Annotated in this window: 50 protein-coding genes and 1 pseudogene (2 of these 51 cut by a window edge); 29 read left to right on the top strand and 22 right to left on the bottom strand. The window is 41.6% G+C overall.

Annotated features, from left to right (window positions below):
* The 3 genes and pseudogenes from AB0756_RS35715 to AB0756_RS35705 all read right to left on the bottom strand — a co-directional run.
* Nucleotides 1-7 carry the beginning of a hypothetical protein gene (locus AB0756_RS35715; protein ID WP_202048607.1) on the bottom strand. It extends 653 nt beyond the left edge of the window, so 7 of the gene's 660 nt are visible here — the first part of the coding sequence; it begins with the start codon at nt 5-7; the stop codon falls past the left edge of the window.
* Nucleotides 8-286: 279 nt separating this feature from the next.
* Nucleotides 287-697: pseudogene (locus AB0756_RS35710) on the bottom strand (hypothetical protein); the annotation flags it as partial.
* Nucleotides 698-896: 199 nt separating this feature from the next.
* Nucleotides 897-2474 (bottom strand): phytoene desaturase family protein, encoded by a 1578-nt coding sequence (locus AB0756_RS35705; protein WP_038091362.1) that lies wholly within the window; start codon nt 2472-2474, stop codon nt 897-899.
* Between the two features lie 76 nt (nt 2475-2550).
* Here AB0756_RS35705 and AB0756_RS35700 point away from each other — a divergent pair, with 76 nt between their 5' ends.
* Together AB0756_RS35700 and AB0756_RS35695 are read left to right on the top strand one after the other, a co-directional pair.
* Entirely contained in the window at nt 2551-2886 is a 336-nt protein-coding gene (locus tag AB0756_RS35700; RefSeq protein WP_038091352.1) for a hypothetical protein, read from the top strand.
* A 41-nt stretch (nt 2887-2927) separates the two neighbouring features.
* A complete protein-coding gene (locus tag AB0756_RS35695) occupies nt 2928-3854 on the top strand; it encodes a phosphodiester glycosidase family protein (RefSeq protein WP_038091557.1) in 927 nt (308 codons plus the stop codon).
* Nucleotides 3855-3861: 7 nt separating this feature from the next.
* Here AB0756_RS35695 and AB0756_RS35690 read toward each other — a convergent pair whose 3' ends face one another.
* Nucleotides 3862-4359 carry a pentapeptide repeat-containing protein gene (locus AB0756_RS35690; RefSeq protein ID WP_038091349.1) on the bottom strand — a complete coding sequence of 166 codons (498 nt, stop codon included), beginning with the start codon at nt 4357-4359 and terminating at the stop codon, nt 3862-3864.
* A gap of 579 nt (nt 4360-4938) precedes the next feature.
* Here AB0756_RS35690 and AB0756_RS35685 point away from each other — a divergent pair.
* Nucleotides 4939-6273, top strand: coding sequence for a hypothetical protein (locus AB0756_RS35685; protein ID WP_167844665.1), 1335 nt, complete (start codon nt 4939-4941; stop codon nt 6271-6273).
* Between the two features lie 77 nt (nt 6274-6350).
* On the opposite strand, the gene AB0756_RS35680 is transcribed toward AB0756_RS35685, so the two are convergent.
* From AB0756_RS35680 to AB0756_RS35660, 5 genes are all read right to left on the bottom strand, one after another.
* On the bottom strand, nt 6351-8717 hold the full coding sequence (locus AB0756_RS35680) for a DUF3604 domain-containing protein (protein ID WP_050045702.1): 2367 nt from the start codon (nt 8715-8717) through the stop codon (nt 6351-6353).
* Between the two features lie 10 nt (nt 8718-8727).
* Complete coding sequence (locus AB0756_RS35675) at nt 8728-9897, bottom strand: PstS family phosphate ABC transporter substrate-binding protein (RefSeq protein ID WP_038084337.1); 1170 nt, start codon at nt 9895-9897, stop codon at nt 8728-8730.
* A 1081-nt stretch (nt 9898-10978) separates the two neighbouring features.
* On the bottom strand, nt 10979-11848 hold the full coding sequence (gene cysW / locus AB0756_RS35670) for a sulfate ABC transporter permease subunit CysW (protein ID WP_038084339.1): 870 nt from the start codon (nt 11846-11848) through the stop codon (nt 10979-10981).
* Nucleotides 11838-12707, bottom strand: a complete 870-nt coding sequence (cysT, locus tag AB0756_RS35665) for a sulfate ABC transporter permease subunit CysT (protein ID WP_137986267.1) — start codon at nt 12705-12707, stop codon at nt 11838-11840. The genes cysW and cysT overlap by 11 nt, the downstream gene beginning before the upstream one ends.
* A 5-nt stretch (nt 12708-12712) precedes the next feature.
* Nucleotides 12713-13780, bottom strand: a complete 1068-nt coding sequence (locus tag AB0756_RS35660; RefSeq protein WP_038084393.1) for a sulfate ABC transporter substrate-binding protein — start codon at nt 13778-13780, stop codon at nt 12713-12715.
* Between the two features lie 329 nt (nt 13781-14109).
* Between AB0756_RS35660 and gcvT the strand changes: the two genes are divergently transcribed.
* The 3 genes from gcvT (at nt 14110) to gcvP (ending at nt 18935) form a co-directional block, all read left to right on the top strand.
* Entirely contained in the window at nt 14110-15237 is a 1128-nt protein-coding gene (gene gcvT, locus AB0756_RS35655) for a glycine cleavage system aminomethyltransferase GcvT (RefSeq protein ID WP_038084395.1), read from the top strand.
* A 123-nt stretch (nt 15238-15360) separates the two neighbouring features.
* Nucleotides 15361-15747 (top strand): glycine cleavage system protein GcvH, encoded by a 387-nt coding sequence (gene gcvH / locus AB0756_RS35650; RefSeq protein ID WP_038084340.1) that lies wholly within the window; start codon nt 15361-15363, stop codon nt 15745-15747.
* A 281-nt stretch (nt 15748-16028) separates the two neighbouring features.
* On the top strand, nt 16029-18935 hold the full coding sequence (gene gcvP / locus AB0756_RS35645; protein WP_237266072.1) for an aminomethyl-transferring glycine dehydrogenase: 2907 nt from the start codon (nt 16029-16031) through the stop codon (nt 18933-18935).
* 362 nt (nt 18936-19297) lie between these two features.
* Here the strand turns inward: gcvP and AB0756_RS35640 are convergent, their stop codons facing one another.
* Nucleotides 19298-19876 carry a hypothetical protein gene (locus tag AB0756_RS35640; RefSeq protein WP_038084343.1) on the bottom strand — a complete coding sequence of 193 codons (579 nt, stop codon included), beginning with the start codon at nt 19874-19876 and terminating at the stop codon, nt 19298-19300.
* Between the two features lie 361 nt (nt 19877-20237).
* On the opposite strand from AB0756_RS35640, the gene AB0756_RS35635 reads away from it, so the two are divergent.
* Entirely contained in the window at nt 20238-20558 is a 321-nt protein-coding gene (locus tag AB0756_RS35635) for an MGMT family protein (RefSeq protein WP_038084346.1), read from the top strand.
* A gap of 353 nt (nt 20559-20911) precedes the next feature.
* On the opposite strand, the gene AB0756_RS35630 is transcribed toward AB0756_RS35635, so the two are convergent.
* The 3 genes from AB0756_RS35630 to AB0756_RS35620 form a co-directional block, all read right to left on the bottom strand.
* On the bottom strand, nt 20912-21436 hold the full coding sequence (locus AB0756_RS35630) for a DUF4168 domain-containing protein (RefSeq protein WP_038084348.1): 525 nt from the start codon (nt 21434-21436) through the stop codon (nt 20912-20914).
* A 301-nt stretch (nt 21437-21737) separates the two neighbouring features.
* On the bottom strand, nt 21738-22676 hold the full coding sequence (locus tag AB0756_RS35625) for an EndoU domain-containing protein (RefSeq protein ID WP_038084350.1): 939 nt from the start codon (nt 22674-22676) through the stop codon (nt 21738-21740).
* Nucleotides 22677-22758: 82 nt separating this feature from the next.
* The gene (locus AB0756_RS35620; protein WP_038084352.1) at nt 22759-23268 is read right to left on the bottom strand and encodes a hypothetical protein; all 510 of its coding nucleotides are present in this window, start codon (nt 23266-23268) and stop codon (nt 22759-22761) included.
* A 681-nt stretch (nt 23269-23949) separates the two neighbouring features.
* Between AB0756_RS35620 and AB0756_RS35615 the strand changes: the two genes are divergently transcribed.
* Nucleotides 23950-24219: a GlsB/YeaQ/YmgE family stress response membrane protein gene (locus tag AB0756_RS35615; RefSeq protein ID WP_038084355.1), complete on the top strand. Its 270-nt coding sequence runs from the start codon at nt 23950-23952 to the stop codon at nt 24217-24219.
* 61 nt (nt 24220-24280) lie between these two features.
* Here the strand turns inward: AB0756_RS35615 and ccmS are convergent, their stop codons facing one another.
* Nucleotides 24281-24709 carry a beta-carboxysome assembly chaperone CcmS gene (ccmS, locus tag AB0756_RS35610; protein ID WP_038084358.1) on the bottom strand — a complete coding sequence of 143 codons (429 nt, stop codon included), beginning with the start codon at nt 24707-24709 and terminating at the stop codon, nt 24281-24283.
* A gap of 180 nt (nt 24710-24889) precedes the next feature.
* Nucleotides 24890-26698, bottom strand: coding sequence for an ABC transporter ATP-binding protein (locus tag AB0756_RS35605; protein ID WP_038084361.1), 1809 nt, complete (start codon nt 26696-26698; stop codon nt 24890-24892).
* 262 nt (nt 26699-26960) lie between these two features.
* Here AB0756_RS35605 and AB0756_RS35600 point away from each other — a divergent pair, with 262 nt between their 5' ends.
* Together AB0756_RS35600 and AB0756_RS35595 are read left to right on the top strand one after the other, a co-directional pair.
* Nucleotides 26961-27815 (top strand): prohibitin family protein, encoded by an 855-nt coding sequence (locus AB0756_RS35600; protein WP_038084397.1) that lies wholly within the window; start codon nt 26961-26963, stop codon nt 27813-27815.
* A gap of 53 nt (nt 27816-27868) precedes the next feature.
* Nucleotides 27869-28285, top strand: coding sequence for a DUF1824 family protein (locus AB0756_RS35595; protein WP_038084364.1), 417 nt, complete (start codon nt 27869-27871; stop codon nt 28283-28285).
* 330 nt (nt 28286-28615) lie between these two features.
* On the opposite strand, the gene AB0756_RS35590 is transcribed toward AB0756_RS35595, so the two are convergent.
* The gene (locus tag AB0756_RS35590) at nt 28616-28798 is read right to left on the bottom strand and encodes a hypothetical protein (protein WP_050045705.1); all 183 of its coding nucleotides are present in this window, start codon (nt 28796-28798) and stop codon (nt 28616-28618) included.
* Nucleotides 28795-28974: a hypothetical protein gene (locus tag AB0756_RS35585; protein WP_038084367.1), complete on the bottom strand. Its 180-nt coding sequence runs from the start codon at nt 28972-28974 to the stop codon at nt 28795-28797. The genes AB0756_RS35590 and AB0756_RS35585 overlap by 4 nt, the downstream gene beginning before the upstream one ends.
* 462 nt (nt 28975-29436) lie before the next feature.
* On the opposite strand from AB0756_RS35585, the gene AB0756_RS35580 reads away from it, so the two are divergent.
* A complete protein-coding gene (locus AB0756_RS35580; protein WP_050045706.1) occupies nt 29437-31371 on the top strand; it encodes an ABC-F family ATP-binding cassette domain-containing protein in 1935 nt (644 codons plus the stop codon).
* A 97-nt stretch (nt 31372-31468) separates the two neighbouring features.
* On the opposite strand, the gene AB0756_RS35575 is transcribed toward AB0756_RS35580, so the two are convergent.
* The gene (locus tag AB0756_RS35575) at nt 31469-32800 is read right to left on the bottom strand and encodes a YncE family protein (RefSeq protein WP_038084369.1); all 1332 of its coding nucleotides are present in this window, start codon (nt 32798-32800) and stop codon (nt 31469-31471) included.
* A gap of 617 nt (nt 32801-33417) precedes the next feature.
* Here AB0756_RS35575 and AB0756_RS35570 point away from each other — a divergent pair.
* On the top strand, nt 33418-33561 hold the full coding sequence (locus AB0756_RS35570) for a hypothetical protein (protein WP_167844666.1): 144 nt from the start codon (nt 33418-33420) through the stop codon (nt 33559-33561).
* A gap of 122 nt (nt 33562-33683) precedes the next feature.
* Here AB0756_RS35570 and AB0756_RS35565 read toward each other — a convergent pair whose 3' ends face one another.
* Entirely contained in the window at nt 33684-33911 is a 228-nt protein-coding gene (locus tag AB0756_RS35565) for a helix-turn-helix domain-containing protein (protein WP_038084371.1), read from the bottom strand.
* 224 nt (nt 33912-34135) lie between these two features.
* On the opposite strand from AB0756_RS35565, the gene AB0756_RS35560 reads away from it, so the two are divergent.
* Together AB0756_RS35560 and typA are read left to right on the top strand one after the other, a co-directional pair.
* Nucleotides 34136-34630 carry a hypothetical protein gene (locus tag AB0756_RS35560; protein ID WP_050045707.1) on the top strand — a complete coding sequence of 165 codons (495 nt, stop codon included), beginning with the start codon at nt 34136-34138 and terminating at the stop codon, nt 34628-34630.
* A 260-nt stretch (nt 34631-34890) separates the two neighbouring features.
* Nucleotides 34891-36681 carry a translational GTPase TypA gene (typA, locus tag AB0756_RS35555; RefSeq protein ID WP_038084373.1) on the top strand — a complete coding sequence of 597 codons (1791 nt, stop codon included), beginning with the start codon at nt 34891-34893 and terminating at the stop codon, nt 36679-36681.
* A 44-nt stretch (nt 36682-36725) separates the two neighbouring features.
* Here the strand turns inward: typA and AB0756_RS35550 are convergent, their stop codons facing one another.
* Nucleotides 36726-37958 carry a type IV pilus twitching motility protein PilT gene (locus AB0756_RS35550; RefSeq protein ID WP_038084374.1) on the bottom strand — a complete coding sequence of 411 codons (1233 nt, stop codon included), beginning with the start codon at nt 37956-37958 and terminating at the stop codon, nt 36726-36728.
* 476 nt (nt 37959-38434) lie between these two features.
* Between AB0756_RS35550 and AB0756_RS35545 the strand changes: the two genes are divergently transcribed.
* The 13 genes from AB0756_RS35545 (at nt 38435) to AB0756_RS35485 (ending at nt 54127) form a co-directional block, all read left to right on the top strand.
* Nucleotides 38435-39589 (top strand): DUF58 domain-containing protein, encoded by a 1155-nt coding sequence (locus AB0756_RS35545; RefSeq protein ID WP_038084376.1) that lies wholly within the window; start codon nt 38435-38437, stop codon nt 39587-39589.
* A gap of 170 nt (nt 39590-39759) precedes the next feature.
* Nucleotides 39760-40125 carry a ferredoxin thioredoxin reductase catalytic beta subunit gene (locus tag AB0756_RS35540; protein WP_038084378.1) on the top strand — a complete coding sequence of 122 codons (366 nt, stop codon included), beginning with the start codon at nt 39760-39762 and terminating at the stop codon, nt 40123-40125.
* Nucleotides 40122-40514, top strand: coding sequence for a DUF309 domain-containing protein (locus AB0756_RS35535; protein ID WP_038084380.1), 393 nt, complete (start codon nt 40122-40124; stop codon nt 40512-40514). The genes AB0756_RS35540 and AB0756_RS35535 overlap by 4 nt, the downstream gene beginning before the upstream one ends.
* A 254-nt stretch (nt 40515-40768) precedes the next feature.
* A complete protein-coding gene (locus AB0756_RS35530; protein ID WP_038084382.1) occupies nt 40769-41272 on the top strand; it encodes an LptA/OstA family protein in 504 nt (167 codons plus the stop codon).
* A gap of 89 nt (nt 41273-41361) precedes the next feature.
* Entirely contained in the window at nt 41362-42090 is a 729-nt protein-coding gene (gene lptB / locus AB0756_RS35525) for an LPS export ABC transporter ATP-binding protein (RefSeq protein ID WP_038084384.1), read from the top strand.
* Between the two features lie 153 nt (nt 42091-42243).
* Entirely contained in the window at nt 42244-43416 is a 1173-nt protein-coding gene (locus AB0756_RS35520) for an LptF/LptG family permease (protein ID WP_237265869.1), read from the top strand.
* A gap of 141 nt (nt 43417-43557) precedes the next feature.
* Nucleotides 43558-44997, top strand: coding sequence for a hypothetical protein (locus AB0756_RS35515; RefSeq protein WP_050045709.1), 1440 nt, complete (start codon nt 43558-43560; stop codon nt 44995-44997).
* Between the two features lie 666 nt (nt 44998-45663).
* Nucleotides 45664-47064, top strand: a complete 1401-nt coding sequence (locus AB0756_RS35510) for an LCP family protein (RefSeq protein ID WP_038084386.1) — start codon at nt 45664-45666, stop codon at nt 47062-47064.
* 558 nt (nt 47065-47622) lie between these two features.
* Nucleotides 47623-48843, top strand: coding sequence for a threonine--tRNA ligase (gene thrS / locus AB0756_RS35505; protein WP_050045710.1), 1221 nt, complete (start codon nt 47623-47625; stop codon nt 48841-48843).
* 72 nt (nt 48844-48915) lie between these two features.
* Nucleotides 48916-49353 carry a DUF6918 family protein gene (locus AB0756_RS35500; protein WP_038084388.1) on the top strand — a complete coding sequence of 146 codons (438 nt, stop codon included), beginning with the start codon at nt 48916-48918 and terminating at the stop codon, nt 49351-49353.
* Nucleotides 49354-50206: 853 nt separating this feature from the next.
* Nucleotides 50207-52069: a group II intron reverse transcriptase/maturase gene (gene ltrA / locus AB0756_RS35495; RefSeq protein ID WP_082051694.1), complete on the top strand. Its 1863-nt coding sequence runs from the start codon at nt 50207-50209 to the stop codon at nt 52067-52069.
* A 242-nt stretch (nt 52070-52311) separates the two neighbouring features.
* Nucleotides 52312-53688, top strand: a complete 1377-nt coding sequence (gene iscB / locus AB0756_RS35490; RefSeq protein ID WP_137986337.1) for an RNA-guided endonuclease IscB — start codon at nt 52312-52314, stop codon at nt 53686-53688.
* Nucleotide 53689: 1 nt separating this feature from the next.
* Nucleotides 53690-54127, top strand: coding sequence for a response regulator (locus tag AB0756_RS35485; protein ID WP_038075409.1), 438 nt, complete (start codon nt 53690-53692; stop codon nt 54125-54127).
* 98 nt (nt 54128-54225) lie between these two features.
* Here AB0756_RS35485 and AB0756_RS35480 read toward each other — a convergent pair whose 3' ends face one another.
* Nucleotides 54226-55428 carry an FtsW/RodA/SpoVE family cell cycle protein gene (locus tag AB0756_RS35480; protein WP_038075406.1) on the bottom strand — a complete coding sequence of 401 codons (1203 nt, stop codon included), beginning with the start codon at nt 55426-55428 and terminating at the stop codon, nt 54226-54228.
* A gap of 382 nt (nt 55429-55810) precedes the next feature.
* Here AB0756_RS35480 and AB0756_RS35475 point away from each other — a divergent pair, with 382 nt between their 5' ends.
* Nucleotides 55811-56293, top strand: a complete 483-nt coding sequence (locus tag AB0756_RS35475) for an RrF2 family transcriptional regulator (RefSeq protein ID WP_038075404.1) — start codon at nt 55811-55813, stop codon at nt 56291-56293.
* 27 nt (nt 56294-56320) lie between these two features.
* Here AB0756_RS35475 and AB0756_RS35470 read toward each other — a convergent pair whose 3' ends face one another.
* The gene (locus tag AB0756_RS35470; protein WP_038075401.1) at nt 56321-56743 is read right to left on the bottom strand and encodes a YidH family protein; all 423 of its coding nucleotides are present in this window, start codon (nt 56741-56743) and stop codon (nt 56321-56323) included.
* Nucleotides 56744-57552: 809 nt separating this feature from the next.
* Here AB0756_RS35470 and AB0756_RS35465 point away from each other — a divergent pair.
* A protein-coding gene (locus tag AB0756_RS35465) for a LysR family transcriptional regulator (protein WP_038075607.1) crosses the window boundary here: on the top strand, nt 57553-57671 show its 5' portion. It continues 808 nt past the right edge of the window; only the first 119 of its 927 coding nucleotides appear in the window; its start codon is at nt 57553-57555; the stop codon falls past the right edge of the window.

Raw genomic sequence — 57671 nt, 5'->3', positions numbered from 1 at the left:
GGCTCAAACCAAAACATATCCCTTTAACCCCCCATTTTTGCCATTGTTTGGGGGGCGATATACTATGCTTGTTGCATCCGTTGTTTATCAACCTGTGTACCTAAGGTGCTGGTGAGGTAGTGGGTGATGGAGATGAGCTACTTGTGGGTGTAGCATTTGGTGATGTTGTTGGCGATGGGGATTCATTTGTTATAGGTTTGGAGCTAGTGGAAGTCGATCCCGTTGTTGGTTTTTTGGGAGATGATGAAGATGTATTGGTTGCTGGTTTGGAATTACTAGAACTTGATTTGGAGCGTTGCTGCTGATAGTAACCTGTAACTTTTTTAACGTAGTCAGCCGTAAATCCACTATTGCATCCCGTATAGTTACCTGTCATCCACCAACAAGCAACACCACGCACGGCTGCAGTTTCATTACCAGTTGCGGAATACTGCTTGTTCAATTCGCGGGTTGTAATACAGGAAACAACCTGACGCGCCAAATTGGAATCATTCTCAAATTGTGTTGGTGTGACTTCTTTTTTCAGGCAATTTTTTGACCATCCTTTGAGGGTTTCTGGTTTAACTTGCCAATCACTGTAATATCCATCATTTTGACTGCCAGTTTTAGGAGCAGCAAGTCTCAGGGCTTCCACCATCGCCGCAATTTGGGCATTAGAGACTTGTTGCTTTGCTTGAGCAAAAGAAGATTCTGGCATGACCAATGAAAATAATCCCAAGCTGAGAGTTATTCCAAATAGCCGCGATAAGCCAGGTACGGCTTGCACTAAGAGCGATAAGCTGACAGCTTGCGCCAAGGGCGATCGCATTCTCTTGTTCCTCACAAACACAAACTTCTTAAGGATAAAGGATAAAGGATGAACTATAAAGTAGAAATGACTCTAGAGATTGAAGAGTTTATCCTCTGTAGTCATTCAACATTGCTAAGTGCTTGTGTACGGGTGCAAGAGTATTGGCTGCGATCGCTCCACTAGCAGCCACTGCGGGTAATCCGATACCGGGAAAGGTAGAGTCTCCACAACACAACAACCCTGGAAGAGGTGTACCCGAGCCAGGAAAGAATCCTTTTCCTGCGGGAATTGCCGGACCATAAGAACCTCTGTGACGGCGCAAATAGCGTTCGTGAGTTATGGGTGTGCCCACAAGTGTCACTTCGAGGCGGGAACGCACATCTGGAATCACTCGTTCCAATGCTTGCCACATGACTTCTGCACGCGTTTGTTTTTGCTTGGCATATTCCTCGCTCTTTCTATCCATTCCCTGCCAAACAGAGTAGGGTTCGCTACCGGGAGTATAAGCGTGGATCGCATGCTTTCCCGGTGGTGCAAGTGAGGGGTCTAACACTGATGGAATGGATATCAACACAACGTTTTGAGGCGCAGTGACACCCAGATTCCAATCCTTAACAAATAAGTAGTGACAGGCAAGGTCGGAACGCAATCCTCGTGCATCAATACCCAGATGTAGGTGCATAAAGCTCTCACATTCCGGCGTACTTGCTCTTTGTTCCTGAAACTGTTTTGGCACTGCTCCAGTAGGAAGCAACTTGAGTGTATCCCAAACGGATGCATTTGAAACCACCGCCCGACGTGCCATTATCTTTTTTCCATCACGCGATCTTACACCGACAGCACGTTGCGAGGGCATACCTAAAGACATAGCGCGACTTGTCTCTACAAGAATTTCCTCAACATGAGTGTTTAACATCAGCTGACCTCCATGCCGTTCGAGTCCCCTGACAAGTGCATTTACCAAAGCACCGCTACCACCTATTGGGTAATCAAGCATAACGCCCGGTCGATACCAATCAGCAAACATAAACGCCACCTCAGCTGCACTCGTACCGCTAGCTGGCAATCCTGAGAGAAGAAAACAAAGCAAGTCCAGCCAATTACGCGTAAAGGGATCTTGAATAACACTGTCCATAATTGGACTAAAAGCTCCGATCAGCTTGGGGAAACTGGCAATATGCTCAAACAAAGACGGAGCAAAGGAACCAACTGTCAGTACTGCACCGATATCTAAGCGGAGGGCGGCTGGTGACATTGCAGTCGCAGCACGTCCGAGTGGTGCCATCACTCGCTGTAATTCCCGCCATTCAGCTACAGCTTGCTCGCCACGCAATCTTAATAAAACTTCACAAAATTGTTCGCCTCCTACTGAAGTGTCAAAATCTCCTTCTGGCAGACAACATCCCCAAGTATCATATGTTACAAAATTTAAATTTTCACCAATGGCATTTAAAACTTGTTTGAGAGGATTGGATGAAGGGTTGTAAGACAATCCAGAATACAGAGAAGGTCCTGAGTCAAACTTGTAACCATTCCGTTCAAAACTATGTGCGGCTCCTCCGGGAATTGAGTGGCTCTCACAAACCACAACATCAAAGCCATACTTTGCCAGGAGAGATGCACAGCTTAAGCCTCCGATTCCGCTACCAATAACGATTACATCCGTCTCGCGATCGCTTGTCATTAATATTACCTAAAAAAAGTTTGCAAAATTACATGAAGTACAGTTAAATTATTGCTAGTTGTTTTGAGGACAGATCGTGCGTAAACTGTCAGTAACTCTTCTCCTCATTTTAGGGTTTAGCGTATTTTTTGCTACTGCAACACGTGCTTCTGAAAAGCTCCCCCTGACTACTTTAGTTCTGCGCGACCATAAAATTACCATTAATACGACTCCTAATGGGTTTGCATACACCGTCATAAGAGCTTCAGACGGTACCGTACTTGATGCTCAACTGAATGATACTCAACTACAAGCAAAATATCCCGAGATTTATGATGCTGTCCGCCCTTCAATGGCAGATGGGAAGGAAACAAATGACGCAACAGTTTGGGGTGGAACTCAACACGTTCCAGCCAATGCTCTACCAAAATGATTCAAGGGGCGGGCATTTTGCCCACCCTCTATAACAATTTCATGAGTTATAGATACTTACTTTATTTACGACGATTTCTACTAGCAGCAATTAGTTTCTTTCTACTACCACCGATCGTTTATGGATGGTTGTGTCTTCAACGTCCACCCCAAACAAATTTAGAGCAAGCCCTTTTTCAGGGAATAGTTTACAAACGCATTGCTCGTTCCACACCGCGTCCAGTCATGACGCATATCGTCGCTATTGACTTAACCTCACCAGGGATAAAAGCGCTTGTCACTCCCGGAGTAAAAACTTCACATGATGGTGAAATTAGGGCACAAACGACTTCAGAATTTCTCACTCAGTTTAAGCTGCAATTAGCAATTAATGCAAGTTACTTCCTGAATTTCTACGAACACGCTCCTTGGAATTACTATCCACACAGCGGCGATGTTGTTAATCCCATTGGTGAGGCTATTTCTAATGGATACCGTTATTCTCAACCTGAAAAATACTGGTCTGTGCTGTGTATTTCATCCACCAACCGCGCTCAGATTTTAGAAAGTGAAAAGTGCCCTGAAGGAACAAAACAAGGCGTTGCAGGAAATCAGCTTTTAGTCGATCGCGCTCAGTCAGCTATTTCCGACTTAGGTGATGACAAACCTTATCCGCGAGTTGCAGTTGCGGTGAATCGAGAAGGGACAAAACTTTGGTTAATTGCTGTTGATGGCAAACAACCGCTTTACAGCGAGGGCGTTGCGATCGCGGAGCTAACAAAGATTATTTTAGATTTAGGTGCTTACACGGCATTGAATATAGATGGAGGTGGTTCAACAACATTGGTCATAGCAAGGAATCAGAAACCAAAAGTTTTAAATGCTCCAATTCATACAAGAGTACCAATGCGCGAACGTCCAGTCGCAAATCACTTGGGATTTTATGCCCTCCCGATTAAACAACCCCTCTCCCCAGTAGAGAGGAGTTAGGACAGGTTCAGGAATCGCAACCTAAAGATTCACGGGTGGAAACACCTGTTTTAGGATTTACACCGGTAGCACTCTCACAAAGCTTCTTAACTTCCAAACGATCTAAAACTGCGTTACTAAAATCAGCACCTGTGACATCAACATTATTAAAAGTCGAACGCAACATCATTGCGTTTGTAAAAACTCCATCACTAAAATCAGCACCTTTAAAGTCTGATAGATAAGCTATGCCATCAGTAAAATCAACACCATGGAGATTCGCTCCCCGCAACAATGATGCATTAAAAACTCCACCACGGAGATCGGCATTGCTAAAATTAGCGTTTTCCAGCTTGAGACTAGTATACTCTTGCCCGATCAAGCTTTGGTTTGAAAAATCTCTACCGCTTAGCTGATTGCTTGCGGCACGACTGATACTGGAAGAACTTGCTGCATGTGCTGACAGGGGAGACAAAAAAAGAACAGTAGCCAAGACTAACCCAGCTAGTGCTTGCCAATACCTCATAATGCTAACTTCATAAATCGCAACATCTCTATTAAACAATATTAAGAACCCTAATTCAATCGCTTCTCAGTAGGTGCAGGTAAAAAACTAAAAATGACTGTATGGTTGTATAACTTTGTATTAAGTATAGACTGGAAAATATAGAAACCTTACCATTGCGCTCTCGCTCCCATGCAAATTTTTTTGGTCTGTCTTGGTGTTTTTGCAATAGTAAATTAACAAATATTTATTCCTAAAGATAGAAGGGATTGAGAACTGAATGATATGCTTGAAAAGCCTTGCGGATATTGACATTTATAGTTTTATGATAGTTCGCAGGAATGAGTGACAAAACGAGTGGATATGCTTTGTCAATGTATAATTCATATCACTGCTTGCAGTGTACGAGGTATTTTTGGTTAATTAGTAAGCGATCGCACGCTAACGCTATGACTTTCGTGCCTTAGTCCTAGAGGTTTAGCAAAATTATTAAGTCTCTTACGATACCAATACAGCCTCTTCAAACACTTTTACAAGCAAAACAAAACTTGGGATTGCTTCCCAAGTTTATCATTAAAAAAAACGTGCTTACTTATAGTTATGACATCAAAAGAAGCTAGCAGCGACAAAAAAGTTGAAAATTCTCCTGCTGAACCAGAAACCACCGTTGCCCAAACGCAAGACCCAGCACCGGAAGAACCTACAGCCCAAGAGGAAGAGCAGAAGCCAACTGTAGACGAAAAGCAGAAGCCAACCGTAGACGAAAAGCAGAAGCCAACCGTAGACGAAAAGCAGAAGCCAACTGTAGACGAAAAGCAGAAGCCAACCGTAGACGAAAAGCAGAAGCCAACCGTAGACGAAAAGCAGAAGCCAACTGTAGACGAAAAGCAGAAACCAACTGTAGACGAAAAGCAGAAGCCAACTGTAGACGAAAAGCAGAAACCAACTGTAGACGAAAAGCAGAAGCCAACCGTAGACGAAAAGCAGAAGCCAACAGGAGAGGAAGAGCCAAAGCCCGCTCCAGAGGAGCCTGGTGCTATCTTTCAAGCAGTTGGCGTTATTACAGGTAAGGTTAAGTTTGGAGAAGCAAATGACAATACCATTACGATTGGTAATAAAGAGTACCCACTTTTCTATGCTCCACGCAAGCAGAAAGCTTTTGATGCACTCAAGAAAGAGATAGAAGCAACAGGCGAATCGATCCAACGGGTGGTTGTTTATCCAAGATTTACTCATTTTCCCGGTAGGGACATACCGCCTAACGTTGGCTTCCAACTTGTTGGCTTTGACAAAGGACGCCATGAAGAGGTGATTTCAGAAGAACTTGCTGACATGGAGTTTAAACTTTGCGGATTGTGGCAGTTTATTCCTGTTTGTCGCACACCATGTATCTCTGTTTTCAAGAATTTTACTAAAGAACGACTGGAGCACATTAAACAATCGGAACCAGCTAAAAAAGTAAAATACATGAAAGCCAGTCACTTACCTTTGTTCTGGCGAGACGCGTTGGTACCACCATTTAGGTTTAATCCCAAAGCATCAAAAGAAGAGCAAGGTAAACCAGTTTTTGTACAAATTAAGGCAAAATTTGTGCCACATCGGGACGCTTTTGAATTTGATTCATTACTGGGATTGCCACTGGAGAAACCACCAAAGTTCCTCAAAGCTAGTAAAGATGATAAAGCAACAGCGATCGCAGAAAAAAGAGCAGCGCTGAAAGCAGCGGGTAAGGATACCGCCCCGCCAAAAGGAAAACCACCTTTTAAAGGCAAGCCCAAAGGGAAGTTTCCGAGCAAACCTTACAACAACTCTGAGGGTAGCTCTCAGGTTAAACCTCAGGGTAGTCCTGAAGGTAGTCCTCAGGGCAGTTCTGAAGGAAGACCAAAGGATTTACCCAAGCCCAAGCCCAAGCCCAAGCCACAACAACCCTCCTAGGCGAGCTTAAGGTATCGTAAACCCAGCCTAGAATTTGACCGAACAGGATGTTAAGACGCGCTATGGCGCGTCTCTACTTAATTCTCAAACCCAATAAACAAAGGACTAGTCCAAACTTTAGAATCATCTACTTGGCGACCAGAAATGTAGACTGGCAAAAAACCGTGGGGTGTAGACTGGGGTTCGAGTGTAAAACTACCACTCATGTCTGTTGGCATGGAAGTTGCGCTCAAGCGTTCCACTGCAACAAACAGTTCTGCGCCACCCAGTTCTTGCCGTAAAATCTCTTTATCTAAAATCTCTTGACCTGTAAATTCCCAACTAAATTCCGGACAATGAATGTAAGGATTGCGCTGTAATGGGCTACCTAACTTGATATAACTATCAATTTGTACTTTTAACTGAAAACGAGCATGGAGTAAATCTGACAGATCTAATTCCACAGCATCTGAATCCCCATAAGTATCCGAACGAAACTCCAGTTTTAAAGCGCCAGCACGTCTGACATATTCTTCCGGATGTTCCAAACCATAAATTTGATAGCACTGAACTAGAGTATTGGAGTATTCCAAGGTACCGCGCCACTCTGCCCAGCGGTAGCGGTCTTTAATTCTAGAACCACCCCAACGCAAGCGAATTTTATTTGGGGCATAACCCGCTTCTGAGTGCAGGTTTCTCCGCCAGAGCAAACCTTTATGAGTGTAAGCAGCAATTTCATCCCAACCAGTGCTACCTAACAATCGATAGTTAATGGTGACTGCACCAGATGTACTGAATTCGTCTCCCTGAATATGTGAGCCAGACCACAATAAAGCAACAAGACGATCGCCTGTTGTTGCCCAAGTATGACGGGAACGCAGGGCGTGATTGATGTCTGACTTTGTTAGCGATCGAGCAATTATCCCCGTGACACCACCATTCACCCCAAAAACTGCTGTACCGGGAACTCCTCCGCCACAACGCCCCCGATGTTCGTCACCGTTGGCTGATACCCCCAGCTTATATCCTCGAGCGATCGCATCTTGGTAGAACCACGGGAAATGACCCCAAGCCGAACCAATTTCAATTAAGCGTTCGAGTTTTGGGTGATGCCAGTCTAAAATGGCACGTCGTCCACCAACATGAGGAATCAGTAAATGTTGTTCTGGATTGTGAATGTATGCTGCATAAAGCTGATCGACAGGCCATGCTCCAGGCAGCAGTTGCTTGCCTTTCATGTCTTCATTCCATTCAAAAGAGCGAACCTGCTTGCCTTGACGGTCAAAGGGAAACAAGACTTCGTCACCCAAGAAAATCACATTGCGATCGCCTCCTGCAGCCGAATTCCCGCACCACTCCGTACCGGGATAGCAGAGAAATTCCCCTTCCTCAGTAATTTCCTGACACAACTTGACATCTTGCTTCCAGCGTTCCTCAGTAATATTAAAATCATTAGCCGTGTAACCTAAAACATCCAGTCCGGCTACATCCCGACCGTAAGCAAAATTATACTCAGTACTGTTGGTTCCTACCGTATTATTAGAGTGAACGTGAAGGTCTGCAAAAAACGACCTAGGATAACTGAGATGTTTGTCTGCTGTAACGGGAGTTGGAGCGCTTTGTAACTCAGTCCCCTCTAACACAGCCCGAAGGGTCAGTTCTTCATCCGCATCTAAAGTTAAATCTGTCTTGACAACTGCCCAACCTTGTGCAGGTATATCGAGTTGTTGGTTGATTTCTGTAGATGAACTTTGAGCTTTTAACAGCAGTTTTCCTCCCACTCCCCAACAAGCATTCCCCCAAACATCCTCAACCCTGACTCTTATAGGAAAAGACACGCCTGTTTTCACCAGTCGCGGAGTGATAATTGCAAGTTTAGCGGGTTGTCCTGGCAAAATATCAATAACAACATCACCCGGAATTTCTGCAAAGCGAGACGTTCCCACCGGATCGATATAAGCTCTAAATCGGAAACTTTGCTCTACGAAAGTTTGCACCCTTGTTCCCGGTCCGCCAGCACGGCGATCTCCCAAACGAATCAAAATGCGATCGCCGGGTTTAATGTAGCCATCCACAATGTCTACAATAATTGCCTTTTGGTAGGGACGTTCGTGACCTTTTTGGTCAAACCGCACCTTAAGTGACTGCACAGTTGCGGGGCTTTCCCCAGGAAGAGATGGGCGGGCTTGGTATTCAGCAGAGAGATAATTAGCACCTTTCGGGTCTTCTGTCTGAAAAATTCCCCAATCTGAATAAAATTTAAAAGTGACTTTCATCCAAGCCCCATCTGCAATACCAGAAGCACCAACTTCATAATCCAGTAAAATTTCCTGCCAACTTCCAGCTTCGATTTGTTGAGTTGAACAACGCAATCGACCTAGAAAAGGCAAGGTACTGACATACTCTAGATACCCTTGTGGATGAGTATATTCTCCAAGTATTGAATTCAGTGCTTCTTCTGACATATCTTTTTAATTACCTAATTGAGACTAATCCTGCCTTTTCAACAAATTGTTGACCTTCTTTAGACAGTAGTAGATTGGCATAGGCAACTCCAGCTTTTTCTTCAGATCTACCATCACGACGAATAATGATGTATAAATACCTAGTAATGGGGTAGCTACTGTCTCTAAACGCTGCCATATTGAGTTTGTTATTATCAATGACAACTGGTACATACTGTTTGGTGTTACCAGGTGCAAGCGGTAAAGGACGGACTTTGGTCTGAGTTGCGACTAACATAGCAGCACCGATTCCAATTGCTCCTGGGGTGGAAGCAACATCGCGAACAAGCACGGTGTAATCTCGGCTAGATTTGACTTTGGAACTGACGTTTTTTACTTTAGACCCAAGAAGCGTTTTCAGTAAAGCAGTGGTTTTAACGTTTATACTGAAAGGTACGATTGGTAAATTTGGACCTCCTACTTCTTGCCAGTTAGTAATTTTACCAGTGTAGATGTCCTGGAGTTGAGATACGGAAAGTCCGGGAATGGAAATATCTGGATGAGTGTAGGAGGCAAGACCATCAATCGCGACGGCCATTTGATCTAATTTAAAACCGCGACCAATTGCTTTTTGATACTCTGTATCTTCTAGGGGACGACCAGACAAAGCAAAGCTTAGTTGACCGTCAAGCAGCATCTCAATTCCTTTACCCGTACCGGGTTGGCTGTCAGGTGGGTCTACATAACGCAGATTAAATTGCGGGTGTGCTTGACTGATAGCTTGGTGCGTGCCTTGAGCCACCAGAGATGCAAAAATGAGGGAACCACCAAAGTTAAAAGTACCCGTAGGGACATTTGGCACTTCCTTCATAGTCTTGTAAGACTGAATTTCTGGGGTGCTAGAGGCGTCGGAAGTGCTGTTACTGGCAGAAGGACTGCGATCGCTAATTTCTGGTTTTGGAAGAATTTGCTGCCAGAAAAAGTAGCTTCCCACACCAAACAATAAAAATAATAGAGTCAGAATCAACCAAAAATAAGGAAATTCAAAATTAGCTTTAGCAGTCTTATCCTTTTTTTCAGAAGCAAAAGTATTCAAAGGTTTGCCACATTTTTGACAGTTTTTAGCCCCAATAGGATTTGCATCATAGCTGCAATGGTTACAGGTTTTTCTTCCTTTAGGATTTGATTGACTGGTACGCATCTAAATTCCTCGGGAGTATCATTTGCTTAAGTGCGATATAACAATAACCATTATTTAAGAATGGTTATTGTGGTAGAGACCCGAAGATTTGTTAGATTTACAATCTAGTATTATTCCATACTTTTCATGTTGAAAGCTTGCCACATTTTTATTTGGTGTTTCTGATGATTCAGTCCTTTTAGGAGGATATACGTATTTAATTACCAATTGGGATTAATCCTGCCTTCTCAACAAATTGTTGACCGTATGCATCTAATTCCTCGGTAATATACTTTACTTAGTTACGGGATAACAACCATTCTGTTGCATTTTTCCATACTATTATTACTATTACTGTTTGGATAAATCGTCAAAGTTTTAATTTGTTTAAGTAAGCTTCAAAGCTTTTACTTATGCATTAATTTTAGTTAGCTATAGCTTTTATAACTAACAATATTTTCGCTGTACTGAAAAATATTTTTTGTATAAACTTTGGTTTGCCTTTTAAACTGTCACAGCGCTTAATGTTTGTTTCTAATTCCAAAGTCTAAAATGCTTGATACCAGGATTTTTAGATTATTTATTCTAAACTCTAGTTCTGAAGAACGAAACTAAATATTTCATTAAATTATTGGATATCGCTTCGTTCTACCCAAACCAAAAAATACATTGGGCGATTTAAGCTTGACTTGACAAATGAACTCTAAAGAGCACAAGTGAGGTATAAATATCAATTAATTTGTCCAGTCTTCAACTTGTAAATTAGAAATATTTTTAAAATCAGTTAAGTTTCGAGTTAGTAATGTAGCATTTATAGAAAGAGCAATTGCAGCAATTTTTAAATCCATTGTACCAAGACGAGGATAATCGGTCCTAAATCTAAAAGTTGTACATATTACGGCAATAGGAGTCAAGAACCTAGATGACTTGATACATAATAATTTCGATACCGCGATTGCAGAGGAACTGAAATGGACTCAAGATAAAGGTGCTGAAGTGAAGGTTATGTTTGCTAAAAAACAAGTAAAATTTGCTAAGATTCGAGCTTAATATTTAGCTTAGAATTTCAAAAAAACCTTAATTATAAGTTTGTTGCAAATAACTAATTTTTCTGTTTTAAAACCTGTGTTCCTGCTAAAGAACGGGGTTTATCTGCTGTTCTAAGTACTTCTTGTCCGATGAGGGTTAACAATGCTAAAAAAGCGAGAAGTGAAGCACAAGCAAATGCAGCAACCGTTTGGTATTCGCTGTAAACTCTTTCTATATGTAATGTTAGCGTGTTTGTTTCTCCTATGAGTTTGCCAGATACAACAGAAACGGCTCCAAACTCACCAACGGCTCTGGATGTACAAATGATAACTCCGTAAAGTAATGCCCAGCGAATTGAAGGAAAAGTGACTCGCCAAAAAGTTTGCCAGGGATTTGCTCCCAGTGTTTGGGCTGCTTCTTCCTCCGCCAGTTCCATGTTTTGCAAGGTAGGGAGTACTTCTCGCACGACAAACGGAATCGTGACAAACAATGTTGTAAAAATCATCCCAGGGAGGGCAAAAATAACATTGATATTAGCTGCTTCTAGCCACGAACCAAACACCCCTACTGTATGGCTGTAGAGAAGAATAAACATTAAACCAACGACTGTTGGTGAAATAGCCAAGGGTAGGTCAATAATTCCCACCAGCAGAACTTTCCCAGGAAAAGAATACCGTGCTAAAATCCAAGCCATCAGAATCCCAAACACTGTATTTATGGGAACTGTAACAATTGCGATCGCGACCGTAAGAAATAAAGCGTGCTGTGCTTCGGGTGTTGTAATTCCCTCCCAGTAAGCTGCAACGCCACTGACAAATGCCTGATAAAAGATATTTACGATAGGAAAAACAACAACGATTGCCAAGAAAGACAAACCCAAAGCAATCAATAGATAACGCCCCCAAGGGAAATGCCGTAATTTTGCTGTCAAGCTATTTCTCATAGCGACGACTCCAGAACTGCAACAGGTTAATACATATCAAAATCGCGAGAGAAAACACGAGCAAAACGATCGCGACAGCCGTTGCACCACTGTAATCATATTCTTCCAACCGACGATAAATATAGACAGAACTTATCATCGTCTCAAAAGGAATATTACCTGAAATCATGACTACCACGCCATACTCGCCGACAGCACGGGCAAAAGCAAGGGAAAACCCCGTCAAAATTGCAGGCAATAATTGAGGAAACAGGACTTGCCAAAAACTTTGCCAAGCATTTGCTCCTAAAATACGAGCTGCTTCTTCAACTTCTGGTTCAATCTCCATTAATACAGGTTGTACGGTTCTCACTACAAAAGGTAGGGTGACAAAAACTTTGGCAAACACAACCCCGAAAACAGATGAAGTCATATTGACTTGTTCAATACCAAGCTGCTGCAAGTTATTCCCCAAAAATGTTCCGGGGTCAAAGTACTGCCCGATAACTCCTCCAGAACCGTAGAGAGAAACTAAAGCAATTCCAGCAACTACAGAGGGCATGGCAAAGGGTAAATCAACCAAACCATCTGCCAAACGCTTACCAGGGAATTCATAACGGACTAATATCCAAGCCAGAATTGAACCAAAAACGCTGTTAATCAAAGCAGCCAAAAAAGCAGCACCAAAGGAAAGCTTATACGCTTCCACAGCTGCAGGTGCTGCAATCACTTGCCATAATTCTTGCCAGGAACGTTTGGATGCTTCTAAAAAGATAACGCCCAAAGGCAACAAAACAATAAAACTAATGTAGGTTACAGCTAAACCCTGCAAAAGTGCTTTATAAGAGCGTTGAGTCGAGATTGAAGAAATAGCTGACATTGCCACTATCGTGTCCGGGCTGCTTGAGCAGTATCAAATAGCGCTCCATTGGCAAAAAGCTTTTTGTTCACAGGTGTCCAACCCCCAAAATCAGAAATTTTATAGAGAGTGGTAACTGGTTTGTACTGACTGGCGTGTTTTTCGTATGCTTCCTTGTTAATAGGGCGATATCCTGCTTGAGCGTAAATTTCTTGACCTTTAGGGGAAAACAAGAACTTGGTAAATGCCTCTGCCACTTCGCGGGTTCCCCGTTTATCAGCAATTTTGTCTATAACAGTTACGGGAAAATCAGCCTGAATATTGGTTGCAGGGACTATATAAGGATAATCTTCAGGAATCGCATCGTTAGTAAAAATAATCTCGTTTTCAAAGGTAACAAGTGCGTCTCCTATTTTATTTTTTACAAACGCATCCGTCGCCTCGCGCCCATTGCTCACCAAGCTTTTCGTGTTTTTGACAAAGCCTTTGAGATAGTTTTCTGCTGCTTGCTCTCCTTGTGATTTGAGAGTAGAACCATATCCTGCCATAATTCCCCAACGAGCATTACCCCCAGTCAGAGGATTGATGGCTACTATTGAGATGCGATCGCCAGTTAAATCGCTCCAGCCCTGAATTTTTTTGGGATTTCCAGGTCTGGTAACAATAACCATAACCGAACTAGCGGGAGAAGCCTGATTGGGCAATCGTTGGCTCCAATCTTTACTGACAAAACCTTTTTCCACCAGAGGGTCTATATTACTCTGAAGATTTTGAGCTAATACATCAGCCTGCAAACCCCCCAAAATAGCCCTAGTTTGAGCCCCAGAACCACCATAAGATTCTTTAAACTTGACATCTTGACCAGTTTTTGATTTCCATTCTTCTTGAAAAGCCGGTATCATTTTAGAGAAAAGAGGTTTTGCAACTCCATACGCAACCAAAGTTAATTCAATTGTTCCTGAATTCCGCGCTGCAGTTAATTGAGTTTGCTCGGTTGATGTTTGTTCTTGAGTCGAGTTTTGTGTTTGAGTGCAAGCGGGAAGCATAAATCCCGCAATAAATAGGAGGGCGTGTAAGACAGAACGCCTTCTCATAGTAGCTGCTCCTGGTATCCTGTTAAGAGAAGTCACAGAAAAATTTGCCTTGAAAATCATTAAACCACGGTGAAATGCTTGAAAACACGCTCAAACAGTTCAGCAAGCCGTAGTTTAGCAATAATACCAATTTCCTTGGCAATCTTTGCGTCTTTGCAGTTAAAAATTCTCTTTGAACCATAAAAGCAGACAAATCGTAAAGAACTTCTTCAAGATCTCGCTCTACAGAACAAAAGTCAGAATATTTTAGTAAATTTTTACACCAGCAGACAAACGAATTGCCATGGCAATTACGATATATTATGTTGACCCACTCTACTGAAACAACTGTGGCTAATCAAGAAGAAATCGCCCTATCTTTGGCAAGAACACCTTTATTTATTATTGCTCAAGAACTCAAAGCACGACTGACTAGCTTTGGTGGTTGGGAAATGCCCGTACAGTTTACTGGTATTAGTAAAGAACATGAAGCAGTCAGAAATGCAGCAGGAATGTTTGATATTTCCCATATGGGTAAATTTATCCTGCAAGGTAAAAACCTCATTACGCAACTCCAGCATTTAGTTCCTTCAGACTTAAGCCGTTTGCAACCCGGTCAAGCACAATATACTGTTTTGTTAAACCCTCAAGGCGGTATAATCGACGACATTATCGTTTACTATCAAGGAGAAGATCCAACTGGCGGGCAACGAGGAGTTATCATTGTCAACGCTGCCACTACCAGCAAAGATAAAACATGGCTCCTACAACACCTAAATTCAGATGAGCTTGTTTTCCAAGACATTTCCACCGAAAAAGTCTTAATTGCCTTACAAGGACCGCAAGCTGTAAATTTGCTGCAATCATTTGTTGACAAAGATATTACCCAGGTTAAGGCATTTGGACACTTAGAGGCAACAGTTTTCGGTAAGACCGCATTCCTTGCCCGTACTGGTTATACGGGGGAAGATGGATTTGAAGTCATGATAGATCCAGAGGCTGGAGTAGAATTGTGGCGCAGCCTGTTGAATGCTGGTGTTATTCCGTGCGGATTGGGTGCGAGAGACACCCTTCGCCTTGAAGCTGCGATGGCACTTTACGGACAAGATATTGATGACACCACCACCCCTTTAGAAGCTGGTTTGGGGTGGCTGGTACATCTTGATAAAAAGGAAGACTTTATTGGGCGGTCAGTTTTAGAACAGCAAAAAGCTAGCGGAGTGCAACGCCGATTAGTTGGTTTGCGAATGCAAGGACGCAACATAGCCCGTCACGGATATCAAGTACTTTCTCAAGGGGCAGTTGTTGGCGAAGTCACAAGTGGTACACTATCACCTACGCTTGGCTATCCTATTGCTCTTGCCTATGTTCCCACCGAACTCGCAGCTGTCGGTCAGCAACTAGAAGTAGAAATTCGGGGTAAAGCTTACCCTGGAGTAGTTGTTAAGAAACCTTTTTACCGTTCAAAAAATCGCTAATTGCTAATTGCTAATTGCTAATTGTGTCTTTACCATTAGCTATTAGCCATTAGCCATTAGTTATTAGCTGTGAGCTATTAGCCATTATCTGTGTTAATTTTTTGATGTGGATGAGGAAGTGATATGTCTTTGGAATATCCTGACAATTTAAGATACCTAGATACCCATGAATACGTGCGTCTCGATGGAGACATTGCCACCATTGGTATTAGTGCCTTTGCTGTGGAGCAATTAGGCGACGTTGTGTTTCTGGAACTTCCAGAAATTGGTGATGTTGTGACCAAAGGAGAAAGCTTTGGCTCAATCGAGTCAGTGAAAGCTGTTGAATCCCTGAATTCACCAGTGACTGGCACAGTGGTGGAACGCAATGACGCTTTAATAGAATCTCCCGAACAAGTAGCAGATGACCCTTATGGAGACGGTTGGTTGTTAAAAGTCCGTGCTGACGATCCTGAAGATATTGAGGATGCATTGACTGCAGAGGAGTATAGCGCCCAAGTGGAAGGGTAGATAAGGAAGAGGGGTAGACAAGGGAGACAAAGGAGACAAGGGAGAGGGGGTAGACAAGGAAGAGAGAAAATTCCTCCTTGTCTACCATGTCCCCCGTGTCCCCCATGTCCTCCGTGTCCCCCTCCAATCCCCTAGCCAAAAAAATTTCGTTACAATTAGATAAACTAATCACACATACCTGACGTGTCAAATATACTTGTTGCAAAATATTAAGTATCGCGTCTAGAGAGAAATTTGTGATAAACTCCGAGTCTCGTGTTGAGTTAACTCTTCAACAACCGTTGGAGAACAAAAGTGAGAGATTGAGCTTTCAAGCAAGGCACATTGGACCGTCATCCAATGATATTCAGCAAATGCTTAAAGTTTTGGGTTATAGCAGCCTTGATGAGCTAATTGATAAAACCGTTCCACAAGGAATCCGTTTATCTCGTCCGTTAAAGTTGCCAGACGTAAAAACTGAGTACGCAGCCCTTGATACGTTAAAAGAAATAGCTTCAAAAAATCAAGTTTTCCGTTCGTTCATTGGTACGGGATACTATGACTGTATTACACCTCCGGTCATTCAGCGAAATATCCTAGAAAATCCTGGCTGGTATACTGCCTATACTCCCTATCAACCGGAAATCGCTCAAGGACGGCTAGAAGCACTGCTGAATTTCCAAACAATGATTATTGATTTAACAGGTTTGGAAATTGCCAATGCTTCGTTACTGGATGAAGCCACAGCCGCAGCAGAAGCTATGAGTATGAGCTATGGTGTTTGCAAAAGTAAAGCAAACAGTTATTTTGTTTCTCAGGACTGCCATCCCCAAACTATAGATGTGTTGCAAACACGGGCAAATCCTTTGGGAATCAAGATTATTGTGGGAGACCATCAATCCTTTGATTTTTCAGAACCTATTTTTGGAGCAATCCTTCAATACCCTGCAACTGATGGTACTATCTATGATTACCGCGCTTTTGTAGAAAAAGCCCATGCTGAGGGAGCATTGGTGACGGTAGCTGCAGATCCCTTGAGTTTGACTTTACTGACACCCCCAGGTGAATTTGGTGCTGATATTGCTATAGGTAGCACCCAGCGCTTCGGTATTCCTCTGGGCTATGGCGGACCTCATGCTGCATACTTTGCTACTAAAGAAGAGTTCAAGCGGCAAGTACCGGGAAGAATTGTTGGTGTATCAAAAGATGTTCGGGGTAAACCCGCATTGCGTCTTGCTTTACAAACTAGAGAACAGCATATCCGTCGTGAAAAAGCTACCAGCAATATCTGTACGGCACAAGTTTTGCTTGCGGTGATGGCAGGTATGTATGCCGTGTATCACGGTGCAAGTGGGTTAAGAAAAATTGCTGAAAACGTTCACCAAATGACTGTAATGCTGGCGGAAGGTTTGAAGCAGTTGGGTTACAGCATTTCAAACGAGTCTTTCTTTGATACTCTGCATATCAATTTAGGAGAACGCAGTTTAGAGGATATTAAAGCCGCTTGTGAAGCACAACGTATTAACATACGTATTTTTAATGCCAATAGCGTTGGTATATCTTTAGACGAAACTACCACAGAAAAAGATTTAATTGACCTTTGGAAAATATTTTCAGGTAAGAATGTCCTACCTTTCACACCTGAAGAATTCGCTTCTCCCCATCTTCCCCTCTCCCCATCCCCCTCTCCCTTTCTTCCCCTCTCCCGCACCACTAGCTACCTGACTCATCCCATCTTTAACAGCTATCACTCAGAAACTGAGTTGCTGCGCTATCTACACAGGCTGGAAACTAAAGACTTGTCACTAACAACGTCGATGATTCCTTTGGGTTCATGTACGATGAAGCTCAATGCAACATCTGAGATGATGCCTGTCTCATGGGCTGAGTTTAATAAGATACACCCTTTTGCGCCTCCGTCTCAAACCCGAGGTTATCAAATCCTGTTTCAGCAGCTTGAGGAATGGTTGGCTGAAATTACTGGTTTTGCGGGAATTTCTTTGCAACCAAATGCTGGTTCTCAAGGTGAGTATGCGGGATTGTTAGTGATTCGTCGCTATCATGAAAGCCGTGGGGAAGGGCATCGGAATGTTTGTTTAATTCCCCAATCTGCACACGGTACCAATCCCGCAAGTGCGGTCATGTGCGGGATGAAAGTGATTGCTGTTGCTTGTGACTCTGAGGGGAATGTCGATCTAGATGATTTGAAAGCCAAAGCAGAAAAGCACAGCAAGGAACTTTCTGCTTTGATGGTGACATATCCTTCAACCCATGGCGTATTTGAGGAACAAATCCAAGAAATTTGTGCCGTGATTCACGCTAATGGCGGACAAGTCTACATGGATGGAGCAAATATGAATGCCCAGGTAGGGCTTTGCCGTCCTGGAGATATCGGCGCGGATGTTTGTCACCTTAACCTGCATAAAACTTTCTGTATTCCTCACGGTGGTGGCGGTCCCGGTATGGGACCTATTGGTGTTGCTTCTCATTTAGTGCCTTTTCTTCCCGGACATATCGTGTTAAGCACTGGAGATGTGGGGATTGGGAATCAGGAGGAAATTCCCCAATCTTTCACGAGTGCTGTTTCTGCTGCACCTTGGGGTAGTGCTAGCATCCTGGTTATTTCTTGGATGTACATTGCTATGATGGGTACGGCAGGTTTGACCGCAGCAACAAAGGTGGCGATTCTTAATGCTAACTATATTGCTCGTCGCCTGGAAGCTTACTATCCTGTTCTTTATAAAGGGAAGAACAATCTAGTTGCTCATGAGTGCATTTTGGATTTGCGATCGCTGAAAAAATCGGCTTCCATAGAAATTGATGATATTGCCAAGCGTCTGATGGACTATGGGTTTCACGCACCTACTGTTTCGTGGCCTGTAGCGGGTACAATCATGGTAGAACCAACAGAAAGTGAATCTAAAGAAGAGTTAGATCGTTTCTGTGACGCGCTGATTGCCATTCGTCAAGAAATTGCTGAAATTGAATCTGGCAAGATGGATATTCAAGATAATGTCTTGAAAAATGCACCTCATACGGCAGAGAGTCTTATTGCTGGAGAATGGCACCATCCTTATTCGCGAGAACAAGCTGCATACCCCGCACCTTGGACTCGGGAACACAAATTCTGGCCGAGTGTCAGTCGCATTGACGCTGCTTTTGGCGATCGGAATTTTGTTTGTTCTTGTCTGCCAATGGATGCTTATTAGAGTTAGCGATCTTTTTACATACGGAGAAGCATTATATGCCTTTGTTTTAAATGCGAGTGAGTTCGACAGACCTCACTCTCCGTCCCTCTTCTTCCAGGGAAGCAATGTTCGGAGAGCACTTTTAAAACCCCTCCCCTCATAGGATACAGCTGGTCGGTGGGGGTGCCCTCATTTAACACGCTCTCATTTTTCTTTCCCAGGCTCAGCCTGGGATTGAGATCTGCAAGGCTTTAGCTCGCGTAACGGATCGTACAGGAGGCGGTTCTTCTACTTAAAAGCAACTTGCCAAAACGCGATGCTTCCAATAAGTTAGGTTCGCAATTTATAGATAGAGAAGACGCGGATTTAGTATGACTGCTGAGTTATACGCTAGCTACTACTTTGTCTTGAATCTTGAGACTTTTATCAACTGGTACAGCAGGCTTTTTCTGAACTTGTATTAATAAATCTTGAAAGCTAATTTCTGATTCTTGTAAATTTCCTGAGACAGAATCAAAACCAGAGCATAAAAAACTGTGTTCTTGTACTACCCAAAAAGGAATTTTGAAATCTTTGACAACATCTCTCTCTTGTTTTAAATCGTAGTAAGCAGAAATACCAGTAAAACCACTAGAAATAAATAAGCCGTAACGATAATTGGATTTAAATCTAAATACAGATAGTCGAATATCAACTGGTAGAATAATTCCGCGATCGCTAGTTATACTTGTAGTCTCTATAATACTGTGAAACTGACTTTTGTTGTAAAGTTCATCTAAAGTTACAGGCAACTCCAATTTTCCATAAAATTGATTGCCTAAAATGGCAAGTCCAGAACCTGTTAATTGACCTGAAAACTTTATTGTAACAGCTTTCAAGGAAGATGTTTGCTGTATTCCCGTATCTAATGCTCCCTGAAAACTGGTTATTAACGAGCTAAGTTTTTTCACCAATTTCATCATTGTCCTCCTGAATAAATTTAAGATTTTTCAATAGCAAATAGAGACTTGTAACCAAGAACTATTAAGTAGGCAATACCCAATCCATAAATTTTTGGTTAGCATTTCCCACCCCACAGTATTTAAAATTTTTTAGAAATCATTAAGAATTCATACATATTAAATTTAACAGCTAAAGATTGTGTCTTCTGTTTGATATATACTGACGTAAGTTTGTCATATATTTTGTAAAAGTCTGATAAAGTATCAGTAGTAAAGTTAAAAGCCTATATCAAGTTATATTAAAAAATTTAAACAAGAAATTATGTAAATACACGGAGAGTGTTAGTCGTATTTTGGCTTTAGCTACGAAGAGGAAAAATCAATGTCTACTTACGAAAAGATCTACGCGATTGTACGTCAGATTCCGAGAGGTCGGGTAGCTACTTACGGTCAGGTGGCAGACTTAGCTCATCTATATGGTAAAGCCCGTTTGGTTGGATATGCTCTTTACCGAGTTAATACCAACTTATCGAATGTGCCCTGGCATCGTGTGGTGAATGCCAAAGGTGAAATATCTCATTCCCCTTTACGAAATGGAACTGATTACACGCAGCAATGGCTGCTAGAAGAAGAAGGAATCAAATTTACTCCTGATGGAAAAATTAATCTCCGAGAGTACCTTTGGAAAAGTCGTCAAATTTAATACATTTGAAGCGGTACAATTTATTTAAGAATTCAGTTTTAAGTAGTCATGCAAAATTAATTACACATTTTTAAAACCTAGAATGTCCGTTAGATAAGTATTTCAGGCGATGGGGAGTATGAAATTAATTTTGCTCAGGTACTTATAACCCATTGGCAGAGGTCAGACGGAACCGAAAGTATTACTTATTACCTTTAATACTTATTCCTCCCTTCTGCCCTCTGCCCCCTGCCTTTCCCAGATAAAAAGGGGCAATTGCCTTAGTTCTATAGTTTCTAAAACCAAAAGCAATTGCCCTACTGTATAAGGTGTATGAGAAAGTCAGAATGCACCCATAACTGAGTTTTGAAAGACTATCCCTTAATCATTTCGCGTACTTTTTTCTGAAGCGCTGGGTCTTGTCTGACGACTGCTTCAATTTGATTAAAGCGTTCTGGCTGTAGCCCTTCAGTCTGCAATACCTGTTTCATTTTAGTCTCAGCTTGTTGTTGAATCTGCCTCAAATTTGTGAATGCTTTCTCAAACTGCTGCTTTTCTTGAGAACTAACTGCTGGTGTTGGTGGGGTAGAAGGCGTTTTCTGTGATTTATAAATGGCAAAAAATCGTTCTTGACTTAAACCAGACTTAGTAATGACTTGAGACATTTCCTGATTTGCATTTTGCTCAATGCCTATCAACTGTTTTATTGTACGTGCAAATTTTTGAAGTTCTTCTGAGCTAACCTGGGTGTTGGTTGGAGTAGTGGTGGTTGCTGGAGGCTGAGTTTGAGGCGTTGGCGATGAGGATGGGGATACTGGTTTTTGTTGTGCTTGAACCGACAGGTTGCCGACAAGCAAGAATAGAAAAATACAGCTTCCTGTCAGAAGTTGCTTGAACACGTTGAGTTCCTCCTTAGAGATTACCTACCCCACATTAGAGAAGGTATTGGACTTCTTGGACTAGCTCGTTAAGTTCCATCGATGTAGCAGGCATATTCTAAGGTACACTTAAAAAGCAACACAGCTATTGACTGTTGTTGCTAGCGCACGACTCCAGATACACCATATCGTGGTACGGCTTCATACATATTAACGAAATAGAGTTAATATTGACTGTGCAAAGTGGCACTTCACACATTGACTGTACTCGTAACAATCGCCCAAAAGCCTTTAATCGTCTTTTCAACTTGTAAAGCGACTGCTACAGGCACTTGGGGTTGTTGTTATCGGGGCTAGCATCGGGAAAGAATGTCCGGATAGCACCATTTTTGGTCACAAACACGGTCGTAAATGTTTTGCCATCGTCTGTAACACTTAATTGGCACGCTTTATTTGTTGAAGAGGTATTGGGATTTTTCTTGTAAGCTAAAGAAGCGATCGATAGAATTTCTTCAGCATTGAGAGTGTAACCGTATCCTTTTACAGGAGAGCGAGCAGTTTTATCACCTACTTTTATAATGACACCCATAGTATAAACGGCATTGGGAAGCACCTCTTCTCTAGAGGTATTATTAGCTAAGCGTCCTGCCAAACCTTTTTGCTGAAGCTCTAAATAACGACCAACAAAGTGCAATCCACCAATTGATTTTCCCCAAGTCGGTTCGCCGCAAAAGATGTGGTCAAAAGCCTTTGCTTTAAACCAGACATCGGTTAGATCGTTGAGAAAATCTGCGTTTGAAGTGCGACCTGAAACAAGAGACCCGCCTACAAATTTCTTAATATTGGCTAAAACAGCAGAATTTTTCTTCATCATAGCTTGAAAGCGAGAGGGATCGACGACTGTACCGGGTGCTCCACACGTATTATTAACTGCTTTGTCAAAACTATTTAAAGTTGGAGGTGGTGGAGTCACATCGGCTGGGCTTCCTACTGCTAATCCAGAGACGGGGTTGTTAATGTTGTCAAAGAATGGCAAAGAATCAGAAGGGACAGCAGTCAAAAGAGGATGAGAATGACTAATTACAGTATTGTTTGAACTCAAAATACCTCTACCAAGCTTTACCTCAGCAGGTACGTAACTTCCTTGTTCTCCAGACTCAAATTCTTCTAAAATTGTAGCGCTACTGGCTTTAAACACAAACAAGGACAGCAGTAATATTGCTCCCCCCATAACCTTTAAAGGTGGAACGAGTTGCGACATAATAAATATAGTTTAATTTGTGAATGAATTATTATTTAGCATAGGATTTAATGGTTTATGTTTGAGGTTTACTTTCTTTTACTTAATCTTCATCTTGCACCCACAGCATACCAATGCGATCGCCACTTACAATAATCACTCCTGTATCAAAGGTTGATTCTGTGATTGAGTCCCATTCACTCATGCCTGAAAAATTGTTCACAAATGATGCATTTGTAAAATATTTGCAATCTCCTGTAAACAGAGTTAATACTTTAGCAGAAATTTGCTGAGCTTCTCGAGCAGACATTAGCTCTACAGAATAAGCTAAATCTTTCGTCATTATAAAACTTATAATTTGTTCAGCTTCTTCTTGACTAATTTCTTTCCAACGCTCTCCTAGATTGTGATATCCTTGTTGATTTACAAATGCATCAATGAGTTCTAGAACCTCACGAGATGTTTCAAGGGAGCGAGAAGTTGCAGAGCGTTCGTTCGAGTTATTGGATGTAATTTTTTTGATTTCAAATACAACTTCGCCTTGATTGCGTTTGGTTATCACTTCTGATTTCAGTTGGGCAATTTCCTGAGAGTTGTCAGTTTCTAAATTCATTTTTACAATGTTTATCTTGACTACTAAAAATGATAATAACAGTTACTAGTAACTTCCAATTTGAAAAAAACTTCAAAATTTCTGGGGGTACGGATACCCTTCCTGCTTAGTGGCTCAAACATACTAAAGGTAATACCAATTTGCAAAAAGAATGCAACAGTTGAACATTCGTCTCCCAGTCAGACCTAACACGGGACACCACCGCGCTGTAGTATGTCTGGGGAAAGCAGAGGTGAGACCAAGAACTTGAAGAGAATTAAGCCCGACCAAGGTAACTCACTCACTGGAGTATATCCATTGTGGGATAGCCCGTATGCGTACAGCATTTCCGTCCGAAGAGGGTTTCCTTCGTTGTAGCAAGTTGCACGATCGTATGCGTCACCAGGGGTGAGATATCAAGCACAAACATTTTTTGAATTGATGTTATTAAGTAAGGAGTAAAATAGATACCCGTATTGCAAAAGAGATAATAAATTTCTTAGCAATACCCTACTTAAATTAATGCAATGAGTATAACTTAAGAGCGAGTTGTGCTTTCTCAAGACCTAAGGAATTGTAACTTATAGCACCTTATTCTCTTTCTTAAGAAAAGTAGGTATTGTTTCTGATGAAAGATGAATAAAAGTATCTTCTAAAGTTAAATAGAAAGTGTTCGGTGCAGAACAAAAAGGAAGTAAAACGATGAATCTAATTGCTTGGATTGTTTTAGGTCTTCTTGCAGGTGCCATTGCAAAAGCTATTTATCCCGGTTATCAAAGCGGTGGGATTTTAGGTACTTTGCTTTTAGGCATCGTTGGTGCTTTAATTGGTGGAACATTAGTTAATTTACTGCAAACAGGAACTTTCACTCTGACTTCTGCAACATTAAGTATTCCTGGTTTGTTCGTTGCTGTTTTGGGTGCGATTATTGCAATTTTCTTGTACTACCGATTTTCTCACAGAGCACTTTAGAAATTTACAAGTAGAGTGGGCAATGCCCATCAAAAGATTAATATATAGGGCAAGACCCACTTTACACAGCCAGATCTTTACTTAACTCTTCTTCCAACTGTTCCAATAAAGTATTAACATCTTTACCGACTTGTTCGTAACAAATAGGTGGTGAGATGGCAGGTTGAAAATGAATCAACTTGATTTGCTCTTTGCCAATTCCTATCATCAGAACTTCGACTTCAGGATTGTAATGCTCTACAATTCCTATAACTTCCTGGAGCCTGTTTTCAACGCTACTATTTAGCTTGTCTACTGCTTCTTTAGGACAGTAAACAAAATGCGGTCTTGGTTGTAGATCTATACCTATAGTGCCTTGGTCGCTACCATTTTCTAACCACAAACCCCACGACAACGCCGCTAATTCTTGTTGGTGTACTTTTACAAAGCTATCCAACTGACGCCGCCACTTGTTATCTGTTGATTCGGATTGGTGATTACCAAAGAACATAATGAATTTGGAATTTTGGGTAAGAAGAATCTCGCACAAAGAGGCACTTGGTTCAAAGTATCAGGGCTTACGCAACCTCAACGGGATTTGGAATTTCACGCGTTGCAAATACTCCAAATCCTTCCTTGAAAAGGGAGCTATGCGTAAGTCCTCACTATATTAGCGCTCTTTACACGATCCCTATTTTAGACCAGATTGTACGCGCCAAAGACTTGCGTAAACTCCATTTTGATTGAGGAGTTGTTCGTGAGTTCCAGATTCTACAAACTGTCCGTATTCCATGACATAAATGCAATCGGCGTTGCGTATGGTAGAAAGACGGTGTGCGATCGCAATAGTTGTTCGATTGACAGTGATGTGCTCTAAGGATCGTTGAATTGCGGCTTCGGTCTCATTATCGACGGCTGAGGTAGCCTCGTCTAAAATCAGGATGGGTGGATTTTTTAAGACAGCACGTGCGATCGCAATGCGCTGTCTTTGTCCCCCAGATAACTTTTGACCGCGTTCGCCGACAATTGTTTCATAACCTTGAGGTAACTGCATAATAAAATCATGGGCTTCAGCCACCTTAGCTGCGTTGATGATTTCATCATTATTTGCACTCAAGCGACCGTAAGATATATTTTCTGCAACTGTTCCATGGAATAAGAAGACATCTTGACTGACCAAACCAATGCAAAAGCGTAAATCCCGCAATTTTAAATCTTGGATATTGATGCCATCAAGAGTAATTTGTCCCGATTGAACTTCGTACAAGCGTAATAAAAGTTTAATTAGAGTACTTTTACCCGATCCAGTAGAACCAACAATAGCAATTGTTTTACCCGCCGGAATGTGCAAAGACAAATTTTTAACAACAGGTAACCTATCTTTATAACTAAACGTTACCTCTTTTAATGCCAACTCACCACGTACTCGATCTATAGGTAAGGCTATGTCTCCTGTAGGAATGGCGATAGGAGTATCCAACAAATCCATGACTCGATTGGTGGAAGCCATTGCGCGTTGGTACTGGTCAAAAGTTTCACCCAATCTTGTCAGAGGCCAAAGCAAGCGCTGGATTAAGAAAACGAGGACACTATAAGTACCAACAGACATTTTGCCATTGACAGCAGCAATACCACCAAACAACAGCAATGCCGTGAACCCACCTAGAATCAACATCCGAATCAATGGAATAAAAGCCGCAGATAACTTGATGGCTTTATTATTACTGCGGCGGTATGCTTCGCTTTCTTCTGCCAACCTTGCAATTTCGTAATCTTCGGAGGTAAAACTTTTAATAGTAGTGATGCCACCTAAATTATTTGCCAAACGAGCATTTAGCAGCCCTACCTTTTCCCGGACATCAGCGTAACGAGGAGCAAGCAAATCCTGATAAGCAAAAGAACCCCAGAGAATAAACGGTATTGGTAGCATTGACATCCAAGCAACACTAGGAGCCAAAATAAAGAAAGCACTACCAATAATCACAACGGTAGTAGCGACTTGGAGAATGTCATTTGCTCCCACATCCAAAAAACGTTCCAGTTGATTGATATCATCGCTAAGTATGGACATCAAACCACCTGTACTGCGTTCTTCAAAATATGCCAGTTCCAACTCTTGCAAATGTTTGTAAGCATCCAGACGGAGATCGTGCTGGATATCCTGCGCTAAATTGCGCCAAAGTCTGGCATAAGCGTATTCAAAGACAGATTCCAGTATCCAGACAATGACAGTCAAAAATGAAAGAATTAAGAATTGCCAAAAGATATCTTTCACACCCAACTGAGCAATGATAGAATCTTGCTGCTTTACTACCACATCCACTGCAACGCCAATTAAACCGGGCGGTGCTAAGTCAAAAAGCTTATTGAGGATCGAACAAGCTGTTGCCAGCCAAATTTGTTTGCGATATCGACGTCCGTAATTCAGCAATCGCTTAAGGGGATGGGTTGAAGACGCTCGCCTTCTCGATTTTTGATAAGACCTAAGTATCTTAGCCACTGTCGTAAGTAGATGCTTGGATCTGAATAGTAGCACGACAGCCAACGGCTAAGTGACACCTTAGGTAGTGGGGATTGGGGATTGGAAATTGGAGAGCGGTCAATAATGATGAAAGGTTGTACTGGTTTTGAGTGTTTTACATTCGGTCTGATAGCTTTACAGAGTATCGTTTGCTAAGGTTGAAACAGTTCAAATGTAAAGCCTGTCAATTCAAAACCCAAATTCAAAAACGGTCAACCAAAAATTGAAGGAGAGCAATAACTTGAACAATCAGCAGTTTGCAAATTGGCGAATCACAGTTTTGGGAATTGTATCAGCGATACTTGTGGCTTTAAGCCTAAATTCTTTCATTATTATTAATCCCGGACAAGCAGGGGTATTGAGTATCTTGGGTAAAGCGAAAGATGGAGCTTTGATAGAAGGTATACACCTCATCCCACCTTTTATTTCAGTAGTGGATGTGTACGATTTAACAGTACAAAAGTTTGAAGTTCCTGCAGAAAGTTCGACAAAAGATTTGCAAACTTTAACAGCAAGATTCGCAATTAACTTTCGGATCGACCCGGTGCAGGTTGTTGAAATTAGAAGAAAACAAGGAACACTAGAAAATATTGTTACCAAAATTATTGCCCCACAAACGCAGGAATCTTTTAAGATTGCAGCCGCAAGAAGAACGGTAGAAGAAGCAATTACTAAAAGAAGTGAATTAAAAGAAGATTTTGACACTGCCTTAGGTCAACGATTAGATAAATATGGAATAATAGTGTTGGATACTAGTGTAGTAGATTTAACATTTTCTCCGGAGTTTGCTAGAGCGGTAGAAGAAAAACAAATTGCCGAACAAAGAGCACAAAGAGCAGTTTATGTGGCACGAGAAGCCGAACAAGAAGCACAAGCAGAAATCAATCGCGCTAAAGGTAAAGCAGAAGCTCAAAGACTTTTAGCCGAAACCTTGAAAGCTCAAGGAGGACAGTTAGTTTTGCAGAAAGAAGCTATTGAAGCTTGGAAAACTGGTGGTGCTCAAATGCCAAAAGTTTTAGTAATGGATAGCAATTCTAAGAATACTCCGCCATTTCTTTTTAACTTAGGCAATACATTGAACAGTAACCAGGAATAAGTAACTACCATTGACCAATAATCAGTAACAACCTAAGGATAATAAATTTATATATGACTAATCGAAAGCAAAGCAATTTGAACATTCAAGAAGCTAAAAAAATTCTTAATAAGTTTAACTGCGTAGATATTGCCCCCACTCTCAAGTCATCAGAAAAGACTGGAGTTCGGGAAGCGTTAATTTTTATTGCCAATCTTGCTGACTATCAAATTTTAGGTATCTGTGCCGATACTGCTGAAGAAGGAATGTTAGCAATGAAAACTTATTCTCACGCCTTTGGTTACGAACCACCAAGCGATTTACCTATGATGGATGGACCAGTTTACATCAAATTGAATGGGAAAAATGGCTTGTGCTACCTTGATTCTTACTCAGGACACCACCGAGGAGTGCTTGTTAGCTGTCAATCTTATTCGCAAGGTGGAGTCAACGAAATGTTCGGGCATTTACCTTTGGATTTGTTTGTTTAGTGAGTGGTTAGCACTTAGCAATGTGAATTCAATAAATTGCAATACTCTTGTGTGGTAGGTATCCCCGCCCGCCTGTTTTTTGGGACTGGTAACTGTACGTTCGCTCATTTTTAACGGCAATATTTAATTAAGCCTTACGTAAAAATCCCCGTTTTTCTTTTAGATTAAGGCTTTAATTCCCCTTCGGATCTCAAAATAAGCGAACGCACAGTATTTTAGCTACACCGCAAATTCAACCGCTCGGAACAAACCACTCTTCTCCACGGCGATTCAAAGCATGGGTGACTTCATCTTGAGTCGCAAATCGTTCTGCTTGATTTTGCAGTCGGATTAACAAATCACAAATATTTTGTTTTGTTTTGCTTTTGTCAGTACAAACCTGCGAGTTAAAGGAAGCAAGCAAAATCGGTCTAATTCTGGATTGTGGACAATAAGAGATAGCTGCAAAGTAGAAGTGAGAGCATAGCCGTACTCGTCAGAATCTCGTGCTTCAACAATATAGGACGTTCTCATGCATCCAGTCTGGCTTGCAATCTCTTAATTTCTTCCTGTTCAAACGTCAGACTGTTTAATAAGTGAATGGGTCTATCGACTCCATAGGTAGCAAGAATTTCCTCGATAGCATAGAGATTTTTCTGATGTACTGCGATTAATTTGCAAATTTTTATAATTTCTTCTTCTTTTTCCAAAAAAACATTTTTTGAAAAGTTAATGAATAAGCCAATTAGAAATTTTTTATTGTTCTACTGCCATCAACTAAATTAAAAACAATTTTTAATAATAAAAATAATTTAACCTTTTTCAAAAGAGGTATGAATTATGTGGTTGGAATTTGTGACTATTTAGTATACTATACCTAGGATCTACTCTGACAAGTTCTAAGTTATTAAATATACGTGTTATCATTTCAGTAGAGTCGGAGATTAGTAATAATATGGTTTGGAGCAGGGACTTCTAAATAAAAATGTTTTACTTGTCCTTCTAAAATGTTGCTCCTCAACCGTTCTGCAGGTACTTACAGTAGTTCTCATCCAAAAGAGAAACAACCCATCAGCGTCGAGGGTGCGGTTCCCAAACTCCTGAATGTACCAAGCACTGTATGGGCGTAATGCCTTGCGTCCCTACTAACCATCAACCACTAACTAAATACTATGGGTATTATTACACTACAATCAGTCAAAAAAGATTTTGGTATTAAAGAAATTCTCAAAGAAGCAAGTTTTAGCCTAGATGCAAACGATAAAGTCGGATTAATTGGAACGAATGGATCTGGAAAATCCACATTATTAAAAATGATTGCGGGGTTAGAACCAATTGATAGCGGTCAAATCATAGCTAATTCTGGAGCTAAAATCATTTATTTACCCCAACAACCAGAAGTTGATGAGAATCACACAGTTTTAGAGCAAGTTTTCGCTGACAGTGGCGAACAAATGACATTAGTGCGGGAGTACGAAGAACTTTCAGACAAATTAGCCCACGCACCAGAAGATAAACAGCTACTGTCGCGTTTATCCTCTGTCATGCAACGGATGGATTCCATTAATGCTTGGGAATTGGAAACAAATGCGAAAATCATTCTTTCCCAATTAGGGATCGCAGACTTTAATGCTCTAGTTGGTACTTTATCTGGTGGCTATCGCAAACGAATCGCTTTGGCTACAGCTTTGCTGTCTGAACCCGATTTATTGCTCATGGATGAACCGACAAACCATTTAGATGCCAATTCTGTAGAGTGGTTGCAAAGTTACTTAAATCGTTACCGTGGCGCACTCTTACTCATAACTCACGATCGCTACTTTTTGGATAAAGTCACCAATCGGATTATTGAGATTGACCGAGGGGACATTTATACTTACACCGGGAACTACTCTTACTACTTAGAAAAGAAAGCATTAGCTGAAGAATCTGCTGTTAGCACTCAACGAAAACATCAAGGTGTCTTGCGGCGTGAATTGGAATGGCTAAAACGGGGACCAAAAGCCCGCAGTACAAAACAAAAAGCCAGAATTGACCGCATTCAAGCCATGAGGGAAACGGAGTTTAAACAAGTTCAAGGTAAGGTTGATATTTCTACAGTTAGCCGTCGTATTGGAAAAAAAGTTATTGAAATTACTAATGTATCTAAGGCGTATAATGAAAGAACGTTAATTAAAGATTTTACCTATGAATTTAGCCCGGAAGACAGAGTTGGTATCATTGGTGGGAATGGTGCGGGTAAATCAACTTTACTAAATATCATTACGGGACGCACTACCCCAGATGCCGGACTTGTAGACATTGGTTCTACCATTCACATTGGTTACTTCGATCAACACTCTGAAGAATTGCTATCAGCATTGAACGAAAATCAGCGAGTGATTGACTACATTAAAGAAGAGGGAGAATTTATCAGTATTGCGGATGGTACGAGAATTACTGCTTCCCAAATGCTAGAGCGATTTTTGTTTCCAGGGAACCAACAGTACGCCCCCATTCACAAACTTTCTGGGGGAGAAAAACGACGGCTGTTTCTGCTACGTATTTTGATGAGTGCGCCCAATGTCTTAATATTAGACGAACCAACTAACGATTTAGACGTTCAGACTTTGGCAGTGCTAGAGGATTATTTAGAGGATTTTTCCGGTTGTGCGATCGCCGTTTCTCACGATCGCTTCTTTCTAGATAGGACAGTAGACACCATATTTGCTTTTGAAGAAGGTGGACACATTCGACAATATCCGGGTAATTACTCTGTTTATTTAGATTATAAGAAAGCAGAGGAAGAAAAGCTGCAACAAAGCACTCCTACCAAAGAAAAACAAAAAAATAATGTAGAGACCATTAATAAAACATCTCAATCTCAAGACAATGGAACCAAGAAAAAGCGAGGGCTCTCCAATTGGGAGAAGCGCGAATTTGAACAATTGGAAGGAAAAATTGCTCAGCTAGAAACTGAAAAAACAGAAGCAGAAAAAGCGCTGACAAAAGTTCCTCCAGGTAACTACAGCCAGGTGCAGAAACTCTACGAACAGGTAGAAACTTTAAAGCAAGCAATTGATACAGCAACTGAGCGGTGGTTAGAATTGGCAGAAAGGGAGTCTTAATGGTTAATGGCTAATGGTGAGACCAGAGAAAGCAGGAGGGTTTTCCTCCCCTCTCTCCTACTCCCCCCTTCTCCCCCTCAGCAAACCGCAATAACTTTTACTTACGAACAGTTAAGGCATGAAAATCACTAATATTAACTCCATTTACAATGTTATCGAATTTATATAGATAGATAGGTTTAGCGTTCTTGCCATCGTTTTCAATTTGCACGACGCCTACTCCGGGAGTAGCACCTACACTGTTAAAAAATGCTGGATCGTTTCCTGAGATGGGATTTGGTCCACGCTGTGAAATAAAAGCAACTTCTTGGGATGGTGACGTTTCTATTAAGTCTGGTGCGGGATCTGAACCTAAAGCTGTGTCTGTCAGATTTACAAGATTTATTGCCCGAACTTTGTTTGAACTGTCAATATTTTGGTCGAAAAGGTCAGGTTGGATCTCATGTATTGTAATGGTGTTTGATGCACGATTAAGCTGCCATAAATAGCGATCGCCAACAACTACTACACCATGAACATCATTACCGGATTGAGGAACTTTAATGAAATCTGGACGCTTTGAGGGATTTTCTAGTAGAGATTTGTTGTTATAAACATAGACAAAGTCAGCTATTTGGGGATCGGCATTGCCTGCATTAGTAATAAAGAGATCGTTAACCTGAGAGGCTACCAATCCATTGAAAGTGACTTCTTCTTTACTATATATGTGTGCTATTGTTAGCGTGTCTGCATTAACGATCGCCACGCCCCCATCAGCAAATGTGACATAAACGAATTGACCTGTATCATCGACTACAGCTACCACTGGTCGAGCAGTTGCAGTTCCTAAGGCTGTCTTGGTATCTGGAATGTTAAAGTCTAAGGTTTTTACTTCACCAAAAATTTTGCTTCTTGTCTCATAATTTGTGGAAATCTTATGAATTCGTTGACCGGGAGTATCTGCAACAAATACATAGTTGTTATCTTTTGAGACGTAAACAGCGTGGGAGTTCGAGTTCGGTAATCCTGGCGGAAGAATCGAATCGACAACTTCACGTTTATCGGCGTCAATTGCGTAAATCTGAGCCGTGGTAGCGTGTCCTACAATTGCGTGTGTAGCTCCTTTGTTAAAAGCAATCCAGTGAGGTTTTTGACCTGCTGCAAGTCCGTTTCTCTTAGCGCTAGCAGCTAAGTTCACTTGCTCAACTTTTGCATGACCTCTTAAAAAGTCTTGGTCGTTACCTGAAAGAACATAGAGATTCCCTCCCAAAGAAGTACCATCAAAGGAATCAGCTTGGTCAATAGCCCATACTTCATAGATTGATGGATTCTTTGGTTGTTTAGCTGAGGCTGATAGAGAAAAATTGCTACCAAGTGGTAGAGGGACTTGGGTAAATATAACCCAGACAATCCCAACGAAAAATAGGAACGGAAGGAAGAATTTCTTCATCTTTATTTTTCCTCATTCAAATACATGGCTTTAGCTGTACAAAGCCTCATAACCCATTAGACTGTATTGGAAAAAGTTTTTTCCACAACGAAGACATCACCTAGATATTTTTCATCTAGGCTTCGATCTATTTGAAAAGGTTCTAATTACGACATACTGTAAAACATTACTATGAATACGGTTATTCAATCAAGATTTAGATGTATAAAGTTTTTATGAATTTTACAGATGGCTTGTCAAGTCACTTTAGATGTCTACATGACCGATTTGTAGGGAGCATCCCAATTTGGAAAAAATACATTTGTGATTGAAATCGCGACTATACAAGCTATGTCCACCTAGGTGGACAAGCGTTTGTGTAGCCAGAAAATTCTATTCTTGCAGGCTTTTGGCACTCTTTGGGATGCTCCCGATTTGTATTATCCTTTTTGTCACCTGATATTAACCATCGTTACTAGCATTTTTGATTGACCATCAAAACTTTTTCAAGTAACGTTTTCTTCAATAAAGAACGGAAAGAGCTAAATAATTGTAGTATAAGGCTTATAAAGCACAATAGAATGATGCGATCGTATCAGCATTTCATACCTAGTAACAGTTGTTTTTGAAAATTTATAATGACAATAATTGATGGGTATTTTGATGAATTGGAATTTTGGAATTCTGCCTATTTTGGTTCTCCCAAGATTGAGGATAGTACATTAATAATTCCTACTCGGGAAATCAACATCTATGCAAGAATCGGCGATTGCGGCTTTTAACTTCAAATGCTTACCATGTCCAATTGCCAAAACCATTGCTCTTCGATACCAAAACACGGGCGCTGCTGCTATAGCATAGCCTAAACCGAAATTAGTATGGTGCGAGCGCAGATCTCGTTATGTTAGCGAAGTTCGGATCTCTCTTCTACTATTTCAAACAAATCTTCAAGCAAGACATCAAACGTCCGAGCTAACTTTTTTAGGGCTACTAAATCAACCGTTGCTCTTTGTGGAAGGCGCACGTAAGTTTTAATTGTGCTGTATGGTACTCCCGATCGCTCGGACACTTCTTTAATCGTCCAGCCCTCGTTGTCCGCAAACTCTTTAATTCTTAACCTTACCATTCCCATACTTGACACAAGACGAAATTTAGTCTTTAATAGCTAAAATAATATTATAAAGCGACCGCCTAAGTTTGCAAGACAAGAGCGATCGCACATCCAATAACAATCCCATAAAGAGATACCAACTTATCGGAATCACCTCAAAGGAATCACCTTGAAAGAATCGCTTTAAAGGAATCACTTGAAGGGAAATCACTTGAAGGGGATCGCCTTACAGGAATCTATATAATATGATAACACCACAATCTGAATCCAAATCTGTTCATCCACTAGCGAGATTTGTCACTCCAGAAGCAATATCGCTCCTTTTAAAGATAAAAATTGAGCACATTAAAGAGATTCGTTTGTGGCCTAAGGTCATTCTTGTTGTTGCACAAGGATTAACAAGGTTTGTAAGCTACGCCGATTTGCCACCGATAGTAGAAGCCGAACCACCCAAAAAACAAGATTTTATTCTGTGGCGCAAGCGCTGGCGAAAACATGAAACAAAGCAAGCTCCTGATTTTTGGCAAGAATTTTACAGACGGAAGTTTCAGAACGCGAATTCTGTTGTTGAACTCCATAAATGGGGAGTTTTGGTGAGAGCTATGAAAAATGCCTTTTGTCAAACAACTCTCTCGTTCTTACGGAACCAGTATCTACAAGCAAGACGCTTTATTCAGTCTTTGATAACAGACGGTTATCCGACAGCTACAGAAACTACAGCCGCTTGCAGAAACTCTTAAAGTATAGATATAAGTCAAGCGATCGTGTTTCGGCTCTCTTGTCCTTAAAGCCTGAAATCCTTGAGTGTAAACGATTTTAACTGGGCGCAGAGTTTTCCAGAAATTTTCTGGTTGTTATCGAAAAACAAACGAAGTATAACAGTTAAGATAGAATTATTAAGGCTTGTTTACAGAATTTCTATATTTACCCAAATTCTGTTACACAGACAGACCACCTAGATATGAATTCTAAAATCCTCTTCTTAGTTGATTAAACACTTATGACGCTCCCAATCCGTAACGTCGCAATTATTGCCCACGTAGACCACGGCAAAACAACCCTTGTTGATGCTCTCCTCAAACAATCCGGTATCTTTCGAGAAGGAGAAGACGTTCCGGATTGCGTCATGGACTCTAACGATCTAGAACGAGAGAGAGGAATCACAATTCTTGCCAAAAATACGGCGGTTAAATACAAAGAAACTCTCATTAATATTGTTGATACCCCCGGACACGCTGACTTTGGCGGTGAAGTAGAACGCGTTCTGGGTATGGTAGACGGTTGTATCCTGATTGTGGATGCTAATGAAGGTCCAATGCCTCAAACTCGCTTTGTACTGAAAAAAGCATTGGAAAAAGGGCTGCGCCCCATTGTCGTAGTCAATAAAATTGACCGTCCTCAAGCAGATCCTCACGGTGCGATCGATAAAGTTTTAGATCTGTTCTTGGAATTAGGAGCAGATGACGACCAGTGCGATTTCCCCTACCTGTTCGCCTCAGGTTTGAGTGGCTACGCTAAAGACGAACTCGAAGACGAATCTAAGGATATGCAACCCCTGTTTGAAGCTATCCTGCGCCACGTACCACCACCAGTTGGGGATGTGAACAAACCCATACAACTGCAAGTTACAACTCTAGATTACTCTGAATATCTGGGGCGGATTGTCATTGGTAGAATTCACAATGGTACCATCCGCATGGGACAGCAAGCTGCATTAGTTAAAGAAAACGGTGAAGTTGTCAAAGCAAAAATCAGCAAATTGCTGGGCTTTGAAGGGCTGAAACGGATTGAAATTCCAGAAGCATCTGCAGGTCACATCGTCGCAGTCGCGGGTTTTGCTGATGCCAATATTGGAGAAACAATTACCGATCCCAACGAACCTCAAGCACTACCACTGATTAAAGTCGATGAACCGACTTTACAGATGACCTTCTGGGTAAACGATTCTCCCTTTGCAGGTCAGGAAGGCAAATTAGTAACATCACGACAAGTCCGCGATCGCTTGATCCGCGAACTCGAAACTAACGTTGCTTTGCGCGTAGAAGAAACCGATTCTCCCGATAAATTCCTCGTTTCCGGTCGGGGAGAACTGCACTTGGGTATCTTAATCGAAACCATGCGTCGGGAAGGTTACGAGTTTCAGGTTTCCCAGCCACAGGTTATTTACCGTGAAGTCAACGGACAACCTTGCGAACCATTTGAACTTTTAGTGTTAGACATTCCTGAAGATGCAGTTGGTAGCTGTATCGAACGTTTGGGACAACGCAAAGGCGAAATGCAAGATATGCAAGTTGGTGGTAACGGACGTACCCAGCTAGAGTTTGTCATTCCCGCTCGTGGATTAATTGGTTTCCGTGGTGAATTCATGAGGATGACTCGTGGTGAGGGGATCATGAACCACAGTTTCTTAGACTACCGTCCCATCAGTGGAGATATTGAAGCTCGTAACAAAGGCGTATTGATCTCCTTTGAAGAAGGCGTTGCTACCTTCTACGCGATGAAGAACGCTGAAGATAGAGGTTCATTCTTTATCACCCCAGGTACTAAAGTCTACAAAGGTATGATTGTCGGAGAACACAATCGTCCACAAGACTTAGAACTAAATGTTTGTAAGACCAAACAGCTCACCAACCACCGCGCAGCGGGTGGTGATGAATTGGTTCAGTTACAAGCACCTGTAGACATGAGCCTAGAGCGTGCGTTGGAATACATTGGACCAGATGAATTGGTGGAAGTCACACCCCAATCCATCCGCCTGAGAAAGATGGCTAAGAAGTTGGCAAAACGCTAATGGTTTAGTGGTTAGTAGAACAACTAACCACTAACTAACCCTTCTCATCTCGGTTTATAACTGTAACTCAACTCAAAATTACGATTTGTAGATTGCGCTGGGTCTAAACCGCCATTGCGGGCGCGACGGCGCAAGTCACCAAAATCGGGAGAAGCACCGATCGCATCCTCAATACTTATTTGACCGGTCAGCATTAAGTCGCACAAAGCGTGATTCATCACTTGCATTCCTTCGCTAGTACTGCTTTCCATAAGTTGGAACGCCTCTATCTCTTCACCCTTGAGCAAGTAATCTTGCATAGTTGGTGTATTCATCAAAATTTCTAGTGCTGCTACGCGACGACCATCAGTTGTAGGAAGTAACTGTTGGGATACGATCGCAACCAATGAGTCAACAATTTGCACGCGCATAGCTGCTTGCTCTTCTGGGTTATAAATATTTAGCAAGCGATTGATTGACCCAATAGCGTTTTTGGTATGAAGAGTTCCTAAAACCAAGTGACCTGTTTGTGCGGCTTTTAATGCGGTGTCAACAGTCATGCGATCGCGCATTTCTCCAATCAAAATGACATCGGGATCTTCCCGCAATACTGACCTTAAAGCATGATGAAATTCATTGGTATGTAAGCCCACTTCTCGCTGACTGATTAGGGATTTTTGAGAAGTGTGAACGTACTCAATAGGATCTTCTATGGTGATAATGTGTTTTTGCGCTGTCTCATTGAGATGTTGAATCATAGCGGCTAAAGTCGTAGACTTTCCAGAACCTGTTGGTCCTGTCGCTAAGATAAGCCCTTGCTTGTGGCTGATAATGTATTTAAGGATTTGTGGTAAACCCAAACTATCAATAGAAGGGACTTGCAATGTAATTAATCGCAGTACCATTGCACCGCCACTTAAGGTTTCAAAACAATTGACACGACAGCGCAAGAACCCAGGATAAAAAACGGCTGTGTCCAATTCTTTGGTTTCTGCAAACAGTTGTCTTGCATTTTGAGAAAGAATTTCGTCTAAATACCCTTCAAAAACTTTTGGTGAAACTTTCTCCGCTCTTTCATAAGAGACCATCTCACCCCGAATCCGAAAGCGGGGAACTTCTCCTACACGAATATGAATATCAGAAGCATGCTGAGCATAAGCATCACGTACTAGTTGTTGAATTGAAATGGCATTTCTTTGCACTTGATTGGCTTTTTGTAAAAGCGGGTGATTTGGTGGTGGTGGAGGTAAATGCGTAAGTTTTGGGTTTTTAAACTGTGACGTTAAATTGTCATCCATTGGAGTTTCCTTCGGTAGATGTGGAATATACAGAAGCGATGACACTTGGTTAAAAGAGTACGAATTCTTAAACCAGTGTACTTAAGTAAACCGTGAATATACTTGAATTGTAAGTCCTGTAATTAACGCAGTAAATTGTAAAACATGAAACTTTCAATAAGGTAACTCAAAGTTTAGACAATTAGGGAAAAATTATTAAATTTTTTACCTCGAACGTGAAAAATTTGTTAATTTTCAAATGATTTTCTGTAAATGTGTCATTTATTTTAGAAAATCTTTTGAAGATTTAGATGATTGAAGATACGCAAATGATAGTAGTTATAGCAGTCATACTAAATACTGTTTGTGAAGTAACATTTGTATTTGCTTGAAGAGATGTAACTAAAACCTGTTCGTTAAGCAATAGTGGTTGGGAATAATAAATGGAAGCCCCGATCTTGACATTTTTGTAAAAAACAACGGCTAACCCAACAGCTATGAAAATTATTAAAGACATCACGAACTGGTTAGAAACCCGCGCTTGTGCTCCTGCATACGGTGGTTGGATTTTAATGGGTATTGCTATTTGTTTTTTTGGGGCTGGGATCAATACGATGGCGGGCTGGCTTTATGTTATCAGTGGTGTTAGTTTTGCTCTGTTGGGCTTGGCAGTCATCCTACCACCGCGATCGCTTTTGGGTTTAGTTGTCAAGCGTCTTCCTATTGAACCAGTGACAGCAGGTGACGATCTCACAGTTGAATTAGAGATTTTCAATCAAGCACGTCAACCTACAAGCTTGCTGCAAGTCCAGGATATGCTACCTTTTGTGTTGGGAAAACCCATACAGAAATCGATTGAAAGAATTTCTCATGGCAAGTCCTATCGCTGGGTTTATCATCAACCAACAGAACGCCGGGGAATTTTTCGCTGGCAAACAGTCGAATTGGGAACTGGTGCTCCCTTGGGGCTATTTTGGTGTCGGCGTTTGCGAGACGCTGCTGTTATGGCAGTTGTGTATCCCAAAGTCTTACCCCTAACCACTTGTCCCCTGATAGATGAAATGGGAGATGAAGACTCTCAAAGAGGCGATCCCCGTGGTAGACCCTTACAAACAGCAACCCAAGGATTAACTCGCTGTCTTCGTCCTTACCATATAGGAGACCCGATTCGCTTGATTCATTGGCGCACGAGTGCGCGTTACGGAGAGTTACGGGTACGAGAGTTAGAAGTTATTACAGGTGGGCAAGAAATTATTATTGCTATTGACAGTGCGGGTAATTGGAACGAAGAGAATTTTGAACAAGCCGTCATTGCAGCAGCATCACTGTATTTTTACGCACATCGCCAGCAAACACAGGTAGCACTGTGGACAGCATCAACAGGGATAATCAGAGGTAAACGAGTCGTTCAGGAAGCCTTAGCGGCGATCGCATTCCAAGAAGATGGCACGACAAAACCTCCCCACTCTCCTCTGATATGGTTAACACAAAATCCTTTAACGCTTTCTTCACTACCCAACGGCAGCCGATGGGTACTGTGGCAAGATGTTTCTACAGAACAAGAACAAGTTATTGTTAATAAAGATTACCCAGGTATACAGATAGACACCGAACAATCACTCCAAACCCAGTTGCAAAAATGCATTAGATAGCTCAATCCCGTACATTCACAACTGTCATAGATGTTAAAACCGTCTGCAATCATCTGCTTTGAAAGGGCTTCTTTGCAATTCCATCAAAGACGGGGGATAACCCCCAGCAATACCTTACATTGGCTGCGGTACAATGCAAAGAAATGTTTAAATTATGAGTAGCCCAGCCGATGATTTCACCAGAAGTTAACACAAAATCCAGCGAGCATAGCTTGGAGGCAATGAGGCATTTTTCCGAACAATACGCAAAGCGCACGGGAACTTACTTTTGTTCTGAACCTTCCGTAACTGCAGTTGTGATTGAAGGGCTAGCCAAGCACAAAGACGAACTAGGAGCGCCCTTGTGTCCCTGTCGCCATTATGAAGACAAAGAAGCAGAAGTCAAAGCCACTTTTTGGAATTGCCCCTGCGTTCCAATGCGAGAGCGGAAAGAATGCCATTGTATGCTATTTTTGACTCCAGAAAATGAATTCGCTGGGGACAAACAAGAAATCTCTTTAGACACAATTAAAGAAATTAGAGAGACCATGGCATGAACGAAAGAATGCCAGAAGAGTTTTGGCAAGGTGTAGAGCAGTTTAATACCGGGCAGTATTATGACTGCCATGACACTTTAGAGGCTTTGTGGATTGAAGCCACAGAGCCAGAAAAAACTTTTTATCAAGGCATTCTGCAAATTGCGGTAGCGCTCTATCATTTGGGTAACAACAACTTACGGGGAGCAGCGATTTTGCTTGGAGAAGGCAGCAATCGCCTGCGACGTTACCCATCGGATTACGGAGGTATTGATGTGGATGAATTATTAGATCGGAGTGCGACACTGCTGACAACATTACAACAAGCAGAGCTAGAAAAGCTTGCTACTTTTAACTTGAATCGAGAGGAAGCCTCGCTTCTACCCAAGATTGTACGAATCGATCGCTAGGGGTGAGGGATTGGGGGCGCAAGGGATTGCGCCCGTACAGAAGTAGATCGAAAATCTAAAACTAGATATATTATCAGCTTTTTTACGACTATTCTCTATTTGTAAAATCTTGTAATGAAACCTAACGAGTCAAGAAAGCGTCTAAAACTTTAGCTAGTAGCGCTCCTTAGATAATTCAAATTGTGTATTGTATCTCAAAGGAGAAGTACTTGCGAGAATTAAAATAACAGGCGAGTTCTTAATTGCCAACTTATATGAAGCCCCAATACCAATTCCCTCAAATTAAAACGCGCTATTTTGGATTAGCCTTGCTGCTCGGTGCTGCACTCACAAGTGCGATCGCATTACCCAGCCAAGTACAAACAGCTACCGCACAAACGCCTCAAACTTCTGCACAGCAAAACCGTCCTCTGTACATCCGTGGCAAAGTCCAAGAATATAACTCGAAAACACAAGTGGCAACTGTTCGCGGCGATGTAGAACTCGTCTATCCAGCCCGAGGTATTCAAGCAACCGCAGCACAAGCACAATACTTCACTCGCGAACGTCAGATTATTCTCAGTGGCAACGTCTACGTATTGCAAGAGGGACGCAATAGTATTAAAGCTGAAACGGTAACTTATTTGATTGACGAAGGACGATTTGTTGCTACACCCAAGCAAGGTCGTCAGGTAGAATCCATTTATATCGTTAACGATAACAACAACCCAACGGCTGCACCTGCTCCTGCAACACCACCTTTAAAGAAACCTAATTAGTTAAAATTGGCAATTGGGAAGCGGGCGTTGGTTATGAATACCTCTCACTTGTCTCCCATGTCTCCTTGTCCCTAACCCCTAACCTTAGAGTGAAAATTGTCTTAGAGAATGTTCATAAATCCTATGGCAAGCGCGTCATTGTCAATCGCGTCAACATTTCGGTTGGCCAGGGAGAAATCGTTGGTTTACTCGGTCCTAATGGCGCAGGTAAAACTACAACTTTTTACATAGCTACGGGTTTGGAAAAGCCAGATCGGGGAACTGTTTGGTTGGATAAAATGGATGTGACGCCACTGCCAATGCACAAACGAGCAAGGCTGGGCATTGGATATCTTGCACAGGAAGCCAGTATTTTTCGTCAGCTGACTGTACGGGAAAATATTTTGTTAGTACTGGAACAAACCAATGTCCCTCGTTCGGAATGGTCGCGGAGACTGGATATGTTACTGCAAGAGTTTCGTTTGGAAAAAGTCGCTAAAAGCAAAGGAATTCAACTTTCTGGCGGCGAACGACGCCGAACGGAATTAGCACGGGCTTTGGCTGCAGGAAAAGATGGACCAAAATTTTTGCTTTTGGATGAACCCTTTGCTGGAGTCGATCCCATTGCTGTCTCAGAAATTCAGGAAATTGTGGCTCAATTGAGCGATCGCAATATGGGTATCCTAATTACAGACCATAACGTTCGCGAAACTCTTGCCATTACCGATCGCGGTTATATTATGCGTGAAGGGCAAATTCTGGCTTCTGGCACATCCGATGAACTTTACAAAAATCCTTTGGTACGTCAGTACTACTTAGGAGATAATTTTCAGGTATAGTCGAGGGCTTCAAGATTTAAATTTTCAATAAATTATTTTATTAATATTTTTTATTTTTTAACTATTTATCTTGATTACTCATTCTTGAGATTCTTATAAATCAGAAATCTCAAGTCGAAGGTGCCATTGTTAACTTTAAAGAACCAATGACAAATGACACAAACTAAGTCTTTCTACACTTTAAATTCTCTGTTGCCCTTTTCGCTCATGGATCGTTACCTCGTCAGCGAATTAGTCCCACCATTTTTGTTTGGCGTAGGAGCATTTACATCAATCGGTGTTTCAATTGATGTTGTCTTTGAATTAATCAGAAAAATAGTTGAATCCGGTTTACCTTTAACCATTGCCATTCAAGTTTTCTTCCTGAAAATGTCAGGTTTCATCGTCTATGCTTTTCCCATGTCCACACTTTTAGCGACGTTGATGACCTACAGTCGTCTTTCTAGCGAAAGCGAACTTATTGCCTTACGTGGATGTGGGGTGAGTGTTTACCGCATGGTACTAACGGCAGTCATGTTGAGTCTTGTCGTTACGGGATTATCATTTTTGTTTAACGAGCAACTTGTACCCGCAGCAAATTATCAAGCATCTCAAATTTTAGACAAGGCATTAAAGTCAGATCAACCTGCGATCGTGAAGCGACAAAATCTCTTTTACCCGGAGTACCAAAAGGTCAAGCAGGAGGAAGGAGTTAAGAAAAAAGTTTTGACACGCTTGTTCTACGCGGACGAATTTGATGGAAAACAGATGAAAGGCTTGACCATTTTAGACCGTTCCCAAGAGGGGGTGAATCAAATTGTTGTTGCAGAATCAGGGGAATGGAATCCCGGTCAAAATGTTTGGGATTTTTACAACGGTACTATTTATCTAGTTGCTTCAGATAGCTCATACCGCAATATTGTACGATTTGAACGCCAACAACTAAAATTACCGCGTACAGCGTTGGACTTAGCACAGAAAAGCCGAGATTATGGCGAAATGAATATAGCCCAAGCATTAGAACAACTGGAAATTGAGCGTTTGGGCGGTGATGAGCAAAAAATTCGCAAACTCCAAGTTCGGATTCAACAGAAAATCTCCTTACCTTTTGTCTGTGTTGTTTTTGGTTTGGTTGGTGCAGCAATGGGAACGATACCACAACGAACTGGTAGAGGAACAAGTTTTGGTATTAGCGTGATCGTTATTTTCACTTACTATTTGCTGTGGTTTATTAGTGGTGCGATGGGGGAAGCCGGTGTTCTTTCGCCGTTTATGGCTGCTTGGTTGTCAAATTTCATTGGCTTGGTAATAGGTTTAAATCTCTTATCACGGGTAGCCCAAAGGTAAAATAAAATCAAAACTCCTCAGTATTATAATGAATTGTTATCTTGAAGCGAGTAGGATAGAAGTATAGCTCTACTTCGGTTGAGAGATTGCTTCCAGGGTTGGGCTTGACAAGATTAAGAGTTAATTTCAATACTACCGCTCATGCCACAACGTCACTACCCTCCCGCTTCTTTACGCTATTTCAAAGCCCGGTTATGGAACTTAGCAAGACCTGGTTTTTGGGGAACAGCCATTTTTTTATCTGTTGTAGGACTGGTTGTTAAGGAGTATTGGGTACAATCAGATTTGACAGACAGACAAGAAAATCTGGTTAATGCCAACAAATCTACTAACACTTCTCTGACACCAGAAGACAAAGCCATTGCTGCTGACATAGATAATTTGCCCTTATTGGTTAATGAGTCTGTACCAGCAAACGTACCAAAAGTAAAAAATCCCAACAAAAATCAAGCAAATAAGAACAAAACTTTATTGGAGAGACTCAACACTCAAACTCAGAGTTCTGCAAGTAATAATAATACATCAAGCGCGGAGAGCAGAGCGGGTAACTCTGCATCAAGTAATAAGATAGAAAATCCTTTTTTGGCACAAGCAGAAACTTTGCTAAAGTTTAGTAACTCGCAAGATACAACTCAGCCAACATCTTCTCAAACTGCGGTAGGACAAACTTCTTCGAGTTTAGGTATTGGGTTGAACAATGGAACTGAAGTCAAGCAAAATACAACCCAAGAAAGCCCGTTACAAACAGCACTTAATAAATCAACAAGTCAAAATCAGATTAGTCAGGTTAATACCACCTCAACTCAACTTAACCCTTTCAATTCTCTAACATCACCAATAAGTCGTACACCCGTTCAAAATCCCAATTCTAGCAATGGGTTGATTGGAGTTGGAAGCAACAATGTTTCATCTTCTGGATTGGGATCTACTCAACCACCATTTACAAATCAGCAGCAAACTTCCGTATATGGAACAACGGGCTATACACAACAAAGCATAAATCAGCTGTCAAATCTTAACTATGGCAGTGGTTACAACACACAACCGGGAATAGGTGTTCAACCGCAATATATTAACTTTGGCACAAATTACACCCAGCAAGGACAGACGGGGCTTTTGCCACAAAATCCCACGCTGGGGACTAATTATACGCAGCCATTACCCGTCAATCAACTGCAAAATACTATTCCGTCTACAGGTTACGTGCAACCAGGTGTAACAAACCAACCACAAATAAATCAGCTACCAAGTTCTTCCGTACAGCCAACGCAATTGTACCAACCCCAAAATTTTTATACAAATCGTGACGATCGCCGTTTGGTTGACTTTGTCGATTTAACAAGACGTAGGAGTGGCTATAATAGCAGTGTTAACAGCAGTCCGTCATTGCCCGCAGTGTCATCGCAAACACCATCTGTCCCATCGGTTTCTGCTCCCGTACCTTACTATAACTCCATTCCAAATCAAGGTACCGTTATCACTTCTCCCAATTCTTCCGTTCCCAACTATGGAAGTTCGAGCTTGCAACAATCTATTCCTCAGTATAACTATTCATCCCCCGGTCAACTTCCCGGACAATAAGAACCAGTAAGAAGCATTTCTTCACGGAGCGGCTTGCTCTAGAGACAAAATTTCTTGCTTCTCGATCGCAACTTGGGCTGCACTTAATTATGACATTACGCATAGCCCCCCTTTTTAAGGTTACGGTATACACACAAGTCTTATATAGTGCATTCTTACGGTTTCGATCCCCCCTAACCCCCCTTAAAAAAAGGGGGAACTTCATTCCAATTCTCCCTTTTTACGATGTTTCATCTCTTTTCTAAAGATCTGTACACCACCGTAGCTTTTTAAGGAGTTGGGGGGGAGCGACAACATGTAAAATACCCAAAATGGCGTTGAGGTTGCGTAAGTCCTATTAATGTAGCTACCTCGTAAATCCATGTAAAAAAGGGGGGAATAACCTCCTAAATTCTCCTTGTTCGGGGGGATTTAGGAGGTCTAAAGTTTTGATACCTTAGAGACTTCTTTGAAAACATTCTCTGTGCTTTGTGAGCTTTTTTAGAATACCCCTCCACTTTAAAAACATCCTAGAAATGCCTGCTAGTGAAGGATTACTTTGAAGAAACAGCAAAAAAGCTGCTAATAGTAGAAATATAAATAAAGCTAAGATAATTATATCCAACTTAATAAGTTTTATTTAGTCTGCAAATTCCCCAACCTTCAGAAGTAAGTGCGAGGCAGCTAGTGACCAGTAAAAAATCTTTAGTGGCAGAAAATGATGGTGTTGAAACATCTAACAAAACACGTTGGAAGTGGCTGTGGTTGGGGATGGGTGCGATCGCACTGATTTCCGCAACATTAGGGGGGCTGCTTGCAGTTTCTATGACGAGCACACCTTTGATGCAGACAAAGCTGACCCCAAAGGAAGCGGAAGTTTTTGAGAGCGATCGCCTGACTGGAGAAGGGCTAAAATTTTCAGAGTTAACTCGTCCTGTCAACATTTTAGTTATGGGGATGAGTGTACTGCCAACAGATGTTCAAAACCCACCAGCGGGAGTGAAAAATCGCGGTTACTTACCCCAAGTTAACTCCTTTAGCGGTCTTACCGACGTCATGCTGTTAGTAAGACTTAACCCAGAGGAAAAAAAAATAGTTATTCTTTCTGTTCCTAGAGATACTCGTGTCTCTTTAGAAGGACATGGTGTTGTTAAAATCAATGCAGCTAACGTTGTAGGTGGACCAGCTTTAAGTGCCAAAACAGTCAGCGAACTATTAGGTGGAGTAGAAATTGACCGCTATATCAGAATTAACGTTTTAGGCGTTAACAAGTTAATTGATGCTTTGGGAGGCGTCACAGTTGATGTTCCCTATGATATGAAGTATAGAGATGATTCTCAACACTTATATATCAACTTAAAGAAAGGAAAACAACATCTTAACGGTGACAAAACCCTACAAATGTTGCGTTTCCGTAATGATGGACGTGGCGATATTGGTCGAGTTGAGCGACAGCACATAGTGATGCGATCGCTAGCAGAGCAAACCCTCAATCCCGCTTTGTTAGCACGATTTCCCAAAATTCTTAATGTTGTCCGGTCTCATCTTGACACCAATTTGACAATTGAGGAAATATTGACCCTTGTTAATTTTGGAGTGCAAACAGGTAACTCGAATATGGAAACGCTAACGCTTCCAGGTAGAGCCAGCACGCATCATGAGTATAAAACCAGTTATTGGATACCAAATGCCAAGCAGATTGAAAAAATGGCGATCGACTACTTTAATCTGCAGGTCATGAACCTACCGCAAACCTCCGACTCAACTCTACGACAAGTTGTCATTAAAGACAGCACGGCTAGCGATAGCGAAAGCCTGCAAAATTTAATGCGTTCGTTAGAACTCGTCGGTTACTCTGGTGTTTACGTACCTGAACCTTGGCGCGAACCTTTAGATACAACTTACATTATTGTCAGAAATGGAAATCGCGACACTGCCGACGCACTTCGCGCTGCTTTGGGATTTGGAGAAGTGCGCGTGCAAGATGAAGGCAGCTTTGACTCAAATATTACCATTGACTCGCCTGTGACTATTGTTTTGGGTAAGGATTGGTTGGAACAACAAAATAGCACCAATCTTTCCTACTAAGGGACAAGGGGGACAAGGGAGACAAGGGAGAGTGGTTCGTAACTCCTCCGCTCTTGCGGTGTTTCATCCCCTTGATAATCGTAAGGCTGTTTTTGGTGGAGCGCTCTGAAGTTGACAAATTATCTAGGTTCGGTTACAACATAAAATATGCACCGCATATTCTATTGAGCAAAAACAAAATTTTTAATCATGCAACTTCAGATGCCTCTGACAACCCGAACACGAACTACCCAGACTACCAGTATGGGAGGGTTGTGAGGCGAGGATATTGACTCACAAATCATAAGACTGTGAAACCCTCCCAGTAACTGCTTGGGGGGTTTTTGGTTTTTACGGAAGATCGTTTGCAGACATAGCAAACAATAAGAATTTAACTATCAAAGTAGGCAAACAAATGTTTTTTTTCGCTGACTTTATAACAACCACTACCACTACCACCGAGATCGCGCCTGGAGGGACGACGTGAAGTGATTTGTTGCGTAGCAAGCAAGATTCTCCCCTCCTGGTAAACCAGGAGGGGATTTTTATTTGTAAACAATACTTAGGAGATTGACACCAATGTACGACCATCGAGTTCTTGCTAAAAATATGGATTTATTTCACTTTGAAGAACACAGTCCGGGTATGGTCTTCTGGCATCCCATGGGTTTGAGGCTCTTCAGGGTTATCGAAGACTATATGCGGCGAGTTTATCAGTCTCACGGGTTTGAGGAAGTGCGCTCGCCTCTCGCATTGAGCCGTTCGCTGTGGGAACAATCCGGTCACTGGGAAAAATTTGGCAACAATATGTTTTTTGTAGGCAGTATGAGCCACGATAAGCACTCCAAGATTGACAATCCAGAATTAGAAGCTGTGAATTATGCTTTAAAACCAATGTCTTGTCCGGCTCACATTGCTATTTATAAGTCACGCAAGCGGAGTTATCGAGAAATTCCCATGCGGCTTATGGAGTTTGGTATTGTTCATCGCAATGAACCTTCTGGTTCTTTATCGGGTTGCATGCGTTTGCGTCAGTTTGTACAGGATGACGCTCATATTTTCTGTCAAGAAAGGGATTTGAGGAACGAGATTAATAGCTTTCTCAAGATGGTCAGTGAAGTTTATTCAGCATTTGGTTACAAAAATTTTGCTATCCGGATTTCTACGAGACCAGAACAGCGCTTGGGCTCTGACACGCTTTGGGACAAAGCGGAGGCTGCTTTGATAGGAGCGTGTCAAGCTTTAGGGTATGCCTACGAGATGTTACCGGGAGAAGGAGCTTTTTACGGTCCCAAAATTGAAGTGAGTTTGGAAGACCATCTTGGAAGATCTTGGCAGTGCGGTACAATTCAAGTTGACTTTAACCTTCCTCAAATTTTTGAGCTTTCTTTTGTCAATAAAGATGGGCAGCTCGAACAACCGGTCATGTTACACCAAGCGGTTTTAGGTTCTCTTGAACGCTGGATTGGAATTTTGTTGGAAAATCAAGAAGGTGCATTGCCTCTTTGGTTAGCCCCAGTTCAAATTGCTGTTGCTTCAATTTCTGAAAAATCTGCAGACTGGGCAGAATCCATTGCTGCAGAGATCGAGTCAATGGGAATTAGGACGGAACTTTATGTTGGCGAGCGCACGATTTCTAAAAAAATTCGAGAACTCTCAGCAAAAAAAGTTCCTCTAATTGCGGTAGTTGGCGAACAAGAAAAAGTCAATGGTACGGTTAATCTTCGCCACCTGGGTATTGCAGGACCCGAAGAAATTGAATTTGCCAAGCTTAAGGAGGAGCTGAGGTCTTTTGCTTAAACTTGCCATGGCATCGATCTGCTTAACAAGTTAACTTTAATATGCCGACTTATTTAGTTAAAGGAGAAGATAATGGGACTGAGTGATGGTCTCGCAGATCCAAATAAAAAGAATATGGTTGTCTCAGACTGCCTAAAGTTGATGGACACGCAAGTTGCGTCAACCGGGGGAGTTTCTGGTATTGCCTTAAAAGCAGGCTACACTGCCATTAGGAAGATCGCGCCCAATTATTGCGCTGAAGCTGTGGAGCGTCTTCTGCCAGAATTTTTCTCGGCACTCGATCCTATTTGGAGTGAAGGCGTACAGACAGGCGATCCCGCCAAACACCTCATCCAAAACCAATCTCGTACAGCAGATGCATTGTTAAGTGTCACCGATGCTAGGAGTGAGAAAACCAAAAATACAACTGTACGGAGTGTGTACAACAAACTCCGCAACTCCGCTAAGAAGAACGTAGAGGAAGCAATACCGGACTTAGCACAGATAATTGATAACTATACTAAGAGCTGATTGCATACAAATCTAACTGGGTCATCTTAAGAATCTCTCTAGAGGCGTCTTCTTGGGAGCGCCTCTATACCTCTTACTAGGATTGAGATAAAAATATATCTACCTCAAGAATGTTTTTTTCACTTTGATGGACTTTTAACGATAAGAATTTATGTTAAGCTACTAGACTAAACTCTACATAAACTTTATGTATGTCTCTGAGAAGTACACAAAACGAAGTAATTCGTAGTGTGCGATTCGTTCACTCGAAATGAGTAATAAATTATTCAGGGATGAGTGGCAGGGAATAAGAACCGAGTAATCGGAACAGAACCTTTGACAACTAGATGACCATGAGGGTGACTCCGAGGAAATCCTAGAGTACATAAGAGAAGTCCCTCCCCGTAGGTGCAACGGTGACAGCATCACCCCTAGGGTAGCGACTAGCCATCAATCCCTAAAGCGGGGTGAGAAGGAGGTAAAACTGGTAGCCTAAACTGGTTCCCTTCGAGCATAAACCTACGAGCAGCGCAAGCGAAGATGCGTAACCGTCGTTATTACTAACCAGCGAAATAAGGCTGAACGCGCTGGAGCCAAAAAAAAAAGGCAACGGATAAGGGACTGGCATTTACTACGATGACCAGCAAGCACTCCCAATAAACCCGGCGGATAAGCATCGCTCTAAAGGTTTCAAACAATGGTTATCTGGAACGAAGTAACTTAATGTCCACTCTCAGGAGGTCGATACTGAGTAGGTGCTAACCGTATGTGGCGTTAAGAGAGATTGAGTCAAAAGCGAATGCCTTGTGTAATAACGAGGATATGCTGACAGACTTACGGTGATTTGGAATGTAGAGTCACAGTAGCAATAAATATGTCTAAAACACGAAGAGTCACAACGGAATCAAATGAGGAAGCGATCCAACCCTTGAAGGAATTGCGAAATCATGAAACTGTGAATGATAAATCGATGGTGGAATGGAGGCACACTGACTGGCGTAAGCTAGAAAAACGTGTCTACAAGTTGCAAAAAAGAATCTACAAAGCCTCACAGCGTGGTAATGTCAAAGCAACTCGCAAACTCCAAAAGACGCTGATGAAGTCCTGGAGTGCAAAGTGTCTTGCGGTTAGACGGGTTACACAAGACAACCAAGGTAAGAAGACGGCGGGTGTGGACGGTGTGAAATCACTAACTCCAAAGCAACGTCTCACCTTAGTTGCCAAATTAAAATTAGGCTCAAAGGTATCGTCTACCAGACGTGTATGGATTCCAAAGCCTGGGAAAGATGAAAAAAGACCTTTGGGTATCCCGACAATGTATGACCGCGCATTGCAAGCTCTCGTAAAAATGGCACTTGAGCCAGAATGGGAAGCTAAGTTTGAACCTAACTCATATGGGTTTAGACCAGGACGCTCATGTCACGATGCTATCGAAGCTATTTTTAATAGTATCAAAACAAAACCAAAATTTGTTCTGGATGCTGACATATCAAAGTGCTTCGATAAAATCGACCACACGGCACTGCTAAGAAAATTAAATACATTCCCCACCATTCGCCGTCAAATACGTGCTTGGTTAAAAGCGGGAGTGATGGATAATCAGCAGTTCCAAGAGACATCTGAGGGTACTCCCCAAGGCGGAGTCATTTCGCCGCTTTTAGCAAACATTGCCCTCCACGGTATGGAAGAACGAATTAAACAATACGCTGAAACATTACCTGGTACAAAACGGGTCAATCGATTTAGTATATCGTTAACTCGTTACGCCGATGATTTCGTAATTTTACACGAAAATCTAGCCGTTGTTCAAAGATGTCAAACAATTATATCTGAGTGGTTAAAAGACATGGGTTTGGAATTGAAGCCATCAAAAACACGCCTAACTCATACTTTAAATAGGTATGAAAATGAAGAACCGGGGTTTAACTTCCTTGGTTTTAATATTAGGCAGTTTCGAGTGAGTAAATACCACTCAAAACAAGGTTTCAAAACAATCATCACCCCAAGCAAAGAAAAGCAGAGGATACACTACGAACGAATAGCTAGTGTCATCAATGACCACATCCCAGCTCCACAAGAGGCAATTATCAACCGATTAAATCCAATAATCAGGGGATGGTCTAACTACTATTCAACGGTAGTAAGTAAAGAAACTTACTCCACATTAGACAATCTTATGTATTCTAAGCTAAAAACTTGGGCAAAACGCCGTCACCCAAATAAATCAGGAGAATGGGTAACCAAGAAATACTGGCGCACCATTGGCGGTGATAATTGGGTCTTCGCCACTCCAAACAAAGGGGAAAAAAATTCGATGCGATTACTAAAACACGCAGAAATACCCATTGTTCGGCACGTAAAAGTGAAAGGCGATGCCAGTCCATACGATGGCAACCTAATTTATTGGAGTTCAAGAATGGGCGCACACCCTGAAGTGCCAAAAAGAGTAACAAAACTCTTAAAGCAACAAAAAGGAAAATGTGCTCACTGCGAATTGTACTTCCGAGAGGAAGATGTACTGGAAATTGACCACAAAATACCTCCAACTCAAGGAGGTAAAGACGAATATAAAAATCTCCAGTTATTACATAGACACTGCCACGACATAAAAACAGCCAATGACAAATTGGCTGGAGGTATGCACTTGGACAAGCACCAAATTACCGAGGAGCCGGATGAATTGAAAAATTCACGTCCGGTTTTGAAGACGAGTCGCTCTGGTGACGGAGCGGCTTAGTTTACTAAAACGAAGTAATTCGGTTAACTGACTTCACCATGACTCAGCGTAGAACTGTTTATTCTACGTTACTCGCAAGAGTTTAAGTCCGCTTTTAAATGATGACTTAATGAGATTAGCCAGTCTCAAGCGTCGAGGGAGGAACATGGCTGCTTTGTGCTAGTGCAACACCGAACCTTTTGGTTGAAGTTTAAAAGCAGTGTCGAGGCACACCATACCCCAATCGGGAGATTCATCAAATGATGATGACTAATTCTGTATTTGTTTTAAGTAAGAATGGCTTAATACTAAAACCAACAACACCAGCAAGAGCCAGGATTTTACAATCTATTGGCAAAGGGAAAAAGCTGAAATTATTCCCATTTACTTTAATTCTAGATAAGGATGTTGATGAAAATATAGAGCCATATTTAGAACTAAGAATTGACCCCGGTTCAAAATTTACGGGCATTTCCTTAGTAGATTTAAATAAGAATGAAGTCATCTGGGCAATGGAATTAGAACACCGGGGCGCTCGGATTAAAATGGAATTAATTAAACGTGCAGCTACAAGACGTTCTAGAAGATCCAGAAGACTGCGCTATCGCCAAAAGAGATTTGACCGCAAAAAGCCAGATGGATGGTTAGCACCAAGTTTACGGCATAGATTGTTAACTACCCAGACTTGGATCAAACGGTTGCTGAGATTAGCTCCGATTAAATCAATTGCAATTGAATCGGTGAAATTCGATTTCCAAAAAATGGAGACACCAGATATAGAGGGGATTGAATATCAGCAAGGTACTTTGTTCGGCTACACCTTACGCGAAGCACTTCTAGAACATTGGGGTAGAGAATGTGTATATTGCGGTAAGACAGACGTTCCCTTACAAATAGAACACATTCATGCACGAACTAAAGGAGGTAGTGACCGATTCTCAAACCTGACTTTATCATGTGAAAAATGCAATCAGAAAAAGGGAAATAAGCCAGTAGAACAATTTCTCAAGGGGAAACCAGAAATTCTCCAAAAAATTAAAGCACACCAAAAAAAGTCTTTAAGTGATGCATCTGCTGTCAACTCTACCCGAAAAGCTATATTTGAGATGGCACAGCAATTCGGATTAAGAGTAATTAGTGGTGATGGTGCATCTACTAAAATGATTCGGATTAAAAGCGAATTGCCCAAACAGCATTGGATTGATAGTGCTTGTGTCGGAACCGACCAAATTGTTAAATTACGAATATACCAATCATTGCGCGTTACTTGTACTGGTCATGGCACAAGACAAGTACAAAGAGTGAATGCCAGTGGTTTTCCCGCCATAGCCAGCATCAAAAAGAATCCCATTACTGGTAAAAAAGAAGTCAATTTAGTCAGTAAAAATGAGAAATATACTCACGCTAGAGCTGGTGATTATGTGATTTGTAATTTGCTCAAAGATCGCAAACACATTAAGGCGGGAATTTATCGTGCTAGAGTCAAAACGCCAACGCCTAAAGGAGTAGAAGTCCTAATTAACGGGTATCGTATTGCAATCGATCGACAATACGTTCAGCTTATTCATTGTGCCGATGGCTATGAATGCAGTTTTGCTACGATTGACCAAAATTTACTTCGTTTTAGCGCGATTAGATAACATGACCAAATTTACAATTTTAGTGGCGGAAGACGATCCTAATGACGCCTTCTTTATTCAAAGGGCTTTTCAAAAGACTCAACTGGTTCACACCCTTAAAGTTCTAGAAGATGGAGATGCGGTTATAAATTATCTATGTGGCATTGATGAATACGCTGACCGGGAACTCTATCCTTTGCCAACACTCATACTCTTAGATATCAAACTACCACGCCGTTCGGGTCTTGAGGTTCTCGAATGGATACGCCGCCAACCTCACTTGAAACGCTTGCTCGTCATTATGCTGACTTCTTCAGACCAAGACAGAGATATCAACCTAGCCTATGAACTAGGTGCTAACTCATATTTAACAAAACCAATAGGGATTGATAACCTACAGGAAATGGTTAACAGTATTAACAAATACTGGTTACTTCTTAATAAACAACCAGAAATTTAAAGAAAGGAAAGTATATCTTTCCCCACGCTCAAACCTCAATGTCCCATTGCCTTTGTTATACCCAGGAAGAGGTTTCGAGTTCCCCAATTTTCACAATCTCAAGTGAGATGATTTCTTTGGAAAAGCCGCCGTCTTCGCCTGTTCTCTGATTCTTCTCGCAACGGTACTACGTCAGCTTCACTGCTTTCGCGTGCTACGCGAATCAGCAAAGCAGCAGATAGCAAACTAGCAATCATCGAATTTCCACCATAACTAAACATGGGTAATGGCAATCCAGTTGTTGGCAAAGCACCAGTGGTAACACCAACATGAAGTAATGATTGTCCTACCATCAAAACAGTTACCCCAATTGCTACAAGTCGATAGACCGAATGTTTGGTCTTAAGAGCTATAATTAATCCTAAAGTGGCGTATAAAGCGAGCAGTACTAACAGCACCGTACTGCCAACAAAACCAAATTCTTCAGCAAAAACAGCAAAAATAAAATCGGTGTCTTGAATTGGCAAATAAAACAACTTTTGTTGGGAAAGCCCAAACCCCGCCCCCCATTGTCTACCAGAACCAACAGCCAGCAAACTTTGTACGAGTTGATAACCATCTCCAGTTGGATCTGCCCATGGATTTAGAAAAGAAAGCACTCGTTTGCGCTGATATTCTTTGATACTAATACTCAGTACTGCCAGGGCTACACCTCCAACTGCTGTTCCTCCCAAATACTTATACGGTAATCCTGCAGCAAGGGCAATCAGCCAAATTGTCATTCCACATAATGCAGTTGTACTTAAGTTAGGCTGTATTAAAATTCCCAAAATAATCAGACAAAAGATACCCAGCCAAACAAAGCGCACTCGCCAACTTAACCTTTCCCATTGACCAAAAAGTCGCGCACTTTGCAATACTAAAAAGGGTTTAATGAGTTCAGAGGGTTGAATTGGGATCGGTCCTATGGCTATCCAGCGAGACGCATCAAATGCCTTTTTTCCCAATCCCGGTATCAAAGTTAGGAAAATCAGCCCCAATAGCAAGATTACAAACCAATGGGATATATTTACGATCCTGCGTAAGGGCAGGTTGACTATGATATTGAATATTATTAACGCTACGAACACCCACAGGACTTGACGCTTGAAGTAATACAGCCCATCATTGTGGCGATCGTCGGCAACGGCATAAGATGCAGAAAACAGCACGATTAATCCCACAAACAGCCATATCAATGTCAACCAACGCAATAAACGTGCCTCAAGTGCCCAACTGGACACCGAGTCATCGAAGAATGGAATCAGGCGGCGTAAATTCACAGTTTCAACTAGGTATGTAAGGTGTATTCGTTGAGAATGCAGTTAATGATACTACCTCATTCCAGAATTCATCATTACAATTTCAAGAATTACAAAAAAAAGGAACGGGGAACAGAAAGCCCCCGTACCTCCTTCCCCCTGAAAAATTTTTGACAAACGGCCCATTTTGTGAGACTGGCATCTTGCCCATCCTCTATTTCCCCATGGGCGCGACGCCCGCACCACAAGAAGTTTTTGAATGATTTTTTATTTTGAGAATTTTGTTAGATAATCTACGGTAAGTCGATGAAAAATAATGCTTTTTAGATTCGCAGTTGGCACACTACCACATTCGGCTCTGTCATGAGAACTTGTTTCGCATAAAATTACTATAATCACATCAATGAACAGTAGTATACTGAGTAAAGACTTGAATAGCCAAAATTATACTCTTTTGGATCTGTCTTCCAAAGTAGAGTATGCACTGCTGGCTCTTTTAGAACTAGCAAGCAACAAAGGAAAAAGAGATCCACTTACCATGAGCGAGATTACCGCCAGACAACCCATACCGGAACGCTATTTAGAACAAATCCTCACTAGTCTGCGGCGAGCAGGTCTGGTACAAAGTCATCGTGGCTCAAGAGGCGGATTCGTTTTAGTTCGAGAACCTTGGCAAATTACCTTATTGGAAATTGTGACCGTTGTTGAAGGTGAGCGGAAGGACAGAGAATCTTCTCTTCCTCCCACTTTAGAAAAGAACTTAGTTCATGAAGTGTGGGATCGAGCCAATACAGCCGCTACTGAAGTTTTACGTCGCTATACTCTCCAAGATTTGTACCAGGAAAGGGAAGCTCGAATACAGCAAGGTCCAATGTATTACATTTAGACAAAGGAGTCACTCGTATATGTTTTTTTACTCAACTATTACGGAATTTAATGAGTCAAGCGGAATGGTGAAAACATAATAGACAACTCCAATTCCCAGGAGAATCACAGCAAGGCTAGAAAGAATAACCCAACGGTCTGCTGGTTCATAAGCATCCTCGTCAATATCTCGACGAACGACAAGGTAGTGCTGGGTTGAAAGCATGACCGTTAGCAATCCTACTAGTGAAAAAGCCAAGCCTAACTTCCAGCCATTACCCGGACCTTGAGGTGCAAGGGGAGGGCGGAGTATGCGAAGCCGGACAATGAGAACACCAAAACCCATGAGCGCTATCCCACTTCTCATCCATGCTAAATAGGTGCGCTCGTTGGCTAAATGTTCTCGAACTCGGTCAGCACTGGGGCTTTTTGGTTTTTCTGGTTTTTCTGGTTTTTCTGCATCTATTGTCATAAATTTAATGGGAATTGCATGAACGAATTTTTTTAGCAGTCTTTCAAATTAGACTCATAAATATTCATACTATTAACAGTGACAGGTGACAAAATAATTCGTAATTAAGAATTGATAAATTACAAAAAGAGTGAAGACCGCTAATGGCTGATGGCTAATAGCTAATGGTCAAAAAGCAATTAGCTATTAGCAATCCAAATTATTGACAAATGATTTAAGATTGCTATAGCAGAAAATATGACTGTTGACTTTTGAATAGAAATGTATGTGAAAATGTTTTATCTTGCGTACTATAGCGGCCCTAAATGAAATATAAAAATAAGAGTGAAGACTGCTAATGGCTAATTGCTTTTTAACGTGTCTTAATCGAGTACTGTTGGCACTGTATTGCACTCTAGCAATAAAAGCAATTATCGATTCTTGCTGTATTGATAAATATAACTTATTAAATATTTAAAAGTATTAAAAACAACATAAAATAATTTACAATGCGCTTTTGGTTTTGAAAATCTATTGTTTCTCAACCTCCAAACAAGCAATTTTTTTTAATAGGGAATTTTTTAAGTTGTATTTAAAACTGAGCCAAATGACTCGAAAACCTCTCAATGTATTGTTTTTTACAAAAAAAAAATCGTTTTTATTGCTATACTGAAGTGATATTTAAAAAAGATTTGTAAAATTTATTGCTGTAAAAGTTTTCATATCGCTTACCGACTACGGTAACTTGCCCTATTTACCGTATAGGACTATACTTTTGATAAGCTTGTTGGAGTGAAAATACTTGGTCAGGGATGCTTGAAAGAGCCTATATGACGTTTGAGCAGTTACGAATTTTTCTTGCCGTAGCAGAACTAATGCACTTTACCCGTGCAGCAGAATCGCTATATATTACCCAGCCTGCTGTGAGTGCAGCCATTCAGAGTCTGGA

Source organism: Tolypothrix campylonemoides VB511288_2 (genome assembly GCF_045999855.1).
Taxonomy (GTDB): domain Bacteria; phylum Cyanobacteriota; class Cyanobacteriia; order Cyanobacteriales; family Nostocaceae; genus Scytonema; species Scytonema bouteillei_A.
Note: the sequence above shows the minus strand (reverse complement) of the source record. Positions and strands in the feature narration are given on the sequence as shown.

What these genes read in the sequence shown, in the direction of transcription:
- thrS (WP_050045710.1), top strand. Translation starts at nt 47,623, where the DNA reads ATGTACGACCATCGAGTTCTTGCTAAAAATATGGATTTATTTCACTTT.
- AB0756_RS35550 (WP_038084374.1), bottom strand. Translation starts at nt 37,958, where the DNA reads ATGGATGACAATTTAACGTCACAGTTTAAAAACCCAAAACTTACGCAT.
- ccmS (WP_038084358.1), bottom strand. Translation starts at nt 24,709, where the DNA reads ATGTTCTTTGGTAATCACCAATCCGAATCAACAGATAACAAGTGGCGG.
- AB0756_RS35640 (WP_038084343.1), bottom strand. Translation starts at nt 19,876, where the DNA reads ATGATGAAATTGGTGAAAAAACTTAGCTCGTTAATAACCAGTTTTCAG.
- AB0756_RS35690 (WP_038091349.1), bottom strand. Translation starts at nt 4,359, where the DNA reads ATGAGGTATTGGCAAGCACTAGCTGGGTTAGTCTTGGCTACTGTTCTT.
- AB0756_RS35560 (WP_050045707.1), top strand. Translation starts at nt 34,136, where the DNA reads ATGATAACACCACAATCTGAATCCAAATCTGTTCATCCACTAGCGAGA.
- cysW (WP_038084339.1), bottom strand. Translation starts at nt 11,848, where the DNA reads ATGAGAAATAGCTTGACAGCAAAATTACGGCATTTCCCTTGGGGGCGT.
- AB0756_RS35475 (WP_038075404.1), top strand. Translation starts at nt 55,811, where the DNA reads ATGAACAGTAGTATACTGAGTAAAGACTTGAATAGCCAAAATTATACT.
- AB0756_RS35575 (WP_038084369.1), bottom strand. Translation starts at nt 32,800, where the DNA reads ATGAAGAAATTCTTCCTTCCGTTCCTATTTTTCGTTGGGATTGTCTGG.
- AB0756_RS35485 (WP_038075409.1), top strand. Translation starts at nt 53,690, where the DNA reads ATGACCAAATTTACAATTTTAGTGGCGGAAGACGATCCTAATGACGCC.
- typA (WP_038084373.1), top strand. Translation starts at nt 34,891, where the DNA reads ATGACGCTCCCAATCCGTAACGTCGCAATTATTGCCCACGTAGACCAC.
- AB0756_RS35545 (WP_038084376.1), top strand. Translation starts at nt 38,435, where the DNA reads ATGAAAATTATTAAAGACATCACGAACTGGTTAGAAACCCGCGCTTGT.
- AB0756_RS35520 (WP_237265869.1), top strand. Translation starts at nt 42,244, where the DNA reads ATGACACAAACTAAGTCTTTCTACACTTTAAATTCTCTGTTGCCCTTT.
- AB0756_RS35680 (WP_050045702.1), bottom strand. Translation starts at nt 8,717, where the DNA reads ATGTCAGAAGAAGCACTGAATTCAATACTTGGAGAATATACTCATCCA.
- AB0756_RS35540 (WP_038084378.1), top strand. Translation starts at nt 39,760, where the DNA reads ATGATTTCACCAGAAGTTAACACAAAATCCAGCGAGCATAGCTTGGAG.
- AB0756_RS35590 (WP_050045705.1), bottom strand. Translation starts at nt 28,798, where the DNA reads ATGAGAACGTCCTATATTGTTGAAGCACGAGATTCTGACGAGTACGGC.
- AB0756_RS35615 (WP_038084355.1), top strand. Translation starts at nt 23,950, where the DNA reads ATGAATCTAATTGCTTGGATTGTTTTAGGTCTTCTTGCAGGTGCCATT.
- AB0756_RS35705 (WP_038091362.1), bottom strand. Translation starts at nt 2,474, where the DNA reads ATGACAAGCGATCGCGAGACGGATGTAATCGTTATTGGTAGCGGAATC.
- AB0756_RS35565 (WP_038084371.1), bottom strand. Translation starts at nt 33,911, where the DNA reads ATGGGAATGGTAAGGTTAAGAATTAAAGAGTTTGCGGACAACGAGGGC.
- AB0756_RS35675 (WP_038084337.1), bottom strand. Translation starts at nt 9,897, where the DNA reads ATGCGTACCAGTCAATCAAATCCTAAAGGAAGAAAAACCTGTAACCAT.
- cysT (WP_137986267.1), bottom strand. Translation starts at nt 12,707, where the DNA reads ATGTCAGCTATTTCTTCAATCTCGACTCAACGCTCTTATAAAGCACTT.
- AB0756_RS35595 (WP_038084364.1), top strand. Translation starts at nt 27,869, where the DNA reads ATGACTAATCGAAAGCAAAGCAATTTGAACATTCAAGAAGCTAAAAAA.
- AB0756_RS35535 (WP_038084380.1), top strand. Translation starts at nt 40,122, where the DNA reads ATGAACGAAAGAATGCCAGAAGAGTTTTGGCAAGGTGTAGAGCAGTTT.
- AB0756_RS35500 (WP_038084388.1), top strand. Translation starts at nt 48,916, where the DNA reads ATGGGACTGAGTGATGGTCTCGCAGATCCAAATAAAAAGAATATGGTT.
- AB0756_RS35660 (WP_038084393.1), bottom strand. Translation starts at nt 13,780, where the DNA reads ATGAGAAGGCGTTCTGTCTTACACGCCCTCCTATTTATTGCGGGATTT.
- AB0756_RS35685 (WP_167844665.1), top strand. Translation starts at nt 4,939, where the DNA reads ATGACATCAAAAGAAGCTAGCAGCGACAAAAAAGTTGAAAATTCTCCT.
- AB0756_RS35515 (WP_050045709.1), top strand. Translation starts at nt 43,558, where the DNA reads ATGCCACAACGTCACTACCCTCCCGCTTCTTTACGCTATTTCAAAGCC.
- AB0756_RS35470 (WP_038075401.1), bottom strand. Translation starts at nt 56,743, where the DNA reads ATGACAATAGATGCAGAAAAACCAGAAAAACCAGAAAAACCAAAAAGC.
- AB0756_RS35570 (WP_167844666.1), top strand. Translation starts at nt 33,418, where the DNA reads ATGACAATAATTGATGGGTATTTTGATGAATTGGAATTTTGGAATTCT.
- AB0756_RS35620 (WP_038084352.1), bottom strand. Translation starts at nt 23,268, where the DNA reads ATGAATTTAGAAACTGACAACTCTCAGGAAATTGCCCAACTGAAATCA.
- AB0756_RS35695 (WP_038091557.1), top strand. Translation starts at nt 2,928, where the DNA reads ATGAGTTATAGATACTTACTTTATTTACGACGATTTCTACTAGCAGCA.
- AB0756_RS35635 (WP_038084346.1), top strand. Translation starts at nt 20,238, where the DNA reads ATGTCTACTTACGAAAAGATCTACGCGATTGTACGTCAGATTCCGAGA.
- AB0756_RS35625 (WP_038084350.1), bottom strand. Translation starts at nt 22,676, where the DNA reads ATGTCGCAACTCGTTCCACCTTTAAAGGTTATGGGGGGAGCAATATTA.
- AB0756_RS35580 (WP_050045706.1), top strand. Translation starts at nt 29,437, where the DNA reads ATGGGTATTATTACACTACAATCAGTCAAAAAAGATTTTGGTATTAAA.
- gcvH (WP_038084340.1), top strand. Translation starts at nt 15,361, where the DNA reads ATGTCTTTGGAATATCCTGACAATTTAAGATACCTAGATACCCATGAA.
- AB0756_RS35530 (WP_038084382.1), top strand. Translation starts at nt 40,769, where the DNA reads ATGAAGCCCCAATACCAATTCCCTCAAATTAAAACGCGCTATTTTGGA.
- iscB (WP_137986337.1), top strand. Translation starts at nt 52,312, where the DNA reads ATGATGACTAATTCTGTATTTGTTTTAAGTAAGAATGGCTTAATACTA.
- ltrA (WP_082051694.1), top strand. Translation starts at nt 50,207, where the DNA reads ATGTCTAAAACACGAAGAGTCACAACGGAATCAAATGAGGAAGCGATC.